Annotated in this window: 45 protein-coding genes (2 of these 45 only partly in view); 26 read left to right on the plus strand and 19 right to left on the minus strand. The window is 56.2% G+C overall.

Going from position 1 to position 57,671, the window contains the following annotated elements; all coding sequences use genetic code 11:
* The 3 genes in view from H7R58_RS07980 to poxB are tightly spaced (at most 38 nt apart) and all read right to left on the minus strand, a layout consistent with a single transcriptional unit that may run on beyond the window.
* On the minus strand, positions 1-676 hold the 5' end (the start) of the coding sequence (locus H7R58_RS07980; protein WP_182929213.1) for a DUF2867 domain-containing protein. The gene continues 767 nt to the left of window position 1, outside the view; 676 of the gene's 1,443 nt are visible here — the first part of the coding sequence; the start codon lies at positions 674-676; its stop codon lies off the left edge, out of view.
* A gap of 9 nt (positions 677-685) precedes the next feature.
* Positions 686-1,687 (minus strand): low-specificity L-threonine aldolase, encoded by a 1,002-nt coding sequence (gene ltaE, locus H7R58_RS07985; protein ID WP_106924480.1) that lies wholly within the window; start codon positions 1,685-1,687, stop codon positions 686-688.
* A 38-nt stretch (positions 1,688-1,725) separates the two neighbouring features.
* On the minus strand, positions 1,726-3,444 hold the full coding sequence (poxB, locus tag H7R58_RS07990) for a ubiquinone-dependent pyruvate dehydrogenase (RefSeq protein ID WP_182929212.1): 1,719 nt from the start codon (positions 3,442-3,444) through the stop codon (positions 1,726-1,728).
* 152 nt (positions 3,445-3,596) lie between these two features.
* Between poxB and H7R58_RS07995 the strand changes: the two genes are divergently transcribed.
* The 11 genes from H7R58_RS07995 to H7R58_RS08045 all read left to right on the plus strand — a co-directional run bounded on the left by H7R58_RS07995 (position 3,597) and on the right by H7R58_RS08045 (position 15,871).
* On the plus strand, positions 3,597-4,031 hold the full coding sequence (locus H7R58_RS07995) for a DoxX family protein (protein ID WP_182929211.1): 435 nt from the start codon (positions 3,597-3,599) through the stop codon (positions 4,029-4,031).
* A gap of 269 nt (positions 4,032-4,300) precedes the next feature.
* A complete protein-coding gene (locus tag H7R58_RS08000) occupies positions 4,301-5,302 on the plus strand; it encodes a CobW family GTP-binding protein (RefSeq protein ID WP_182929210.1) in 1,002 nt (333 codons plus the stop codon).
* A 53-nt stretch (positions 5,303-5,355) separates the two neighbouring features.
* Positions 5,356-6,096 carry a GntR family transcriptional regulator gene (locus H7R58_RS08005; protein ID WP_182929209.1) on the plus strand — a complete coding sequence of 247 codons (741 nt, stop codon included), beginning with the start codon at positions 5,356-5,358 and terminating at the stop codon, positions 6,094-6,096.
* Positions 6,097-6,236: 140 nt separating this feature from the next.
* Positions 6,237-7,301 carry a phosphotriesterase family protein gene (locus tag H7R58_RS08010; protein ID WP_182934692.1) on the plus strand — a complete coding sequence of 355 codons (1,065 nt, stop codon included), beginning with the start codon at positions 6,237-6,239 and terminating at the stop codon, positions 7,299-7,301.
* Positions 7,298-8,299 (plus strand): phosphotriesterase family protein, encoded by a 1,002-nt coding sequence (locus tag H7R58_RS08015; protein ID WP_182929207.1) that lies wholly within the window; start codon positions 7,298-7,300, stop codon positions 8,297-8,299. Before H7R58_RS08010 ends, H7R58_RS08015 begins: the two co-directional genes overlap by 4 nt.
* A gap of 5 nt (positions 8,300-8,304) precedes the next feature.
* The gene (locus H7R58_RS08020; protein ID WP_182929206.1) at positions 8,305-9,423 is read left to right on the plus strand and encodes an FAD-dependent oxidoreductase; all 1,119 of its coding nucleotides are present in this window, start codon (positions 8,305-8,307) and stop codon (positions 9,421-9,423) included.
* 1 nt (position 9,424) lies between these two features.
* Positions 9,425-10,363, plus strand: a complete 939-nt coding sequence (locus H7R58_RS08025; protein WP_106924472.1) for an alpha/beta hydrolase — start codon at positions 9,425-9,427, stop codon at positions 10,361-10,363.
* Complete coding sequence (locus tag H7R58_RS08030) at positions 10,360-11,298, plus strand: MBL fold metallo-hydrolase (RefSeq protein WP_182929205.1); 939 nt, start codon at positions 10,360-10,362, stop codon at positions 11,296-11,298. The genes H7R58_RS08025 and H7R58_RS08030 overlap by 4 nt, the downstream gene beginning before the upstream one ends.
* Positions 11,295-13,031, plus strand: a complete 1,737-nt coding sequence (locus tag H7R58_RS08035; protein WP_182929204.1) for a CocE/NonD family hydrolase — start codon at positions 11,295-11,297, stop codon at positions 13,029-13,031. The genes H7R58_RS08030 and H7R58_RS08035 overlap by 4 nt, the downstream gene beginning before the upstream one ends.
* A gap of 410 nt (positions 13,032-13,441) precedes the next feature.
* The gene (locus H7R58_RS08040; protein WP_197974840.1) at positions 13,442-14,611 is read left to right on the plus strand and encodes an MFS transporter; all 1,170 of its coding nucleotides are present in this window, start codon (positions 13,442-13,444) and stop codon (positions 14,609-14,611) included.
* A 156-nt stretch (positions 14,612-14,767) separates the two neighbouring features.
* On the plus strand, positions 14,768-15,871 hold the full coding sequence (locus H7R58_RS08045; RefSeq protein ID WP_182929203.1) for a hypothetical protein: 1,104 nt from the start codon (positions 14,768-14,770) through the stop codon (positions 15,869-15,871).
* A 65-nt stretch (positions 15,872-15,936) separates the two neighbouring features.
* Here the strand turns inward: H7R58_RS08045 and hcr are convergent, their stop codons facing one another.
* From hcr to aqpZ, 4 genes are all read right to left on the minus strand, one after another.
* A complete protein-coding gene (gene hcr / locus H7R58_RS08050; RefSeq protein ID WP_106924468.1) occupies positions 15,937-16,905 on the minus strand; it encodes an NADH oxidoreductase in 969 nt (322 codons plus the stop codon).
* 10 nt (positions 16,906-16,915) lie between these two features.
* Positions 16,916-18,568, minus strand: coding sequence for a hydroxylamine reductase (hcp, locus tag H7R58_RS08055; RefSeq protein ID WP_182929202.1), 1,653 nt, complete (start codon positions 18,566-18,568; stop codon positions 16,916-16,918).
* A 145-nt stretch (positions 18,569-18,713) separates the two neighbouring features.
* Positions 18,714-19,613: a LysO family transporter gene (locus H7R58_RS08060; protein WP_182929201.1), complete on the minus strand. Its 900-nt coding sequence runs from the start codon at positions 19,611-19,613 to the stop codon at positions 18,714-18,716.
* Positions 19,614-19,803: 190 nt separating this feature from the next.
* Complete coding sequence (gene aqpZ, locus H7R58_RS08065) at positions 19,804-20,496, minus strand: aquaporin Z (protein ID WP_182929200.1); 693 nt, start codon at positions 20,494-20,496, stop codon at positions 19,804-19,806.
* Positions 20,497-20,870: 374 nt separating this feature from the next.
* Between aqpZ and H7R58_RS08070 the strand changes: the two genes are divergently transcribed.
* Positions 20,871-22,529, plus strand: coding sequence for an ATP-dependent endonuclease (locus tag H7R58_RS08070; RefSeq protein WP_106924464.1), 1,659 nt, complete (start codon positions 20,871-20,873; stop codon positions 22,527-22,529).
* On the opposite strand, the gene H7R58_RS08075 is transcribed toward H7R58_RS08070, so the two are convergent.
* The gene (locus H7R58_RS08075) at positions 22,526-23,482 is read right to left on the minus strand and encodes a VirK/YbjX family protein (RefSeq protein ID WP_182929199.1); all 957 of its coding nucleotides are present in this window, start codon (positions 23,480-23,482) and stop codon (positions 22,526-22,528) included. The two genes, H7R58_RS08070 and H7R58_RS08075, sit on opposite strands and share 4 nt — an antisense overlap.
* Positions 23,483-23,655: 173 nt before the next feature.
* Positions 23,656-24,609 (minus strand): VirK/YbjX family protein, encoded by a 954-nt coding sequence (locus tag H7R58_RS08080; protein ID WP_106924462.1) that lies wholly within the window; start codon positions 24,607-24,609, stop codon positions 23,656-23,658.
* A gap of 162 nt (positions 24,610-24,771) precedes the next feature.
* Here H7R58_RS08080 and macA point away from each other — a divergent pair, with 162 nt between their 5' ends.
* On the plus strand, positions 24,772-25,887 hold the full coding sequence (macA, locus tag H7R58_RS08085) for a macrolide transporter subunit MacA (RefSeq protein ID WP_106924461.1): 1,116 nt from the start codon (positions 24,772-24,774) through the stop codon (positions 25,885-25,887).
* On the plus strand, positions 25,884-27,824 hold the full coding sequence (gene macB, locus H7R58_RS08090; RefSeq protein ID WP_182929197.1) for a macrolide ABC transporter ATP-binding protein/permease MacB: 1,941 nt from the start codon (positions 25,884-25,886) through the stop codon (positions 27,822-27,824). Before macA ends, macB begins: the two co-directional genes overlap by 4 nt.
* 77 nt (positions 27,825-27,901) lie before the next feature.
* Here macB and cspD read toward each other — a convergent pair whose 3' ends face one another.
* Complete coding sequence (cspD, locus tag H7R58_RS08095; RefSeq protein ID WP_064548719.1) at positions 27,902-28,123, minus strand: cold shock-like protein CspD; 222 nt, start codon at positions 28,121-28,123, stop codon at positions 27,902-27,904.
* Positions 28,124-28,517: 394 nt separating this feature from the next.
* Between cspD and clpS the strand changes: the two genes are divergently transcribed.
* From clpS to H7R58_RS08110, 3 genes are all read left to right on the plus strand, one after another.
* On the plus strand, positions 28,518-28,838 hold the full coding sequence (gene clpS, locus H7R58_RS08100) for an ATP-dependent Clp protease adapter ClpS (protein ID WP_035896358.1): 321 nt from the start codon (positions 28,518-28,520) through the stop codon (positions 28,836-28,838).
* 29 nt (positions 28,839-28,867) lie between these two features.
* Positions 28,868-31,144 carry an ATP-dependent Clp protease ATP-binding subunit ClpA gene (gene clpA / locus H7R58_RS08105; protein WP_106924459.1) on the plus strand — a complete coding sequence of 759 codons (2,277 nt, stop codon included), beginning with the start codon at positions 28,868-28,870 and terminating at the stop codon, positions 31,142-31,144.
* Positions 31,145-31,327: 183 nt separating this feature from the next.
* Positions 31,328-31,558: a DUF2554 family protein gene (locus H7R58_RS08110; protein ID WP_106924458.1), complete on the plus strand. Its 231-nt coding sequence runs from the start codon at positions 31,328-31,330 to the stop codon at positions 31,556-31,558.
* 110 nt (positions 31,559-31,668) lie between these two features.
* On the opposite strand, the gene infA is transcribed toward H7R58_RS08110, so the two are convergent.
* The 5 genes from infA to trxB form a co-directional block, all read right to left on the minus strand.
* Entirely contained in the window at positions 31,669-31,887 is a 219-nt protein-coding gene (gene infA, locus H7R58_RS08115) for a translation initiation factor IF-1 (RefSeq protein WP_001040187.1), read from the minus strand.
* 284 nt (positions 31,888-32,171) lie between these two features.
* Positions 32,172-32,876 carry a leucyl/phenylalanyl-tRNA--protein transferase gene (gene aat, locus H7R58_RS08120; protein ID WP_182929195.1) on the minus strand — a complete coding sequence of 235 codons (705 nt, stop codon included), beginning with the start codon at positions 32,874-32,876 and terminating at the stop codon, positions 32,172-32,174.
* Positions 32,877-32,917: 41 nt separating this feature from the next.
* The gene (gene cydC, locus H7R58_RS08125) at positions 32,918-34,642 is read right to left on the minus strand and encodes a heme ABC transporter ATP-binding protein/permease CydC (protein WP_182929194.1); all 1,725 of its coding nucleotides are present in this window, start codon (positions 34,640-34,642) and stop codon (positions 32,918-32,920) included.
* The gene (gene cydD, locus H7R58_RS08130; protein ID WP_106924454.1) at positions 34,643-36,409 is read right to left on the minus strand and encodes a heme ABC transporter permease/ATP-binding protein CydD; all 1,767 of its coding nucleotides are present in this window, start codon (positions 36,407-36,409) and stop codon (positions 34,643-34,645) included. It abuts the gene before it with no gap.
* 123 nt (positions 36,410-36,532) lie between these two features.
* Entirely contained in the window at positions 36,533-37,498 is a 966-nt protein-coding gene (trxB, locus tag H7R58_RS08135) for a thioredoxin-disulfide reductase (protein ID WP_106924453.1), read from the minus strand.
* A 551-nt stretch (positions 37,499-38,049) separates the two neighbouring features.
* Here trxB and lrp point away from each other — a divergent pair.
* The 9 genes from lrp to H7R58_RS08180 all read left to right on the plus strand — a co-directional run bounded on the left by lrp (position 38,050) and on the right by H7R58_RS08180 (position 51,946).
* Complete coding sequence (lrp, locus tag H7R58_RS08140) at positions 38,050-38,544, plus strand: leucine-responsive transcriptional regulator Lrp (RefSeq protein ID WP_000228469.1); 495 nt, start codon at positions 38,050-38,052, stop codon at positions 38,542-38,544.
* A 120-nt stretch (positions 38,545-38,664) separates the two neighbouring features.
* On the plus strand, positions 38,665-42,927 hold the full coding sequence (gene ftsK, locus H7R58_RS08145; protein WP_182934693.1) for a DNA translocase FtsK: 4,263 nt from the start codon (positions 38,665-38,667) through the stop codon (positions 42,925-42,927).
* A gap of 123 nt (positions 42,928-43,050) precedes the next feature.
* Positions 43,051-43,662, plus strand: a complete 612-nt coding sequence (gene lolA, locus H7R58_RS08150) for an outer membrane lipoprotein periplasmic chaperone LolA (RefSeq protein WP_106924451.1) — start codon at positions 43,051-43,053, stop codon at positions 43,660-43,662.
* A 9-nt stretch (positions 43,663-43,671) separates the two neighbouring features.
* Entirely contained in the window at positions 43,672-45,015 is a 1,344-nt protein-coding gene (gene rarA, locus H7R58_RS08155; protein ID WP_106924450.1) for a replication-associated recombination protein RarA, read from the plus strand.
* Positions 45,016-45,107: 92 nt separating this feature from the next.
* Positions 45,108-46,400, plus strand: coding sequence for a serine--tRNA ligase (serS, locus tag H7R58_RS08160; protein WP_106924449.1), 1,293 nt, complete (start codon positions 45,108-45,110; stop codon positions 46,398-46,400).
* Between the two features lie 197 nt (positions 46,401-46,597).
* A complete protein-coding gene (gene dmsA / locus H7R58_RS08165; RefSeq protein ID WP_182929192.1) occupies positions 46,598-49,042 on the plus strand; it encodes a dimethylsulfoxide reductase subunit A in 2,445 nt (814 codons plus the stop codon).
* Positions 49,043-49,052: 10 nt separating this feature from the next.
* The gene (locus H7R58_RS08170) at positions 49,053-49,670 is read left to right on the plus strand and encodes a DMSO/selenate family reductase complex B subunit (RefSeq protein ID WP_182929191.1); all 618 of its coding nucleotides are present in this window, start codon (positions 49,053-49,055) and stop codon (positions 49,668-49,670) included.
* Between the two features lies 1 nt (position 49,671).
* Complete coding sequence (locus H7R58_RS08175) at positions 49,672-50,535, plus strand: dimethyl sulfoxide reductase anchor subunit family protein (protein ID WP_182929190.1); 864 nt, start codon at positions 49,672-49,674, stop codon at positions 50,533-50,535.
* 259 nt (positions 50,536-50,794) lie between these two features.
* Entirely contained in the window at positions 50,795-51,946 is a 1,152-nt protein-coding gene (locus tag H7R58_RS08180; protein WP_106928849.1) for an MFS transporter, read from the plus strand.
* Positions 51,947-52,080: 134 nt separating this feature from the next.
* Here the strand turns inward: H7R58_RS08180 and pflA are convergent, their stop codons facing one another.
* From pflA to ycaO, 4 genes are all read right to left on the minus strand, one after another.
* Positions 52,081-52,821, minus strand: coding sequence for a pyruvate formate lyase 1-activating protein (gene pflA / locus H7R58_RS08185; protein WP_106928848.1), 741 nt, complete (start codon positions 52,819-52,821; stop codon positions 52,081-52,083).
* A 206-nt stretch (positions 52,822-53,027) separates the two neighbouring features.
* Positions 53,028-55,310, minus strand: a complete 2,283-nt coding sequence (gene pflB, locus H7R58_RS08190; RefSeq protein ID WP_106928846.1) for a formate C-acetyltransferase — start codon at positions 55,308-55,310, stop codon at positions 53,028-53,030.
* A 55-nt stretch (positions 55,311-55,365) separates the two neighbouring features.
* Complete coding sequence (gene focA, locus H7R58_RS08195; protein ID WP_106928845.1) at positions 55,366-56,223, minus strand: formate transporter FocA; 858 nt, start codon at positions 56,221-56,223, stop codon at positions 55,366-55,368.
* 406 nt (positions 56,224-56,629) lie between these two features.
* Positions 56,630-57,671: the 3' portion of a 30S ribosomal protein S12 methylthiotransferase accessory factor YcaO gene (gene ycaO, locus H7R58_RS08200; protein ID WP_106928843.1), read on the minus strand. It continues 719 nt past the right edge of the window; only the last 1,042 of its 1,761 coding nucleotides appear in the window; its start codon lies beyond the right edge, outside the window — the gene reads right to left on this strand; the stop codon is at positions 56,630-56,632.

Below are 57,671 nucleotides of genomic sequence, written 5' to 3' on the forward strand. Positions count from 1 at the left end.
TGACCGCCATAAAATGTTCAAACTGCTGCTGGTAGGTCAGCTCTTCCGGCCCGGCGGCTTCAAACACGCGATGCTCGGGAGACGGATGGTTGAGCAGTTCGACCAGATAAAACAGCAGATTTTCCAGCGCAATCGGCGTGGTGCGCGAGCGCACCCAGCGCGGCGGCGTCAGTATCGGCAGGTTGTAGACCATGTCACGCATCACTTCAAACGCCGCGGAGCCCGCGCCGACGATGATCCCGGCACGCACTTCGCTTACCGGCACACCCGCATCGCGCAGAATATCGGCGGTTAACTGACGGGCGCGCAGGTGCGGCGATTGTTCGTGCGCCGGCGCTTGTAAAGAGCTCAGGAAAATCAGCTGGTTAACCGGGCTTACCCGCAGCGCAGCGCGCACGTTTTCCGCAACCCGGCGTTCGTGCTCGAGAAAATCCTGGCTCTCGCCCATGCCGTGAACCAGGTAGTAGACGGTCTCGACGCCGCTCATCAGCGCCGAGAAGTCGGCGGTTTTTTCGAGATCAACCGAATGGCAGGTGACGCCGGGCAGATTGCGCTTTTGTAGCCGTTCAACGCGACGTGCCACCGCCCGCACGGCATAGCCGCGCTGGCTTAATTCAGACACCAAATGCTGGCCGATGTAGCCGCTGGCGCCAAAAACCAGAACAGACTGCGACACGTTGTCTCCTTAGCGGGCTAAAAAGGCTTTCCAGTGACCCACGACTTCCGTCAGCTGCTGGCGGTTGACGTCGAGATGCGTCACCAGACGTACGATCGGCGACGCGTTTATCAGCACGCCGCGCGCCTGCATAAATTCGCCCAGCGCCGCGGCGTTTTCTTCACCCACCCGGACGAACAGCATATTGGTGTCGTGGCGCATGACATCGGCACCGGCCTCGCGCAGTTCGGCGGCAAGCCAGGCGGCGTTATCGTGATCGTCCTGCAGGCGAGCGACGTTGTTTTGCAATGCGTACAGCCCTGCGGCGGCTAAAATCCCGGCCTGGCGCATGCCGCCGCCGGTCATTTTACGCCAGCGGTTGGCGCGTTTGATGTAGTCGTGATCCCCGACCAGCAGCGAGCCGACCGGCGTGCCCAATCCTTTGGACAAACAGATGGTGAACGAGTCACAGTATTGGGCGATGTCTTTCAGCTCACAGCCGTAGCTGACCAGCGCGTTGAAAATACGCGCGCCGTCGACGTGCAGCGCCAGCCCGCGCGCGCGGGTGAAGTCCCAGGCCTCTTTGAGATAGGCGCGCGGCAGTACTTTGCCGTTGTGGGTGTTTTCAATACTCAACAGCCGGGTGCGGGCGAAGTGAATATCGTCGGCTTTGATTTTGGCCGCGACTTTATCCAGCGGCAGCGTGCCATCACCGGCGGCGTCAATCGGCTGCGGCTGAATACTGCCCAGCACCGCCGCACCGCCCGCTTCGTACAGATAGTTATGCGCCCCCTGGCCGACGATGTACTCCTCGCCGCGTTCACAGTGGCTCAGCAGCGCCACCAGGTTGGCCTGGGTGCCGGTAGGCAGGAACAGCGCCGCCTCTTTGCCGGCCAGCTCGGCGGCGTACTGCTGAAGGGCATTCACGGTGGGATCATCACCATACACATCATCGCCGACCGGCGCGGCCATCATGGTATCCAGCATGGCGCGCGTCGGGCGGGTTACGGTATCACTGCGTAAATCAATCACGGCATTTCCTTTTTAAACTCGGAAGAATGCCCTCTGTTTTACCTGAGCCAGTTGGTTTTCGCCAGTTCGATCACTTCATCACCGCGTCCGCTGATGATGGCGCGCAGCATATACAGGCTAAAGCCTTTTGCTTGCTCCAGTTTGACCTGCGGCGGAATGGCCAGCTCCTCTTTCGCGACAACGACGTCGACCAGCACTGGGCCATCGATGCTGAAGGCGCGCTGCAAAGCCTCGTCGACGTCAGCGGCTTTCTCCACGCGAATGCCGGGAATACCGCAGGCTTCAGCAATGCGCGCAAAGTTCGTGTCGTGCAGCTCGGTACCGTCGGTCAGATAACCGCCAGCCTTCATCTCCATCGCCACAAAGCCCAATACGCTGTTGTTAAAGACCACGATTTTAATCGGCAGCTTCATCTGCACCACTGAAAGGAAATCGCCCATCAGCATGCTAAAGCCGCCGTCGCCGCACATCGCCACCACCTGGCGCCCCGGTTCTGTCGCCTGCGCGCCCAGCGCCTGCGGCATGGCGTTGGCCATGGAGCCATGGTTGAAGGAGCCGAGCAGGCGGCGCTTGCCGTTCATCTGCAAATAGCGGGCGGCCCACACCGTTGGCGTGCCAACGTCGCAGGTGAAAATGGCGTCTTCGGCAGCAAAATGGCTAATCTGCTGCGCCAGATACTGCGGGTGAATCACTTTGTCGCTGGGCTTCGCCAGATCGTCGAGTCCCTTGCGCGCGCTGTGATAGTGCTCCAGCGCTTTGTCGAGGAAGCGGCGATCGTTTTTCTCTTCCAGCAGCGGCAGCAGCGCGGCTAAGGTGGCTTTGACATCGCCAACCAGCGCCATATCCACTTTGCTGTGTGCGCCGATGCTGGCAGGGTTGATATCTATCTGAATGACGGTGCTTTCTGTGGGATAGAACGGGCGGTACGGGAACTGCGTGCCGAGCAGTATGAGCGTATCGGCGTTCATCATGGCATGGAAGCCGGAGGAGAAGCCGATCAGCCCGGTCATGCCGACGTCGTAAGGGTTATCGTACTCAACGTGTTCTTTACCGCGCAGCGCGTGAACAATCGGGGATTTGAGCTTTTCGGCAAACGCCGTCAGCTCGCCGTGCGCCCCGGCGCAGCCGCTGCCGCACAGCAGCGTAATATTGCGCGACGATTTCAGCTTCTCGGCCAGCTTTTCCAGCTCGCTGTGTGGCGGCGTAACAATAGGATGCGGGGCCGGGTACCACTGACTGCTGGCATTTTCCGGAGCGGCCTTCAGCGCTACGTCGCCCGGCAGAACCACCACCGATACGCCGCGATTAAGCACCGCCTTGCGCATCGCAATCGCCAGCACCTGCGGAATTTGCTCCGGCGTGGAGACCAGCTCGCAGTAGTGGCTGCATTCACGGAATAGCTCCTGCGGGTGCGTCTCCTGAAAATAGCCGCTGCCAATTTCACTCGACGGAATATGTGCGGCGATGGCGAGCACGGGAACGTGGTTACGGTGACAGTCAAACAGCCCGTTAATCAGGTGCAGGTTACCCGGCCCGCACGATCCTGCGCAGACCGCCAGTTCGCCGGTCAGCTGTGCTTCGGCCCCGGCGGCAAAGGCGGCTACCTCTTCATGGCGCGTGGGCATCCAGGCAATCGTGCCCATCCGGTTCAGGCTGTCGCTCAGGCCGTTGAGCGAATCGCCCGTTACGCCCCAGATACGTTTGACGCCTGCCTGTTCGAGCGTTTTGGCGATGTAGTTGGCTACGGTTTGTTTCATGGTTTTCCATCTCCTGAAGTGTGATAGCGGTTACAAGTTTAGATGAATCTCATCGTTTCGCCGGAAAAATACCCTTATTTTCAGCGGGTATATTTTGTAAATGAGAAGCAGTAACGTGGTGTTCTACAGGGATAAAACAGGGAAAAACGAAAATGATCACAACATTGTTAAATGCGGTAAATCGCACGCTGGCGTGCGATGATTTCGGCAAGCTGCTGCTGCGTCTGGTGGTTGGCGGGCTGATGCTGTTCCACGGGCTACACAAATTGTTTGACGGCGTGGATGGTATTAGCGCGATGCTGGTGGCAAAAGGGCTGCCGGGCTTTATTGCCTACGGCGTACTGATGGGGGAAGTGATCGCACCCGTCCTGCTGATCCTCGGCGTGCTGACGCGCCCGGCGGCGCTGGTGCTGGCGTTTACGATGGTTGTTGCCTGGCTGATGGTTGGCCTGGATAAAACGGCCGCGCTGGATAAAACCGGGGCGTGGGCAATTGAAAGCCTGGTCTATTTCTTTGTCGCCGGGCTGGCCATTGCGTTTCTGGGGGCGGGGAAATACGCGCTGGGCGCAAAGTCGTCCTGGCAGTAGCCCCCTCTGGTCACACCGTTTCAGAGCTGAAGACGCGTTTCTTCGGCTCTTTTTTTTGCGCTATATAGCGCTTGTTCAGACGGTGAGTGAATAACATTCTCAGCGTAAAAAGTGATATATTTCACATATAATTAACATTCATTTTACTTTTGAGTAAACCCCGCCGCGCGTTATGTTAGCCTGTTTCAAGCCAGCCTATGCTCGATGTGTGCGCCAGGGCAGGGGCCGGTGTTTCGCCCTATGTACTGACAATTCACAGGAGAATATGAATGACGCTGATATCCGTCACAATCCTCACCGGTTTTTTGGGTGCGGGTAAGACGACGCTGTTAAAACGCGTTCTGCATGAAGCGCATGGGCATAAATATGCGGTGATTGAAAACGAGTTTGGCGAAGAAAATATTGATAATGACATTCTGGTGTCCGACGGCGAAGAAACAATCGTCCAGATGAGCAACGGCTGTATTTGCTGCTCAATACGCGATGATTTGCGCACGACGCTCACCATGCTGGCGGCTAAAAGGCATGATGGAACGCTGGATTTTGACCGCGTATTTATTGAAACCACGGGGCTGGCCGACCCGGGACCGGTGGTGCAGACATTCTTTATGGATGAAGAGATTGTCGCCAATTACCACCTGGATGCGGTGATTACGCTGGTAGATGCGAAGCACGCGGAACAGCAGCTTGATGAACGCCCGGAAGCCCGGCGACAGGTGGGGTTTGCCGATCGGATTTTCATCAGCAAAGCGGATTTGGTCAGCGAGGCGTCGCGGCAGCGTTTGATCGCCCGGCTGCGAAAAATGAACCCGCGGGCGGGGGTTGAAACCGCGCATTTTGGTGACGTACCTCTGGGCAACGTGCTGAATGTACAAGGGTTTAACCTCAATGCGGTACTGGATATTTACCCGGAGGAAGACAACCACGGGCACTGTCATCACGAGCACGGTCACTGTGAGCATGACCACCATCATGATGATGTGAGCAGTTTTGTTTACCGCGCGGAGAAGCCCTTCGATCCCGCACGGTTAGAGCGTTTCCTCGGCGCGGTGGTGCAGGTACATGGGCCGCAAATGCTGCGCTATAAAGGGGTGCTCAATATGCAAGGCACCGATCGCAAGGTCATTTTTCAGGGCGTGCATCAGGTAATGGGCAGCGACCTGGGGCCGACGTGGGCGGTGGATGAGCGGCGTGAAAGCCGGATGGTGTTTATTGGCGTCTCTCTTCCGCGAGATATTCTGGAGGCGGCGCTAGATCAGTCACTGGCTTAAGGCTATGATCGGCGAGAATTTAATATCGTTACGGTTAGCAAAGGAAACGCTTAATGAAGTTTGCTCTCGATCGGTCCTCATCCGTCCCGTTGTACAGCCAGATCAAACAGGCCTTGATTGAGGAACTGCAGGATACCGAAAAAGTCGCGGATATCGTGCTAACGGAAGACAGTTTGATCAAACGGTTCCATGTCAGCCGGGCGCCGATACGGCAGGCATTGAAAGAGCTTGAGGATGAAGGTTATGTCGTCAGGCACAGAGCGAAGGGGACGTTTCCCGTACGGGGCGTCAATGTCAGTCTCTCTCCGGCTCTGGAGCTGGGAGGCATCAGCCGCTATTTAACCGAGCAAGGGCTGAAGCCGACGTCTCGCGTTGTGACGCTGGCGCGCGTGGCGGCACCGCAAGAGGTGAATGACATTCTGGAACTGGATGCATCGACGAAACTGCTGTTTGTTCAGCGGGTTATTTTCGTCAAGGGGACGCCTTTAGTCTGGAGCTCGACGTATCTGCATACGCCGTCCGACTATCTGCCGAATATCAACGAGCTTGAAGAAGCCGGAACGATGTTTGCGCTCGTGGATAAGCAGCTTGGGCTGACGTTCACCCGTGGGGTGCAGAATATCTGGGCGACGGCGGCCAGTCAGGAAGAAGCAAAGGCGCTGGATGTTGCACCCGGCTCGCCGGTGATGGTGGCGGTAACCACGTTGTATTCCCGCGAAGGCAAACCGGCAGGGTGGCGTCGCGCGGTGCATCGCGCCGATGATTTTAAGTACACGTTTGGGCTAAACCGATAGCTAATTTTTTTAAATGCTATTGTTATAATAATCTAACATTAGACTAATCTATTGTTAGGTTACCTGAGGAAAGGTACCGCTTATCAGTGGGCTGTCGGCAAGCGAACCCTTCCACGTTGAATGGAGGTTAAGAGGTAAAAATGTGCATTAAACACAGCAAGGGGATACCCGAGCCGACGCTACCGTTCACATCGCTATTTTTAGAACGCGCAAAGGGCAAGGGTTACAGCAATGCGACTGTCAACACGGTGCTTGGGCCGGTGGCGGCTGACCAGCTTGGCGTGACGTTAGTCAGCGAATCGCTGATGTATGTGTTACCCGGCGCACAGTACGCTTTCGATATCGACATCGACAGAGCGGTATGTTTTGAGGCGATTGCCGAGAAACTCCGGGCCTTCCGGGCAGCCGGTGGCGGTACGATTGTCGATATCACCGGGATGTTTGAAGGACGGGATCTGCGCTTGTACGAGGCGCTTTCCCGAGAGACCGGCGTGCATATCATCGCCTCAACCGGGATGGGCCCGGAAGCCATGCTGGGCGGCTACTTCCTGACGCCGCAGACCAATCCTCCCACCCCGTGGTCGGCGCAGAAGTTTGCCGAGCTGTTTGGTCAGGAAGTGAATGAAGGGATGGTCGTGCCGCGCATTGAGCGCCGCGCCGCCGCCGGCATCATTGCCACGGCGACCACGCGCGATGGCATGACCCCGACCGATGAAAGCCTGGTACGCGGCGCGGCGCGAGCAGGGGCCGCTTATGGCGTACCGGTGCGGATCCGCTGCGGGGCAGATGCACCGGCAGAACTGCAGCTCGCGCTGGGGGAATCGCTGGCGCCGCAGCGCATCGTCATGGCGGATATCGACAGGCGCGATGCGGTTGAAAACGGCTGGCCGTTTGCCATGGTGCAGGCGGGGGCGATGATTGCCATCGATCATATCGGTTCTGATGACGCCGATTACATTGATGACGCGGCGCGTGTGTCTTTGATCCGAGAGCTGATTGCCGCAGGTTATGTCGAGCGCATTTTACTTTCTTCCAGTGCGACCGGCGTCGCGTTCGGCGCGCCGGGCAACGATCGCGGCTATGTCGATGTGCTGACGCGGTTTGTCCCGATGCTGCTGGAGGCTAGTGTCTCAGCCGAGCATCTCAATCAGATTTTAATCACCAACGTCGCGGCGCTGCTCAGCGTCATGGGGGAAGATAAATGACACGCGTAAACACGGTACTGGGGACGATCTCGGCCGCAGAACTTGGATTTGTCGCCATCCATGAGCACATTGGCTATGGCATGCCGGGCTGCGAACTGGATAGCCGCTGGTGGAAAACCCCCGAAGCGCGCTATGAAGAGACGGTGCCCAAGCTGCGACTGTTCCGCGAAAACGCACGGCCTTGGGGCGCGGCGACCTTTGTGGAGGCGACGGGCATCTGTAACGGCCGTGATATCGATTATTACAAATCGCTTTCTGATAAAACGGGCGTGCACATTGTGGCCAGCACCGGTTTTGTCGGCGGTGATACCGCGTTGCCTTTTTTTGAACAGGCCAGCGTGGAATACCTGACCGATCAGTTCGTTCACGAAATCACCGTGGGTATCGGCAAGTCCGGCGCGAAGGCCGGCATTATCAAAGTTGGGGTCAGCCGCGGCTTTAAGATGAAAGCGTTGGATAAACGCATTTATCGTGCGGCTGCCCGCGCCTCTCGCATCAGCGGCGCGCCGATTTTCACCCACCTTTCGGTGGATTCTCAGCCGGCGCTGGATATTTTTGCCGAAGAAGGGCTGCCGTGCCATCGCGTGCTGTTTGGCCATGCGGATGATGGCGTCAGCCAGGGAAAAATCAACGAACAGGCGCTGCTTGCCTCCGGTGCGCGCATCGGCTTCGACACCTTTGGCTACGATCTTGAGCTGCCTGACCCACCGTTCTGGGGCCGCCATCGTCAGGAGCGTTTGCAGCATTTCTTACGCTTCCTGCGCGAAGGACGTGTGCATCAGGTACTTGCCTCGGCGGATGCCAACTGTTCGCCGTTAGGGTGGCCAGGCGTGAAGGGGCATACCGTCAATTACCTCTTCGAACAGCTGATTCCTGATCTGCAGGCCGAAGGTATCGGTGCGGAAACGATCGATAAGCTGTTTATTCGCAACACGGCTGAGTTTCTTACCCTACAGCCGTTCAGCGATGCGACACCACAGCCACACCCGGGAGTGTAAACCTCATGACGCCACAAATAATAAAAAATCTGAACGTTGCCGTGATTGGCGCAGGCTATGCGGGCGCGACGGCGGCCCACGCGTTGAAGCTGCTGGGGGCCAACGTGACGGTCTATGAACAGGCGCAAGAGTCGCGAGAAGTGGGCGCGGGTATTGGCCTGCGGCCCTCCACGATGGCGCAATTTCAAAAGCTCGGCATTGTTGAGGTGATTAAGGCCGTCACCTCCGCAAGCGACTATTTCGAAATTTTAACCAAGGACGGGCAGCGTATTGCGATGGAAGAGTGGCCGGAAAAGCACACGTACGGCGCCTCAACGCATTTCGTGCATCGCGGTGACTTTATTCAGGCGCTGTTAAGCGTACTGCCGCCGGAGATGGTGAAGTTCGATCACCGCCTGACGCGTATTGTGGATAACGGCACGGGGGCTCGCGTGGAATTCGCCAACGGCGTCGCCATCGACGCTGATCTGGTGATCGCCGCCGACGGTATTCGTTCGCAGGTCCGCCAGCAGCTGTTCAGCGATAAACCGCCGGTATTCGCCGGTGAACATGCCTATCGCGTGGTGATCCCGGCGCGCGATACCTTCGGAATGGTGGACGACGGCAACCTGCGCATGTACGTGGGAATGGGCACCAAGATTTATCTGCTGCCGCTGCTGCACCGCCATGAAGTGTCGTTTGATGTGACCTGCCTGTCAGCGGATGCGTCGCCGGTGCCGGTTCTGAATAAAGCGGAGCTGCTCAGAGTCGTACAGGGGTTCGATCCGCGGCTTATTCACATCACCGAAGGGCTGGATATGGCGCAGGTGAACCTGCGCGCGGTGTATGACATCGACCCGGTGGATACCTGGAACAGCCGCTGCGTGGTGCTGATTGGCGATGCGGCGCACGCCATGTGCCATCACCAGGGGCAGGGGGCAAACTCGGCGGTGCTGGATGCCGGAATTCTGGCCGATTGCATTGCGCAGGAACCGTCCCTCGCCCAGGCGCTGGCGAACTTTACCGCGAAACGTAAACCGATGACCGATGAATTACAGCGCTTATCCCGCCAGGGGTGGAGCGAAGATGAAATTCAGAGCGTATTTCCAAATCAGCACGAAGGCGAGATTGCCACCTGGGGATAATATGACACTGCACACGACAATTGCCGATTTTCTCAGCACCCTCCCGCCGCCACCGCCGGGGCCGTTAAACCCACAGGCGATGCGCGCGGGGGAAGAGCAGCAGGCGGCGCGGCAGGAGAACCGTCTGCCCATGGCGTCGGTTGAGGACCGCACGCTGCCAACACAGGCCGGTGAAGTTAACGTACGTCTCTATACGCCAGACCACCAGGCGACGCACGGCGCAGTGGTTTATTTTCACGGCGGTGCCTTTTTCCTCGGTAGCCTGAATACCCACGATCACGTCGCCCGTGAGCTCGCCCGCGCCACGCAGTGCGTCGTCGTGGCCGTGGACTACCGGCTGGCGCCTGAACATGCTTTCCCTGCCGGTCTGCAAGACTGCTATGCGGTCGTAAAATGGCTGGCGCAATACGGCGCGCAGGCGGGAACGGGAATGGGCTGGGACGGTCAGACACTGGCCGTGGCGGGCGACAGTTCGGGCGGCAACTACGCCGCTGCGGTCGCCGCCATGGCGCTTGATGACGGACTGCAGTGTATTACGCATCAGGTGCTTTACTACCCGTCCGTCGATCTGGATTTCGATAGCACGCGTTATGCATCACGGATAACCAACGCGGTTGGCTATGGTCTGGAAACCGCCATGCTCAAACCGTTTAATGCGTTTTACCTCGATAGCGGGGCCGATCCGCAAAACCCGCTGGTCTCGCCAATCAAACGGCAGAATCTGGCCGGGCTGCCTGCGGCCCTGATTGTTACCGCGCAGTACGATCCTTTGCGCGATGAGGGGGAACGGTATGGGCAAAAGCTGGCGCAAGCGGGTGTGGCGGTGAAGGTGCATCGCTATGAAGGGGCTGGACACGGCTTTATTCAGCACTTTTCCTGGCTGCCTGAATTTCAGGGCGTTTACGCTGAAACGGCGGCGTTCCTGCGGGGGACGCGATGAGCAAGGCTGTGGACATTCATCCGCTGTACTCCGAGTGGGGGCGCTTTGGCCTGTACAGCTTTTTTATTGATAGCAGCGAACCGGTGATTATCGATACCGGGATCGCCAGTTCGCCTTCGGTCGGGATTGCACCGGGCCTCAGCGCACTCGGGCGGCGGGTGGAAGATATTCGCTGGATCCTGCTGACGCATGGCCATATTGATCACATTGGCGGCGCCTGTGCGCTGTGGGAAATGACCGGCCGAAAAGCGAAGGTCGTGATTCATGAAGCCGATGTGCCGTTCCTGCGCTCGCGGCGGACCCACGTCGAGGAATATCTGCAGGGACGAGGGCGCTATATCAACGATCCGCAGGGTGAGGCCAGGCTCTCGGCGGCCTGTCTGGCCGCCATTTCCGGTGAAATGGAGCCCGACGTGATCGTTCGCGATGGCGACGAGCTGTCGCTGGGGGCGGATTTGCGCATCAGAGTGCACTCCGTGCCCGGCCATTCGGCGGGCTCGGTGGCTTATGAAGTCATCGGGCAGGGGGATGTTTTTGTCGGTGATGCGGTGCAGATCCACGGGGCGGCTAACGGTTTTCCGGGCTATGTGGATCCGGACGCCTATCGCGTCAGCCTGCGGCATCTGCGCGATACCGTCCAGCCGGAACGTCTGTTCCTCGGGCATCCCTATCGCAGCCAGGGGGAAGCGCCGCTTGGCGTGGTGCTCAATCGACAGCAGGCGGCGGATAAAATCCAGGAAAGTCTCGATATTGAAGCCCGGGTGCGTCATGCCGTCGTCGAAGTCGGGGCGGACGCCGGGGATATTGCCCAGGCCCTATGTTCGCCGTACTGCTGCATCGCCGAAGCGCTGTTATATGAAGGCGACCCGCGGCTTGAACCTTCTCCTTTTTTCACTACGATGCACGGCTATTTTAACCAAGGATATCGCTCATGATTGTTTTGAAAGACTTACGTGTCCCTATGCGTGATGGCGTTCACCTGGCCGCAGACGCTTATTATGCGGAAGGTGATGAACCGCGTCCGGCGTTAATCGCGCTGAGCCCGTATGGCAAAGAGCTGCAGGCCCTGGCGTTGACTATTCCTCCGCAAAAACGTCCCTCCCCGCTGTGGGACGGCTGTATTGAAGCGGGTGATATTACGCGGGTCGTGAAGGAGGGGTATGTCCATGTGATTGGTGATGTGCGCGGCTCCGGGGCGTCTGAAGGTGAACACATCGGTAATTACAACGCGGGCGGCGTACCGCTGGGTCAGGATGCCTACGATTTTATCGAATGGGTTGCCGCGCAGCCGTGGTGTAATGGTTGCGTCGGGATGATCGGTATTTCCTACTTTGGTTCCATGCAGGTGTTTGCCGCCTCTGAGCGGCCGCCAAGTCTGAAAGCCATTTTCGTCAGCGGCGGTCACTTTGATTTTTATGAAACCACCTACCATGGCGGCATTATGTGGCTGATGCCGCGCGCGGCTCGCGAAGGGCGCGGAGGCGATTCCGGCTGGGCCTTTACGCACCGTCATAAGTCGCGGATGCTGGAAACCTATACCCCGGAAGAAATCAAGTCGCGCGTTGCCGCACGGCTTGCGGACCCTGACGTCGCCGCCTGGCCCAATATGGTGCACATTCTTCATTACCCTATTCACCATGAATCCTGGTTCGATATCATCACCAATGAGGTCGACGGCGAATGGTATGAAGAACAGAATCCGATTAACCTGGCAAAAAACATAGATATTCCCGTTTATCTGCAAATCAATCAGGGGCGTGGCTGGACCGTTGACGGTACGATTGCGCTGTTTGACCAGTTACAGTGCCCCAAAAAGCTGGAGATCGGGCCCTACCCGCCGATGCAAACGCGGCCGTGGGTGGATGAGCATGACACCATGTTCCGCTGGTATGACTATTGGCTGAAAGGGATCGATAACGGCATTATGGATGAGCCCGCCGTCAAGGTGCACGTTGAGGGAACCCGCCGCTGGAGTACCGGCGAACAGTGGCCGGTGAAAGCGGTCGGCTATCAACCGCTTTATCTGCGCACGCGCGGCAAGCTGAGCCCTGAGCCAGAGGCTTACGGCGCCGATATTTCTTACCCGGAAGGTTTTTTCCAGGCGCCGCTCACCATTACCGACAAAGTCGAGAAATTGACGTGGTCCACCGATCCTTTTGACGCGGTGACGTCGGTACATGGCGTGGGGGCTGCGCATCTGTTTGTCGAGATCGACCAGCCTGATACCAACTTAATTCTGCGACTGTGGGATGAAGCGCCATCCGGCAAGCGTCAGCTGGTTTCAACCGGTTTTCTCAAGGCGTCGCACCGCGAGCTGGACGCCCGGACGACGGAAGGCAACCCGCATCATCCGCATACCCGCAGCGTGCCCGTGGAACCGGGAACCATCAACGAATATGTGGTGCGCATTTATCCTTTTGCCAATGATTTTTGTATCGGGCACAAGCTGGTGGTCGAGCTGATGTGCAATGAGCCGATGGTGGATGAGCACAATTCTCTGCTGCCGCCTGACGCCTATCATCTGCCGGTAGGGCAGCCGGTCACGCATATCATTTATCGGGATGCCGCACACCCGTCGCGTTTAGTCTTGCCGTTTGTTGCCCAGCCGAAGGCGAATCACAGACCGCACGATAGCGTCGTTAACGAATATCACTTACTGAGAAAATAATAAAAAAACGATCCGACTTTTATTAACAATAAATAGAGCCCGTCAGGCGTTAATGATTAACGTCAGGTGAATCGTTGTTTTCAAAAAAGGAGTGTGAATGAAAGCCGTCCTCTGAGAGAGATGTAAATTTCATTGTAGTCATATATAAAACGTTATAGCTCAGGGTTAATTGCCGCCAGCGAAGGCTTTTGATGTCTGAGTTATAATGGCTTTCTTTACAAGGAAAGTTAATTTCCTTGGTTTTGCTGTGCGCTGTTTTTACGCGCTGCAGGAATATTTATGACGGTGGCCTGAGATATCCATTTATTATCGTTAAATACAACGGTAATAAATGTCGGTATTCATTATGGCTGCCTGATGTATGAGAAAAGAGGTTTATTCTAACGGTCTTAAATAAAGAGGGTTATATCGTGACATCCAGAGTTCATGTCAATAAACGCGGCATTGCCGCCATTATGCTCGCGCACTGCGCCGGGATGGTCGATCTGGTCGCGCTGCCGGTTTGGGTGGGGACGCTGGTCGGGCTGTATGGTTTCGACCCGCAGGCTTCCGGTGGGCTGCCGACGTTATTTCTGCTCGGCGCGTCTTTAGCGAGCATTACGATTGCCCCGCGGCTCAATCAGTTAAACGGCCGGCGGGTGGTGGTGGCCGGTTTTGGCTGCGGTGCGCTGCTGCTGATGGCCAGCGCGCTGACGCGGGATTATAGCCTGCTGGTGGCCCTGCATTTTGTCTGTGGCCTGGCGGTAGGGGCCGCGCTGAGCGTGACGCACGGCACGGTTGGGCACTGCGCTAACCCGCACCGACTATTCGGGCTGGCAGGGCTGGCTATCGGTATTCTGGGGATCGTGTTTCTCGGCGTGGCGCCGGGGATGATTGCCCGGTTCGGCGGGCCAACTTTGTTTCTGATGTTAAGCGGCCTGATGGCGCTGGCCGCGGTGGCATCGCTGCTCTTTTTCCCTATCGCCTTCGCCGTCAGCGAGACAAAAAACGCCGCCACCACCGCGCCGCTTGGCCGGGAAGTGTGGTTCTGCATCGTCGGGATAGCGCTACTCTGTACCGCACAGGCTATGACGTTATCTTTCTACGAAAGGTTGGGCATTGCCAGAGGCTTCGGCGTTGAGCTGGTTACCCTGGCTTTGGTGGGGTACGGCATCGTTGCCATTTTCCCCTCGCCGATTGCCGCGCTGCTCGAAAAACGGCTCAGCGCCACGGTGGTTATCTGTATTGGTCCGCTATTTCAGGCATTTTTCGCGATGATGGCGACCCACAGCGATAACTATCTGCTGTATGCGCTGAGCGGAGGAGGAATGGCGTTTACGATTCTGTTTACCCATACCTTCGCGTTTGGTCTGCTCGCGCGCCTGGATTTATCCGGCCGCGCCGTGGCGGGAACGCCGGCAATGATGATGGCCGGCGCCGCAGTAGGCCCCTTCCTTGGCGGAACCTTAGTGAAACTCTTTAGCTTTGAGGCCATTGGTATTGCCGCATGTTTTATTGCCGCAGTACAGGTCATTTTATTTAATGCGACACGGCTACGCGTGCGCAGCAAAACAATAGCGCTGCCGGAACCCGTCGAATAAACGCTATTTTATTTTTCGATTTATTTTATTCAGGCGTAAACGATAAACACAGACGGTACTTTTTTCTGATATTTCAAAAACCCTACTAATAATATTAATAGATGGCGACGACGTCTTGATAAGACGACGTACGGCATCATAAACGGAAATAAACAGATGAAAACGAAAACAAACACGCTGCTGGCAGTTATTGTTCTGATGATAATAAATAGTAAAGGCGCCTATGCTGAGGGGGCGGGTATGCCGCCACTGAGTCAGGGTGAGGCGCTTATCTATAATCTGGCGCAGGCCGGGTTAATGTACGAATTTAACAGCTATGAAGATTATGGCACCGTACAGGCGCGAATTGGCCAGGCGCGGGCGGAAATAGAGGACTCGCGGGCAACGGGGCGAACCTCTGGTTATAAAGATTCCGCCAATGTCGGCGTGTTACCGGTCGATCTGTTTTATTCTCTCCCGGGAGACAGCAGCCATGGATTCCTGAAGCTGGGCGGGTTTGCCAACGTTAACTATCGCGATAAGAACCAGACTCAGGTTTATTCGCGCGCAGGCCGTATTGAGCTTGAGTATCTGAACGCGCCCTCTCAGGACACGTTGCTTGGGATTGGGGTCTTTACGGAGAAGCAGATCATCAACTTTATTCACAACGATGGTCAGACCCGCGACCTCGGGTACGGCGTACGCGGCGATATCGTGCAGAAGTTTAACGCCTGGTGGGGGCTTGCTGCCCGCGCAGAGTACTTTTGGGCCGACGGTGAGACGCATATCCCTCTGGGTGGGGGTATGAAATATGGCTACGATCAGGACTGGAACCGGGTTTACGCCCAGCTTAGCCTCGTGGGGACGTTTACCCGGCAGTCGTTAGGCTTTCTGCCACAAGGGTGGGCATTCCATCCGACGTTAAAAGTGGCCTATCAGGATAACCATTACAATGATGTTGAAGATACGTTCGGCAACACGGTGAACGGTACGGAAGGGCCAAATGACGCTTACGCCATGATAACGGCCAACGCGCGATTTGAGGATACCGACCTTCGCCCGGGAAACATTGCACCCATGCTGGAACTGGGCGTTAACCAGGAGGTTAAAAACGATCTCAATACGGTGGTAAAAGACCCGACCAGTCTGCATACGTCAATCGGGGCATCGGTTAACTTCGGCCATGGCGCCATGATGAACGTGGCCTATTCACGCAATGACGGTCTGAAGGGGGAACGGCGCGATCAGGCGTTAACCCTGCATTTCGGACTGCTGTACTGACGCCAACGGGCATAAAAAAAGCCGCCCGGTATGCGCGGGCGGCTTGTGGGGAAGGGGGCGTAGAATTACGCCAGCACCAGATCGCCCTGCGGATGACAGGAGCAGGCCAGTACATACCCTTCGGCGATTTCCGCGTCGGTCAGCGTCATGGTGCTGCTGACCGTGTAATTACCGGAAACCACTTTGGTTTTACAGCAGCCGCAAACACCCGCACGGCAGGCGGCGACAACCGGGACTTTATTGCTTTCCAGCGCGTCCAGCAGCGTGGTGCCCACCGGCGCATAGAACTGTTGCGCTGGCTGCAGTTTGGTGAACTTCAGGCCGCTGGTGGCGGCTTCGGCAACAGGTGTGAAGAACTGCTCTTTAAAGAAGCGCGTCACGCCCAGCGCTTTCACTTCTTTCTCGACCAGATCCATATACGGCGCCGGGCCGCAGGTCATCACGGTACGCGAAGTCAGATCCGGCACGCTTTGCAGCAGTGCGGTAGTGAGTCGGCCAGAAACAAAGCCGTGGGTGGCGTTGTTTTCAGCGACTAATGTCACCGGATATTCACGCCATTCGTCAGCAAAAATGACATCCTGCGGCGAACGCACGTTAAAGATCACCTGCACATCGGCCTGCGGGCGGTATTTTGCCAACCAGCGACGCATTGACATGATGGGCGTCACGCCGCAGCCGGCGGCCAGCATCAGGAACTTGTCTTCTGTTTTATCTTCACAGGTGAATTCACCCATGGCATCGGACAGCCAGATATAGTCGCCGCGCTTCACGTCGCGGGTCAGCCACTGTGAACCTGCACCTTCGTCAATCCGACGGACGGTCAGCGTAATGTATTCGCTAACGCCCGGCGTTGAAGAAATCGTGTAGGCACGCAGCGTGTCCGCTGAATTACGTACGCTGACCAGTGCATACTGCCCGGCGCGGTACGGATAATAGTCGTGGCACAGCAACGAAATTGTCCATACATCCGGCGTTTCCTGATGGATGTGGTGAACCTGCATCCGCCACGGGCACTGATGAGTTGGCATTGTCATTCTTTACTCCTTACGCGCTCAGCAGCTGCTTCATATCTTCTTCAACGGTGGTCACGGAACGCAGACCGAATTTCTCGTTGAGCACAGCCAGCAGGTCCGGCGTGAAGAAGCCAGGCGCAGTCGGGCCAGTGACGATGTTTTTCACGCCCAGCGACAGCAGGGTCAGCAGAATCACAATCGCTTTCTGTTCGAACCAGGAGAGCACCAGAGACAGCGGCAGGTCGTTCACGCCACAGCCCAGTTTTTCCGCCAGGGTGACCGCCAGGATGATGGCAGAGTAAGCATCGTTACACTGACCGGCATCCACCAGACGCGGCAGACCTTCGATATCGCCGAATTCCAGTTTGTTGAAACGGTATTTACCGCAGGCTAGGGTCAGGATCAGGCAGTCGTCCGGTACGCTGGTGGCGAAATCGGTGAAGTAGTTACGTTCACCGCGCGCGCCGTCGCAGCCGCCGACCAGGAAGATGTGACGCAGTTTTTCGCGGCTGACCAGGTCAATCAGGGTATCCGCAGCGCCCAGCAGGGTCTGGCGACCGAAACCAACGGTGATCAGATGCGGAATTTCGCTGTACGGGAAGCCCGCCATTTGCTGAGCCTGAGCGATGACCGGACCGAAGTTGTCGCCTTCAAGGTGGCTCACACCTGGCCAACCGACGATGCTACGGGTCCAGATACGGTCGTCGTAGGCACCCACGGTCGGGTCGATGATGCAGTTAGAGGTCATCACGATTGGGCCAGGGAAGCGGGCGAATTCAACCTGCTGGTTCTGCCAGCCGCTGCCGTAGTTACCGATTAGGTGTTTGAACTTACGCAGTTCCGGATAGCCGTGCGCTGGCAGCATTTCACCGTGGGTATAGACGTTCACGCCAGTCCCTTCGGTTTGCTCCAGCAGGTTGTACAGATCTTTCAGGTCGTGACCGGAGATCAGAATACATTTACCTTCGGTTGCTTTAACGTTGACCTGAGTCGGGGTCGGGTGGCCGTATTTGGTGGTTTCACCGGCGTCCAGGATGCTCATCACTTTGAAGTTCATCTGGCCGATTTCCATTGAGCACTCCAGCAGAGCGTTCATATCGGCAGGCCAGGTACCCAGCCACGCCATGATTTTGTGGTACTGCGCATAGATATCGTTGTCGTACTGACCGAGAACGTGGGCGTGCTCCATGTAAGCTGCCGCACCTTTCAGGCCGTACAGGCACAGTAGACGCAGGCCGAGGATGTTCTCGCCGATGGTCGCTTTGTCTTTATTCGGGGTAAATTCCGCAGCCTGCTTTTGCAGAGCGCCCAGGTCGTCGCTGGCGAGCTGCAGCTCTGCCATCGGGTTATCAACGGTGGCGTTAGCATCAACGGCCAGGCACTGCGCTTTCAGCGCTTCACGCATGGCGATGGCTTGACGGGCATAGCCAACAATACGCGGGGAATCGAAGTTAACGTTAGTCAGGGTAGAGAAGAACGCGCGCGGGGCGAAGTTATCGACGTCATGGCTGATAATGCCGTATTCGCGAGCTTTCACCGCCCATGCGGACAGACCTTGCAGGGAGGCAATCAGCAGATCCTGCAGATCGGATGTTTCAGCGGTCTTACCGCACATACCCTGTGCATAAGAGCAGCCGTTCCCTGCCGGAGTACGGATGGTTTGTTCACATTGCACACAAAACATGGTCACACCTTTTAAAGTTATATTTAATATACATGTTTAAGGGTAAGCCTGGTGCTAAGCCTTGAAAAGGGCTTTTTCGTGCAACTTAAAGGGAGGTTGATTTAGCGCAATTTTGGCGGCAGCCGTCGCTACCGCCAAGGAGGTATCAGGCGGTGAAGAAGGCCATCATCAGCGGCACCAGCAGGCTCAGAATAAAGCCGTGGACGATCGCTGGCGGCACCATTTCGACGCCGCCGGAGCGCTGCAGAACGGGCAGCGTAAAGTCCATCGACGTTGCACCGCACAGGCCGAGGGCGGTAGAGCGGCTGCGGCGAACCAGACCGGGAATCAGCATAATCGCCAGCAGCTCGCGTGCCAGGTCGTTAAAGAAGGTCGCACTGCCGATAACCGGCCCGTAGGCGTCGGTCAGCAGAATGCCGGACAGCGAATACCAGCCGAAGCCGGAAGCCATGGCCAGGCCGGTCTTAAGCGGTAGCCCAAGCAGAAACGCGTTTATCACCCCGGCGACCATCGAACTGGCGACGACGACCAGCGCAATCACCATACCGCGGCGGTTGAGAATAATTTGTCGGAGCGTCATGCCGCTATTTCGTAGCTGGATGCCGACAAGGAACAGCAGGAAGATAAGCGTATATTCGCTGGCGTCGGTGGCATGCTGCAAAAAGGATAATCCGCTCAGCCCAAGGACGAACCCGGCAATAACCACAAAGCACAGCTTTAATGATTCCAGCGTCATCGCGAGACGCGAGGGTAATTTTTCCTGATGGTGTGGGTGACCCCAGGGCAACACTTTTTCCAGCCACATTAGCGCCGCGATATTGCAGCATAAAATAACCACAATGCTAATAGAGGAATAGTGGAAGATGGCTAAGAGATTGGTCGCCAGATTATCCAGAAAGGCCAGGCTGATCCCCATAAAAAACAGAATCAGATAAACAATCCAGCTCAGCAGACGGTTGATTAGCTGCAGCGCGCTGCGGTGGGTGAGGGGAATAAGGTAGCCAATAATGAGTGGCACCAGAATGATTAGCAATCCCGATAACATGGCGTGCTCAGTTCCTTGCAGTGTTGAAATAGCGCACAGACACTACCGAAAACCCCATTCTGAGTAAAGCCACGAAAAAAGAAAGACCCGACAGAGTCGGGTCTTTGGAGGCCGGGTAAGGCTATGCCGTTATCCGGCAATGTGCCTGATACTGCCTGATGGCGCTATGCCTATCAGACCGGCAGGCGGCTTATTTCTTTTCCAGCAGGGTGCGATAAATCACACCACCCAGGATACCGCCGATGATTGGCATGACCCAGAACAGCCACAGCTGGTCAAGCGCCCAGCCGCCCTGGAAGATAGCTACCGCGGTGCTACGCGCCGGGTTAACGGAGGTGTTGGTGACCGGGATGCTGATCAGGTGAATCAGGGTCAGTGCCAGGCCGATGGCGATCGGCGCAAAGCCTGCCGGCGCGTTTTTATCGGTTGCGCCGTGAATAACCAGCAGGAAGCCGCAGGTCAGAACAATTTCAATCACGATAGCGGACAGCATAGAGTAGCCGCCAGGGGAGTGTTCGCCGTAGCCGTTGGAAGCAAAACCGCTGGCTGCCGCATCGAAGCCCGCTTTACCGCTGGCAATTAAGTACAGTACGGCTGCCGCAATAATCCCGCCGACAACCTGTGCGACAATATAGCCAATCACCTCTTTCGCCGGGAAACGGCCGCCGGCCCACAGGCCCAGCGTGACCGCCGGGTTAAAATGGCCGCCGGAAATATGGCCCACGGCAAACGCCATGGTCAGAACGGTTAAACCGAACGCCAGCGCAACGCCCACAAAGCCAATCCCTAATTCTGGAAACGCTGCCGCCAGAACGGCGCTACCGCAGCCACCAAATACCAGCCAGAAGGTGCCGAAGCACTCTGCAGCCAATTTTCTAAACATAACCACCTCGAATTAAAAAATATTATCGTCATAAAGGGTGACGACTGAATATATCCCTACCAAAATGGGTGGCAGGCATAGTCCTCATTATTTTAAAAACGAACGTCATCCCTTCACCAGTTAAATAAGTACCTGAACTTTGATACAAAACAATGTGGTGTTATTCCTTAAGCAATTCATTCTTTGATTTTGAGTGTAGTGCATTATTTTCAGAATAATCGGGGAAGGTGATAGGGAGCGCACTTTATTACTTTCAGTGGTTAATAAAACATCAGTCCGTCAGAAAGTGGGGGCCGCGCCGGGTGTCAAGCGCCGCGCATGCCGCTATACTGCCGATAACGAAAGGATGACCGCTATCGTGTTACGGAGGAGTTATGCTTCTTGAGCGCACCGAGATTGCAGGGTTTCGCGGCATTAACCGTTTGTCGTTAATGCTGGAGGAGAATAACGTCTTAATCGGCGAAAACGCGTGGGGTAAATCGAGTTTACTCGACGCGCTGACGCTGCTGCTTTCGCCGCACGATGCGCTGTACCACTTTGTGCATAATGATTTCTGGTTCCCGCCCGGCGACGTCCAGGGCCGTGAACACCATCTGCATATTATTCTCACCTTCCGCGAAAATGAACCTGGCCGCTACCGGGGGCGACGCTATCGCGGGTTATCCGACTGCTGGTCGCTGTGCGATGACGGCTATCGGCGCATTTTTTACCGCCTGGAAGGCGAGCTGGCCGCCGACGGCAGCGTGCTGACGCTACGCAGCTTTATTGATAGCGACGGCCAGGCGCTGGACATTGCGGATATTGACGCCCAGGCCCGCGAGCTGATCCGGCTGATGCCGGTACTGCGCCTGCGCGATGCGCGCTTTATGCGACGCATTCGCAGCGGCACCGTGCCGGATGTTCCCGACGTGGAAATCACCGCTCGTCAGCTCGATTTCCTTTCCCGTGAGCTGGTCACCAGCCCGCAGAATCTCAGCGATGGCCAAATCCGTCAGGGGCTGGCGGCCATGGGGCAACTGCTGGAACACTACTTTTCTGAGCAAGGCTCTGGCCCGGCGATTCAGCGTTTGATGCGCCGCCGCTCGCACGATGAGCAGCGCAGCTGGCGTTATCTGGATCTGATCAATCGGATGATCGACAAACCCGGCGCGCGCAACCACCGGGTGATCCTTTTGGGCATGTTTGCCACGTTGCTGCAGGCCAAGGGAGCGGTCAAGCTCGATAGAGATGCGCGTCCGCTGCTGCTGGTGGAAGACCCGGAAACGCGGCTGCATCCGATTATGCTGTCGGTGGCCTGGAGCCTGCTGAACCTGCTGCCTTTACAGCGGGTGGCGACCACCAATTCCGGCGAGCTGCTGTCGCTGACGCCGATGCAAAACGTCTGCCGGTTGGTGCGCGAGTCGTCCCGCGTGTCTGCATGGCGTCTGGGGCCCGAGGGAATGAATGCCGAAGACAGCCGGCGAATTTCGTTTCATATCCGCTTTAACCGCGCCTCATCGCTCTTTGCACGCTGCTGGCTGCTGGTCGAAGGGGAAACGGAGACCTGGGTTATCAACGAACTGGCGCGCCAGTGTGGTCATCACTTTGATGCGGAGGGGGTGAAGGTCATTGAGTTTGCCCAGTCCGGGCTGAAGCCGTTGGTGAAATTTGCTCGCCGCATGGGCATTGAATGGCACGTGCTGGTCGACGGCGATGAGGCGGGGAAAAAGTATGCTGCAACGGTGCGCGGTCTGCTGAACAACGATCGCGAGGCGGAACATCATCATCTGACTACGCTGCCCGCGCCGGATATGGAACACTTTATGTATCGGCAGGGATTCGCCACCGTCTACCATCGCGTGGCGCAGCTGCCTGACAATGTGCCGATGAATATGCGTCGGGTCATCACCAAGGCGATTCACCGTTCATCAAAGCCGGATCTCGCCATTGAGGTGGCGATGGAAGCCGGGCGGCGCGGCGTGGAGGCGGTGCCGCCGTTGCTGAAGAAAATGTTTTCCCGCGTGGTCTGGCTGGCGCGCGGGAAAGCGGATTAAGGCTGAACGGTCTGTGCAACCTGCTGCTGGAGCGCGTCCAGCAGCTCGTAGCGGCGTCGATACTCGGCGCGTTTCTTACTGGCTATCTCTTCCATGGTTTTACGCGGCAGCGCCAGCGGTAAAACGTAATCCCCTTCGCCATCGGCCGCCGCGCCCAGCGACTCCCAGAAGCTGTTGTAATCCGCATGCAGTTTACCGCGTTTCTTACGGCGGTAGCGCAGGCTGCGATAGATATGCGTTTCGTTACTGACCGCACGTACGTGCTCGACCGACAGCAGCGTGCCCAGCGTTAACATGGCATCCACCACCAGCCGTTTCGGGAACAGGCCGTGACAGGCTTTGGTCGCACTCTGGATAAGCTGATGCGGAACATCGGCCTTCGCACCCTGCAGGCCGCCGACGAAGAACGTATTCACGCCGTTGTACTGGCACAGGGTAAACGTCAGCTCCGCCAGTATGGTCTGGTTCTGGTCGTGGAAGGTCAGCGTAGCTTCGCCTTCTTTGTCGAGCATTGCGTCGGCGCACAGGCGAATGCTGTACTGCTGTTCATCTTTGCCGGTGAGCGTTGCCAGCAGCGCACCGTGCGTTGACAGATAGTCGCTGGCGACGTTTTCCGGCAGCGTATCCAGCATCTGCCGATAGTGCCAGCAAAGGGCATTGATGGTTTGCTGATGGCTCATGTGCGTGCACAGCCAGGGGCGGTGCAGACGGCACGGGAGGCCGGGCTGTACGCGAAGGATCTCCATCAGATGCGGCTGTTTTGCCAGGCTCCCCAGCAGTTTGCCGGTCATGCGCGGCGTGCTCAGCGATCGCAGCAGGAATTTACGTCGGTACGCCGGGTTTTTCCACGCGCGGCCCGGCGTTAATGCGCCGGTCGACAGCAGCCGAAAAAGCTGCCAGCTGGATTCTGGTTGCGGAAGAGTGGAGTGTGGAATTGCGGCAATGCTCGACATAAGAAAAATCTCATTTGGAGGTTTTGCCCATTTAATCAGCGGGATCTTCAATGAAATTTCAACAAATGCAAAGATTGTGAAGTTTATGCTTTGTTTATGAATTATTTAGGTTTGATCGTGTTCATTTTTGTTCATTTCCCGCGCGCCGTGTTATCAGCGCGCGGGAAGGGACATTAAGGCTGGCTAAAAAGCCCCGACATCTGGCTCTGAATGGCATCCAGAAGCTCATAGCGACGGCGGTACTCTGCGCGTTTTTTACTTGCGATTTCAGCAATATCTTTACGCGCGATGGCAACTGGAATATGGAAGTACCCTTCTTTATCGCATTCGCCGCCCACGGCCTCCCAGAAGGTGTCATAATCTGAAAGGATCTTTTTGTTCTTATCCTGGTAACGTTCGCCGCGGAAAATGTGCACCTCGTTGCTGACGGCCAGAATTTGCTCCACGTGCAGGCGCTCGGCAAAGCGGCAAACGGCTTCCATGACCAGGCGTTTCGGGAACAAGCCGTGGCAGGACTTGGTGGCATTCTGAATCGCTTCGTGCGGCAGATTGCGCTTACCGCCCTGCAGGCCGCCAATAAACAGCGTGCGCTGGTTGTGGTAATTCAGCAGGGTGAAGGTCATTTCGGCCAACACGTCGCCGTCAGCGTTGCGGATAAGAATGGTGCTATCACCCTCTTTATCCAGATTAATCTGCATAGTCAGCTCAAGGGTAAAGATGTCACCATTTTTACCTTCAATTTGCGCCAGCGGCAGGGCCTGTGTATTCAGGTAGGTGGCAAACTCTTCTGAGGACATGGCCTCGGACAGCAGGGTATAGTGATAGCGCAGCGCATCCAGCACCTGATGGCGGCTAAAGTTAACCGCCAGATACGGGCGATGCAGGCGCACCGGCAGACGCGGCTGGCGCGTAAGCAGGGTGCTCAGATGAGACCAATGGGACAGCTCATTCATCCATTCACGACTCAGGCGCGGCATCAGTAAAGAACGCAGCATAAACTTCCGCCGGAAGCTGCGCTGGTGCCAGAATTCACCTGGGCGCCATTGGCCGCTGAACAGGCTGAAAAAGAGGCCGAGGGCGGTAGGTTGGCGGGACGTCTCGAATGAATTATCGCTGAGCTGTGACATGGTTAACTATCCAGAATTACATATGAATGATGATTTTAACATCACTCAATTGAATCAATTAGCAATACGCCAGTTTTAGCCAGGACTTTTCATCAGCCGTTTAACCATTGTTGAAGTTGGTCTGCACATTTTGTCGAAATATTTCTGGAATTCAGGATTTTTATGAACATTAAGGGAAAATTCAAAAAGCGGTATGGGATAGCGATCGTCGTTGCGGCAGTGGCGCTGATTGCCGTCTGGAAAATGCTGAACGCGCCGTTGCCCAATTACCAAACGCTGATTGTGCGTAAAGGCGCGCTGGAGCAGAGCGTGCTCGCCACCGGTAAGCTTGATGCGCTGCGCAAAGTTGACGTTGGCGCGCAGGTGAGCGGGCAGTTAAAAACGCTGTCAGTCAATATCGGCGATAAAGTGGTGAAAGATCAGCTTCTGGGGGTTATCGATCCTGAACAGGCGGAAAACCAGATTCGAGAAGTCGACGCTACGCTGATGGAACTGCGCGCGCAGCGCAGGCAGGCGGAAGCCGAGTGGAAGCTGGCGAGCGTGACCTACGCTCGCCAGCAGCAACTGGCAAAAACGCAGGCCGTTTCGCGCCAGGATCTGGATACAGCCGCAACCAATATGGCCGTTAAACAGGCGCAAATTGGCACCATTGATGCCCAGATTAAACGTAACCAGGCCTCGCTTGATACGGCGAAAACTAACCTCGACTACACCCGCATCGTGGCACCGATGCGCGGTGAAGTGACGCAAATTACCACCTTACAGGGGCAAACGGTGATTGCCGCGCAGCAGGCACCGAACATTCTGACGCTGGCGGATCTCAGCACCATGCTGGTGAAAGCGCAGGTTTCCGAGGCTGATGTGATCCACCTTAAGCCGGGGCAGAAGGCCTGGTTTACGGTGCTTGGCGATCCGCTGACGCGCTATGAAGGGACGTTGAAAGACATCCTGCCAACGCCGGAAAAAGTGAACGATGCCATCTTCTACTATGCGCGTTTTGAAGTGCCGAACCCGAACGGCGTACTGCGCCTGGAAATGACCGCGCAGGTGCATATTCAACTGGGCGGCGTGAACGACGTGCTGACCATTCCGCTGTCGGCGCTGGGCGATAACGTGGGCGACAATCGCTACAACGTCCGCCTGCTGCGCAACGGTGAAGTCAAAACCCGTGAAGTGGTGATCGGCGCGCGTAATGATACCGATGTGGAGATTGCCAAAGGGTTGGAAGCGGGCGATGAAGTGATTATCGGTGAGGGTAAAGCCGGGGCGGCAAAATGATCGCACTGCTTGAACTGACCGATATTCGGCGCAGCTATCCCTCCGGTGACGGCAGCGTGGAAGTGCTGAAAGGCATTTCGCTACAGATTAACGCCGGGGAAATGGTGGCGATCGTCGGGGCCTCCGGCTCGGGCAAATCAACGCTGATGAACATTCTGGGCTGCCTGGATAAACCCACCGGCGGCACCTACCGCGTGGCGGGGACCGACGTGGCGACGCTTGACGGCGACGCGCTGGCGGCGCTGCGGCGTGAGCACTTTGGTTTTATCTTCCAGCGCTACCATCTGCTGTCGCACCTGACGGCGGCGCAGAACGTGGAGGTTCCGGCAGTGTATGCCGGGCAGGATCGTAAGGCGCGGCTTGAGCGGGCAAAGCAGTTGTTGCAGCGTCTGGGGCTGGCGGATCGCGTGGACTACGCGCCGTCGCAGCTTTCCGGCGGCCAGCAGCAGCGGGTGAGTATTGCCCGTGCGTTGATGAACGGCGGTCAGGTGATCCTGGCCGATGAACCCACCGGCGCGCTGGACAGCCGTTCGGGTGAAGAGGTCATGGCGATTCTGCATCAGCTTAAAGAGCAGGGGCACACCATTATTATCGTGACCCACGATCCGCAGGTCGCCGCGCAGGCGGAACGGGTGATTGAGATTCGCGACGGTGAAATAATTCACAATCCACCGGCGCGGCCGACGTCGGTTACGGCACCTGCGCCACCGCGGCAGGATGCTTCCGGCTGGCGGCAGTTCAACAACAGCTTTCGCGAAGCGCTGTCGATGGCCTGGCTGGCGATGGTCGCCAACAAAATGCGGACGCTGCTGACCATGCTGGGGATCATTATCGGCATTGCATCGGTGGTCTCGATTGTGGTGGTGGGCGACGCGGCGAAACAGATGGTGCTGGCAGATATTCGCTCCATCGGGACCAATACGATTGACGTCTATCCAGGCAAAGATTTCGGCGATGATGACCCGCAGTATCAGCAGTCGCTCAAATATGACGACCTGCTGGCGATTGAAAAGCAGTCCTGGGTCAGTTCGGTAACGCCGTCGGTATCAAAAAACCTGCGCATTCGCGCGGGCAATATCGACGTAGCCGCCAGCGTGCAGGGCATCGGGCAGCACTACTTTAACGTTTACGGCATGACCTTCAGCGAAGGGAATACCTTTAATGATGTGCAGGCGGCCGAGCGCTCGCAGGTGGTGGTGCTGGACAGCAATACGCGCCGCCAGCTGTTCCCTGACAAAGCCCGCGTGGTCGGAGAAGTGATTCTGGTGGGTAACACGCCCGCGACGGTGATTGGCGTGGCGGATGAGAAGCAGTCGATGTTTGGCAGCAGCAAAATTTTGCGCGTCTGGATGCCCTATTCAACGATGGCCGGGCGGGTGATGGGCCAGGCGTGGCTCAATTCGATTACCGTCAGAGTCAAAGAGGGCTACGACAGCGGAATAGCTGAAGAGCAGCTGACCCGACTCCTGACGCTGCGCCACGGAAAAAAAGATTTCTTCGTCTGGAACATGGACAGCGTCTTGAAAACGGCGGAACGCACCACACATACATTACAGCTGTTCTTAACGCTGGTCGCGGTGATCTCGTTGGTGGTCGGCGGTATCGGCGTGATGAATATTATGCTGGTGTCGGTGACGGAACGGACGCGTGAAATTGGTATTCGGATGGCGGTAGGTGCGCGGGCGAGTAACGTGCTGCAGCAGTTTTTAATCGAAGCCGTTCTGGTTTGTCTGGTCGGCGGTGCGCTGGGGGTGACCCTCTCACTGATGATTGCGCTGCTGCTTCAGCTGGTGCTGCCGGGCTGGGAGATAGGCTTCTCGCCGCTGGCGCTGCTGACGGCATTTATCTGCTCTACCTTAACCGGCGTACTCTTTGGCTGGCTGCCGGCACGTAACGCCGCGCGGCTCGATCCGGTGGATGCGCTGGCGCGGGAATAAGGGCGAAAATAAATGAAAAAATGCCAGTCAGAAGGACTGGCATTTTGACAGCGGGATGTACACAATGGGGCAGTAAACTAGGCGGCTGTTTCTGCTTCCACGGGGATAATCACGCTGGCATGATTACCTTTCGGCCCCTCGTGGACATCAAACTGGACGGCTTGCCCGGCTTTTAACGTTCTGTACCCATCCATCTGGATGGTGGAGTAATGGGCGAAGATGTCCTCGCCACCGCCTTCCGGGCAAATGAAACCGAACCCTTTGGCATTGTTGAACCACTTAACAGTACCCATTTCCATACTTCGACATCCTTCGTAACACTATTATACGTTTATAAGTAGATGGAATGAACCGGTGGTGGAGTCAGGAGTTGTTCAAAACCTCACCAACTCTCGCCAGTACAATTTAGATATTTCGTACAGTGCGTCAAGCGTTTGAGGAGGAGTGAAGGGGGAAAATGCGCCAAAATTTGAAGCAGTTAACGCTATTGACGGGAATGTGACAGAGTTCGCGAATGACAGCTATAGGTGATAGTTATCTATGATCTACAGTAAATTGAGAAGCTGTATACACATGAACGATGGGTAACGTGATAAACGAGGGATGTGTCATTAATTCCGGTGATAAAACGGGCCCTGAAGTGTACGCAGCCTCGTCAGCAGCAAGTGATGATACCGACGATGATGACTGACAATGAGTAAGACCAGAGACTGGCTGGACTTCGACCAGCTTTCGGCAGACAAACTTCAGGATGGGCTTAAACCCCCGTCAATGTATAAAGTGATATTGGTCAATGATGATTACACTCCGATGGAGTTTGTTATTGACGTGTTACAAAAATTCTTTTCTTATGATGTTGAACGCGCAACACAGCTGATGCTAACGGTTCACTATCAGGGTAAAGCCATTTGTGGTGTTTTCACGGCAGAAGTCGCCGAAACCAAAGTGGCCATGGTGAACCAGTACGCGAGGGAGAACGAGCATCCGCTGCTGTGTACGCTGGAACAAGCCTGATACAGGCATGAAAATTGGGGGAGGTGCCTATGCTCAATCAAGAACTGGAACTCAGTTTAAATATGGCTTTCGCCAGAGCGCGCGAGCACCGTCACGAGTTTATGACCGTCGAGCATCTGTTGCTGGCTCTGCTGAGCAACCCATCGGCCCGCGAAGCGCTGGAAGCGTGTTCGGTCGACCTGGTGGCGCTGCGTCAAGAACTCGAAGCCTTCATTGAACAAACCACGCCGGTGCTGCCGGTCAGTGAGGAAGAGCGCGAAACGCAACCTACGCTCAGCTTCCAGCGTGTTCTGCAGCGCGCGGTTTTCCACGTCCAGTCTTCCGGGCGCAGCGAAGTGACCGGCGCCAACGTACTTGTGGCGATTTTCAGCGAGCAGGAATCGCAGGCCGCCTATCTGCTGCGTAAGCATGAAGTCAGCCGCCTCGACGTGGTGAACTTCATTTCTCACGGTACGCGCAAAGACGAGCCGAGCCAGTCTTCCGACGCCGGAAATCAGCAGCCTAACGAAGAGCAAGCAGGCGGGGAGGAACGTATGGAAAACTTCACCACCAACCTTAATCAGCTTGCTCGCGTCGGGGGGATTGACCCGCTGATTGGTCGCGACAAAGAGCTGGAGCGCACCATTCAGGTACTGTGCCGCCGTCGTAAAAACAACCCGCTGCTGGTGGGGGAATCTGGCGTCGGTAAAACGGCCATTGCTGAAGGGCTGGCCTGGCGTATCGTGCGCGGTGACGTGCCGGAAATTATGGCCGACTGCACAATTTATGCGCTGGATATTGGCTCGCTGCTGGCGGGGACTAAGTATCGCGGTGATTTCGAAAAACGCTTTAAAGCGCTGCTCAAGCAGCTCGAGCAGGATACCAACAGTATTCTGTTCATTGACGAGATCCACACCATTATCGGTGCGGGTGCGGCGTCCGGCGGCCAGGTCGATGCCGCCAACTTGATCAAACCGCTGCTGTCGAGCGGTAAGATTCGCGTGATGGGCTCAACCACCTATCAGGAATTCAGCAATATCTTTGAGAAGGACAGGGCGCTGGCGCGTCGTTTCCAGAAAATTGATATTACCGAGCCGTCGGTGGAAGAGACCGTGCAGATCCTCAACGGTCTGAAGCCGAAGTACGAAGCGCACCACGACGTTCGCTACACCGCGAAAGCGGTACGGGCAGCGGTGGAGCTGGCGGTAAAATACATCAACGATCGCCATCTGCCGGATAAGGCCATTGACGTCATTGATGAGGCTGGCGCGCGCGCCCGTCTGATGCCGGTGAGCAAGCGTAAGAAAACGATCAACGTGGCGGATATCGAATCCGTGGTGGCACGCATTGCGCGTATCCCGGAGAAAAGCGTCTCCCAGAGCGATCGCGATACGCTGAAAACGCTTGGCAACCGTCTGAAAATGCTGGTATTCGGCCAGGATAAAGCCATCGACGCGCTGACCGAAGCTATTAAGATGAGCCGCGCGGGTCTTGGCCACGAGCATCGCCCGGTGGGCTCCTTCCTGTTTGCGGGCCCGACCGGGGTGGGTAAAACGGAAGTGACTGTCCAACTGGCGAAAGCGATGGGCATTGAGCTGCTGCGTTTCGATATGTCCGAATATATGGAACGCCATACGGTGAGTCGCCTGATTGGCGCGCCTCCGGGATACGTAGGCTTCGATCAGGGCGGTCTGCTGACCGATGCGGTCATCAAGCATCCGCACGCGGTGCTGCTGCTGGACGAAATCGAGAAAGCGCATCCGGACGTCTTTAACCTGCTGCTGCAGGTGATGGACAACGGCACGCTGACCGATAACAACGGGCGTAAGGCTGATTTCCGCAACGTCGTGCTGGTGATGACCACCAACGCCGGCGTGCGTGAAACCGAGCGTAAATCGATCGGACTTATCCAACAGGACAACAGCACCGACGCGATGGAAGAGATCAAAAAGATCTTTACGCCGGAGTTCCGTAACCGTCTGGACAACATTATCTGGTTCGATCACTTGTCTACCGATGTGATCCATCAGGTGGTGGATAAGTTCATCGTCGAGCTGCAGGTACAGCTGGATCAGAAAGGCGTGTCGCTGGAAGTGAGCCAGGAGGCCCGCAACTGGCTGGCCGATAAAGGCTACGACCGCGCGATGGGTGCGCGCCCGATGGCGCGTGTGATTCAGGATAACCTGAAGAAACCGCTGGCTAACGAGCTGCTGTTCGGTTCGCTGGTGGACGGCGGGCAGGTCACCGTGGCGCTCGATAAAGAGAAAAACGAGCTGACCTACGGTTTCCACAGCGCGCAGAAACATAAGCCGGAAGCGGCGCACTGACGATCTAATTAGTCATGAAATAAAAACCGAGCGCTTAGCCGCTCGGTTTTTTTATGCGGTTTCTCTCGGCATTATCTCTGTATTTATCACTGACAATCCGTTTGCGCTAATTTTAACTGCCGAATAATAACCCGACGTAGCGACTGGCATGATGGCGGAAGAATATAACCAAACGGTGACATGATGTTGACGAAAGCGTTGTCGGTGATTTTACTCACCTGTGCGTTATTTTCAGGACAACTGATGGCGGGTCATAAAGGTCATCAGTATCTGTGGGTAAAAAATGCCGATCACCAGCTACGCCATGAAGCTGATAGCGATGAACTACGTGCAGTGGCGGAAGAGTCGGCGGAAGGCTTGCGTGAACACCATCACTGGCAAAAATCGCGCAAACCCGAAGCGGCGTTACGCTAGTCACGCTATACCGTTTTAATACATAAAAAAATGCCCCGCATAAGCAGGGCATCAGTTTTCGGCAAATAGCGCTCGGCGAATAGGGCGCCAACGCTCATTATCTGCGGCGATTAGCGACTACGGAAGACAATGCGGCCTTTGCTCAGGTCGTACGGGGTCAGCTCGACAGTCACTTTGTCGCCCGTCAGGATGCGGATATAGTTTTTGCGCATTTTACCGGAGATATGTGCAGTAACCACGTGCCCGTTTTCCAGTTCTACGCGGAACATGGTATTAGGTAACGTTTCAAGAACGGTACCCTGCATTTCAATATTGTCTTCTTTGGCCATCTAATCCTCTGGGGTATCACTACCGTAATTTGAACCGGCAAGATAATGCCGAAGTTCATCATGTAAGTAAAGAATTGTGCGTATTAATCGGCGAAAGTCGTTTTTGCGCATTACCCTTTCACCACACCAAAACAGCATGTGATGGGCGCGAACCAGGCCGGAAACAGCAGGATAAACGTGGGCGTTATCTGACTCGAATGATTCCCAAACGGCGGCGGGGCAAAAGGCAGAAGCGACTCTCGTCGGCAATTATATCATCCTGATGGAAATTGTGCTGAAAACATTTACGTCTGGGGCGAAAAGAGACGCCTTGGTACCCAGAATTTATCATCCAGCCGCTGCGTGCGCAGAACATTCAGCTGTTCAAGGTAGTCGCGGCGAGGTATCTCAATTGCGCCCAGAGAAGCCGTATGGCCGTTTAACACCTGGCAGTCAATGAGTTTGCCGCCTGCACGGCTGAACGCCTCACAGAAGACGTACAGGGCCGTTTTAGAGGCATTTTCCGCACGGCTGAACATTGACTCGCCACAGAACAGCTCGCCCATCGCCACGCCGTACATACCGCCGACCAGCGTTTCGCCCTGCCAGACTTCAATGGAATGCGCATGGCCAAGCTCATGCAGGCGCTGATAGGCCAGGCTGATACCGGTGGTGATCCAGGTGCCTTCATGGCGATCCTGGGCACAGCCTTCGATCACATCACTGAATGCGTAGTTGAGGGTAACATGATAGGGCGACTGGCGATGAAAACGCTTCATACTGCGGCTGAGGTGAAACTGCTCGGGCCACAAAACGGCACGGGGATCCGGCGACCACCAGAGGATCGGGTCGCCGGGTGAAAACCACGGGAAGATCCCGCGTTGATAGGCCATCAACAGGCGCGCCGGGCCGAGATCGCCGCCTAACGCCAGCAGTCCGTTTGGTTCACGTAATGCGCCCTCAGGTGAGGGAAAAGCAATCGAATGACGAGAAAGCTGCACAAGGCGCATATCGCGATAACCCCACGAGACAAAGTTTACTCAATCATAGTCTACAGACGCTGTTTAAACTGGTAGTAACGACCTTGTTTTGCCAGCAGTTCTGTATGATTACCTTGCTCAATAATTTGCCCGTTGTCCATGACAATTATCTGATTAAATCGCGCCAGACCACGCAGGCGATGGGTGACCATCAGTAGCGTTTTGTTCTGCATCACGTCCGCCAACAGTTCGAGAATCTGATTCTCCGTCGTGGCGTCCAGCCCTTCAGTGGGTTCATCCAGCAGCATCAGCGGCGCATCGTGCAGCAGCGCGCGGGCAATGCCCAGGCGGCGCAGCTCGCCGCCGGAAAGCTGACGGCCACCTTCGCCCAGCCAGCTGTTGAGCCCGGCGTCTTCCAGCAGCTTTTCCAGACCGGTGCGGCGCAGCACGTTTGCCAGCTTTTCATCGCTGGCATCGGGTCTGGCCAACAGCAGGTTGTCGCGCAGCGTTGCGCTGAACAGATGTACGCGCTGCGGCACCAGGCTAATGGTCTGGCGCAGCGTGTGTTCGTCCAACTGGTTGAGAGGCGTATCGTTCAGCTGAATACGGCCGCGCTGCGGATCCCAGGCTCGGGTCAGTAGCTGCAGCAGGGTCGATTTACCGCAGCCGGTCCGGCCAAGGATAGCAATATGTTCACCGGCCGCGACGTGCAGCGTCAGATTATCCAGCGCCGGCTGCGACTGCTCCGGATAGGTAAAGGTAATCTGTTCAAGGGTGAGCGCCACCTGTTGATGAGGCGCGGCGGCGGCCTGCTGTGGGAAGGTGACTTCCGGCTGCTGTTCGATAATCTGGCTGACGCGCAGCGCCGAGGCGATAACCTGCCCCAGATGCTGGAAGGCGCCGGTCACCGGGGCGAGCGCTTCGAAGGCCGCCAGCGCACAGAAGACGAAGAGCGCGATCAGCGCGCCCGGCTGGGCATTATCGCCAACGCCGCCTGCTGCCAGCCACAGCATCGAGACGACCGCCACGGCACCGATCAGCAGCATCAACGCCTGAGAAAGCGCGGTCAGTTCTGACTGGCGACGCTGGGCATCGTGCCAGTTCAGCTCGGTTTGTTCCATTTGCTTACGGTAGCGGTCGCTGGCGTTGAAAATGGTCAGCTCGGCCTGGCCCTGGAGCCAGCCGGTTAACTGCTGACGGTACTGACCGCGCAGCGCCGTGAGCTGCTCGCCGGTTGGTTTACCTGCGCGATAAAACAGCGGCGGCAGAATCAGCAGCGTGGCAAGCATAATCCCGCCGAGCGTTAGCGCCAGGCTGACGTCCAGCAGGCTCAGACCGGCGGTGACCACCAGAATGACCACCAGCGCGCCCACCAGCGGCGAAATGACCCGCAGGTACAAATGGTCCAGAGTATCGACGTCTGCCACCATACGGTTGAGCAGCTCGCCCTGACGAAAGCGCGCCAGCCCCGCAGGAGAAAGCGGAAGCAGCTTGCTAAAGGTGAATACCCGCAGATGCGCTAACACCCGGAAGGTTGCATCGTGGCTGACCAGACGCTCAAAATAGCGCCCGGCGGTACGGATGATAGCCGCGCCGCGCACACCGGCAGCAGGCAGCATGTAGTTAAAACTGTAGGCGCCGGCAAAGCCGACCACCGCCGAGGCAGAAAGGAACCAGCCTGACAGCGTCAGCAGGCCAATGCTCGCGAGTAAGGTAACGATCGCCAGAACCACGCCGAGGCTTAAGAGCCATTTATGGCGTTTATAGAGCGCCAGATAAGGCAACAGTGCGCGCATTTAGATCTCCTCCTGACGATGGGCCAGCAGGCTGGCAAACACGCCCTGCATGTCCAGCAGCTGCTGATACGTCCCTTGTTCGATAATCTGGCCGTTTTCCATGACCCAGATGGCATCCCATTCAGCAAGGCCTTCCAACTGGTGAGTGACCATCAGCGTGGTTTGCTGAGTAGAGGCGTCGGTCAGCGCCTGCATCACGCGCCTTTCGCTGTGCGCGTCCAGGCTGGCGGCCGGTTCATCCAACAGCAGCAGGCGGCAAGGCGCGAGTAACGCACGGGCGACGGCAACGCGCTGCGCCTGGCCGACAGACAGACGCGCCGCCTGTTCGCCAACGGCGGTGTCGATACCCTCGGGCAACTGCGGCAGAAACTCGTTAACCCACGCTTTTTCCAGCGCCTGATGCAGCTGCTGTTCGCTCGCGTCGGGGTTGCCCAGCAGCACGTTCTCGCGCAGCGTGGCGGCCGGAAGCTGCGGGTTTTGGCCCACCCAGCTCATCAGCTGACGCCAGCCTTCCGGCTGAAGATGGCGCAGTTCGACGCCGTTAACCTTGAGCGAGCCGCGGTAGGGCAGGAATCCGGCCAGGACGTTAAGCAACGAGCTTTTCCCTGAACCACTTTGCCCGACCAGCACCGCACGTTGCCCGGCATGGAGCGTGAAATTGAGCGGGCCGACGAGCATTTTGCCTTCCGGCGAGGTGATAAACAGATCCTGCGCGCTTAACGAAACCGGCTCGCTGGTATCCAGTATCTGGTCTCCCTGCTCCGGGTGCGCCAGCGGTGCTTCAAGGAAGGTCTTCAGGCTATCGGCGGCACCCACCGCCTGCGCTTTAGCATGGTAAAATGTGCCTAAATCGCGCAGCGGTTGAAAGAATTCTGGTGCCAGAATCAGCGCCAGGAAGCCGGAGGAAAGCGTTACCGCGGCGCCGTAGCTGCCGAAATTCAGCTCGCCCAGGTAGGAGAAACCGAAGTACACCGCCACCAGCGCAATCGATAGCGACGTAAAGAACTCCAGCACGCCAGAGGAGAGAAACGCCAGGCGCAGGACTTCCATGGTGCGCTGGCGGAAATCCTGCGAGGCTTCGCGAATGCTGTCGGTCTCGGCTTCGCCGCGGCCGAAAATACGTAAGGTGTCCATCCCCCGCAGGCGGTCCAGGAAGTGGCCACTCAGGCGCGCCAGGGCAAGGAAGTTGCGGCGGTTAGCATCGGCGGCGCCCATCCCTACCAGCGCCATAAACAGCGGGATTAACGGGGCCGTGACCAGCAGAATGAGTGCGGCAGCCCAGTTCGAAGGGAAAATCGCCACGACGATCAGCAGCGGCACGCAGACGGCCAGCGCCATTTGCGGCAGATAGCGGGCGTAGTAGTCATGCATGTCGTCAATCTGCTCAAGGATAAGCGTTGCCCAGCTGCCGGCAGGTTTGCCCTGAATCCATGCCGGGCCAGCCTGCTGCAATCGGTCCAGCACCTGACGACGGATCTCAAAGCGAATTTGCTGCCCGGCATGGAAGCCCACACGCTCGCGCAGCCACACGACCCAGGCTCGCAGCACAAACACCAGCACAAGCTGAATAAACGGCATCAGCAGCGCCTCGCGCGGAATACTCTCCATGATCATGTGATGGAGTATGCGGGCCAGCAGCCAGGCCTGCGCAATAATCAGTACCCCACTGGCGAAACCGAGCAGGCGGGAGAGCATCAACCAGCGGCGCGACAGGACGCTTTGCTGTTTGAGCCAGCGGGTGAGTTCGTGTTGGCGACTTTTATTCATTGGGCGCTTAGCAGGTGGCTTATGGATAATGGTTTCTGTTATAGGCGCGGCAATGTTACATCGCAGAAAAAATAAAGGCGACTTATCGTCGCCTTTTTTACTTTTGTTACTGACTTGTAAAGATTATTTGCAGGCGTCAGCCAGACCGTCGAGGTAGCGTTCTGCGTCCAGCGCTGCCATACAGCCAGTGCCCGCAGAGGTAATTGCCTGACGGTAAATGTGGTCCATGACGTCGCCCGCGGCGAACACGCCAGGTACGCTGGTCTGGGTGGCGTTGCCGTGGATCCCGGACTGCACTTTGATGTAGCCGTTCTCCAGTTCTAACTGACCTTCGAAAATCGCGGTATTCGGGCTATGGCCGATAGCGACAAACAGGCCCGCGACGTCCAGCGACTCAATGTCATCGCTTTCCGTGTGACGCAAACGCAGGCCGCTCACGCCCATCTGATCGCCGGTGACTTCTTCCAGCGTGCGGTGGGTGTGCAGCACGATATTGCCGCTTTCCACTTTATCCATCAGACGCTTGATCAGGATTTTTTCCGCACGGAAAGCATCACGACGGTGAATCAGGTGTACTTCCGACGCAATGTTGGACAGATACAGCGCTTCTTCAACGGCGGTATTGCCGCCGCCGATGACCGCCACTTTCTGGTTGCGGTAGAAGAAACCATCGCAGGTGGCACAGGCGGAAACGCCGCGCCCTTTGAACGCTTCTTCTGACGGCAGGCCCAGATAGCGGGCAGACGCGCCGGTCGCGACGATCAGCGCGTCGCAGGTGTACTCGCCGCTGTCGCCGGTCAGGCGGAACGGACGGTTTTGCAGATCGACGCTGTGGATATGATCGAAAATAATTTCGGTGTCAAATTTGGTCGCATGCTCATGCATACGTTCCATCAGCAGCGGACCCGTCAGATCGTTTGGATCGCCGGGCCAGTTTTCCACTTCTGTGGTGGTGGTCAGCTGACCGCCTTTTTCCAGCCCGGTAATCAGAACCGGTTGCAGGTTTGCGCGTGCAGCATAGACCGCAGCGGTGTATCCCGCAGGTCCAGAACCAAGGATAAGCAGTTTACTGTGTTTGGCCGTGCCCATGAGATCCCCATAATTGTTTGGCAGACATGGTTTGGGATTGTAGGGAATTTGTAGACGTAAAAAAAGAGCACAGCGGTTTTGTTAACGATATGTGCAATAGAGTGAACCGATTGATTGCTTATTTTAACATCAAAAAATATAACTCTTTCTACTGTCCGCTGCCTAATTATAAGACGATTACATGTGAATCAGGCCCCGGTGATAATGAATATCTGGCATGTTGTACTAAAAAAAGATGTTTTGCTTTGACAATCCCCTGTGCTTTTGCGACAACATTCAAGGAAGAAGAAAAGCAGTGTTTCGCGTGCGGTGAATTTTCATGCACGCAAATGCCATTTTTACCCGGATCACTGAAATCTACGTATGGTGTGGACAGACACCATACGTGATGTCGGAGAGTTGCCGCGAGGCGCCGGGGCTTCTCATACGCAAACCCTGGGATATACGTCGTTGCAGCAACAATGGCGTATTGAAATCGGGAGAAGGCTCTGAACAGTGAAGTGCACAGAGTCAAGACAGGAGTAGGGAAGGAATACAGAGAGACAATAATAATGGTAGATAGTAAAAAACGCCCTGGCAAAGATCTCGACCGCATCGACCGCAACATTCTCAATGAGCTGCAAAAAGATGGGCGTATTTCGAACGTCGAGCTTTCCAAAAGAGTAGGACTTTCTCCGACCCCGTGCCTTGAGCGCGTACGTCGTCTGGAACGACAAGGGTTTATTCAGGGCTATACCGCGCTGTTGAACCCGCATTATCTGGATGCATCGCTGCTGGTTTTTGTTGAGATTACTCTGAATCGCGGTGCGCCGGACGTGTTTGAACAATTTAACGCCGCCGTGCAAAAACTTGAAGAAATTCAAGAGTGTCACCTGGTATCCGGTGATTTCGACTACCTGTTGAAAACCCGCGTACCGGATATGTCGGCTTACCGTAAGCTTCTTGGCGAGACCCTGCTGCGCCTGCCGGGCGTCAACGACACCCGTACCTACGTCGTGATGGAAGAGGTCAAGCAGAGTAATCGTCTGGTAATTAAGACCCGCTAAAACGGAACAGGTGCAAAATCAGCGTAGTTTGATTACACTCCTGTTAATCCATACAGCAACAGTGTCGGCGCAATCTGACACTGTTGTCCGTTTTAGCATTTGGCACCTGGAGAGCCTTTCTTGAGCCAGGAATATACAGAAGACAAAGAAGTCAAACTCACTAAACTCAGCAGCGGACGCCGGCTCCTTGAGGCGTTACTTCTCCTATGCGCCATTTTTGCCGTTTGGTTAATGGCAGCACTACTGAGCTTCAATCCTTCCGATCCCAGCTGGTCGCAAACGGCCTGGCACGAACCTATCCATAATCTGTGCGGCGCATCCGGCGCATGGCTTGCCGATACGCTGTTCTTTATCTTCGGCGTGATGGCCTACACCATCCCGGTGATTATCGTGGGCGGCTGTTGGTTTGCCTGGCGACACCGTGCCAGCGAAGATTACATCGACTATTTCGCCGTCTCCCTGCGCCTGATTGGCGTGCTGGCGATTATTCTGACCTCCTGCGGCCTGGCCGCTATCAACGCCGATGATATCTGGTACTTTGCTTCCGGAGGCGTGATTGGCAGCCTGCTCAGCACGGCGCTACAGCCGATGCTGCACAGCAGCGGCGGCACCATTGCGCTGTTGTGTATCTGGGCTGCGGGTCTGACGCTGTTTACCGGCTGGTCATGGGGGAGCATTGCCGAGAAAATGGGCAGCTGGATACTGAATATCCTCACCTTTGCCAGTAACCGTACGCGTCGCGATGATACCTGGGTTGATGAAGACGAATACGACGACGAAGACGAGTACGAGGATGAAGGTGAGCCTGCGCGCAAAGCCGTGCATGAATCCCGCCGCGCTCGTATCCTGCGCGGTGCGCTGGCCCGCCGTAAACGCATAGCCGAAAAATTCTCTAATCCGATGGGGCGCAAGACCGACGAAGCGCTCTTTTCCGGCCGCAGAATGGATGAGCCGGAAGCGGCGTCGCACTATGTCGCCGCAGCGGATCCTGATGACGTTCTTTTCTCCGGCGCCAGCGCAGCACGCGCGACGGAGTACGATGAATACGACCCGCTGCTGAACGGACATTCAGTGGCCGATCCGCTGTCTGCCGCAGCCGCTGCGGCATCGACACCAGCATGGGCCGCTGACCCGATGCAGACTGCAGCGCCTGCTGCCGAGCAACCTGGCGTTGAGTGGCAGTCTGTTCCCCATCCCGTTGCCGCGGAGCCGGTGATTGCGCCCGCGCCAGAGGGTTGGCCGCCAGCGCAGCAGCCTGTTTATGCCGACCCGCTGTTGGCACAACCGCAGCAGCCTGTTTATGCCGACCCGCAGTACGCGCAGCCGCAGCAGCCTGTTTATGCAGAATCGCAGTACGCGCAGCCGCAGCAGCATGATTATGTGGACCCGCTTTTCGCGCAGCCGCAGCAGCCCGCTTATGCAGAACCGCAGTACGCGCAGCCGCAGCAGCCTGCTTATGCAGAACCGCAGTACGCGCAGCCGCAGCAGCCTGCTTATGCAGAACCGCAGTACGCGCAGCCGCAGCAGCCTGCTTATGCAGAACCGCAGTACGCGCAGCCGCAGCAGCCTGCTTATGCAGAACCGCAGTATGCGCAGCCGCAGCAGTCTGCTTATGCCGATCCGCAGTACGCGCAGCCGCAGCAGCCTGCTTATGCAGAACCGCAGTACGCGCAGCCGCAGCAGCCTGTTTATGCAGAGCCACAGTACGCGCAGCCGCCTCAGCCCGCTTATGTCGAGCCACAGTACGCGCAGCCGCCGCAGCCCGCTTATGTCGAGCCGCAGTACGCACAGCCGCAGCAGCCGGTTTACGAGGAGCCGCAGTATATCGCTCAGCCTGAGCCGACACCTGTCGCTGAGCCAGAGCCGGTTGTGGAAGAAGAGGTTAAACCCGCACATCGCCCACCGCTTTACTACTTCGAAGAAGTGGAAGAAAAACGTGCGCGCGAGCGTGAGCAACTGGCGGCATGGTATCAGCCTATCCCTGAGCCTTTAGCGCCGGTAGAAGCGCGCGCGGCGTCAATGCCTGCTGCCTCAACGCCAGTGTCGATCCCTGAGCCAACAGCGCCGGTTGCCCCGGTGGCGGCGAGCGTTCGCCATGCGGCCGTTGCTGCGGGTGCCGCTGCGACAGCCGCGGCCTCAGCGCCGCTGTTTAGCCCGGCAGAAGGCCCGCGCCCGCAGGTGAAAGAGGGCATTGGCCCGAAACTGCCGCGTCCGAATCGCGTTCGCGTGCCGACTCGCCGTGAACTGGCATCCTACGGAATTAAGCTGCCTTCGCAGCGGATGGCCGAAGAGCGCGCCGCGCGTGAAGCCGAGCGCTATCAGCATGACGATCATACCCCGCTCAGCGATGAAGAAGCCGATGCGCTCGAGCAGGATGCGCTGGCACGCCAGTTTGCTGCCTCCCAGCAACAACGCTACGGCGAAGCGCACGTCGAAGAGGATGTCGTCGCGGAAGAGGATGCTGACGCGGTCGCTGAAGCCGAGCTGGCGCGCCAGTTTGCGGCTTCGCAACAGACTCGCTATGCCAGCGAACAGCCGGAAGGCGCTCATCCGTTCTCCCTCGATGATTTCGAATTTTCGCCAATGAAAACGCTGGTGGACGATACGCCAAAAGCGCCGCTCTTTACCCCTGGCGTGATGCCGGAGCCTGCGACACCGCAGCCTCAGCAATACGCGCAGCCGCAGGCGACGCAGCATGCGCAGAGCGTCCATCAGCCTCAGTATGGGCAGCCGCAGACGCCGCAGTATGCTCAGCCGCAGCAGGCACCTCAATATGCAGCGCAGCAGCCGCAGGTTCAGCAGCCGCAGTACGTGCCGCCGCAGCCGGCAACACCGCCGCAGGAAAGCCTGATTCACCCGCTGCTGATGCGTAACGGCGACGACCGTCCTCTGCAAAAGCCGACGACACCGCTGCCGTCGCTGGATCTCTTGACCCCACCGCCGACGGAAGTCGAACCGGTAGACACCTTTGCGCTGGAGCAGATGGCGCGCCTGGTCGAAACTCGCCTGGCGGATTACCGTATTAAGGCCGATGTGGTGAACTACTCGCCGGGCCCGGTTATCACCCGCTTCGAGCTGAACCTGGCGCCTGGCGTGAAGGCGGCACGAATTTCTAACCTGTCTCGTGACCTGGCGCGATCGCTGTCGACCGTGGCGGTGCGCGTGGTGGAAGTGATCCCTGGCAAGCCTTATGTTGGCCTGGAACTGCCGAACAAAAAGCGTCAGACCGTGTACCTGCGTGAAGTGCTGGACTGCGATAAATTCCGCGATAACCCGTCGCCGCTGACCGTGGTGCTGGGTAAAGACATCGCCGGGGAGCCGGTGGTGGCCGATCTGGCGAAAATGCCGCACCTGCTGGTGGCCGGTACTACCGGTTCCGGTAAGTCGGTCGGCGTCAACGCCATGATCCTCAGTATGCTCTACAAAGCGCAGCCGGAAGACGTGCGTTTCATCATGATCGACCCGAAAATGCTGGAACTGTCGGTCTATGAGGGGATTCCGCACCTGCTGACGGAAGTGGTCACGGATATGAAAGACGCCGCAAACGCCCTGCGCTGGAGCGTCAACGAAATGGAACGTCGCTACAAGCTGATGTCGGCGCTGGGTGTGCGAAACCTTGCTGGTTATAACGAAAAAATTGCCGAAGCCGCTCGTATGGGGCGTCCGATTCCGGATCCTTACTGGAAGCCGGGTGACAGTATGGACGCCACCCATCCGGTGCTGGAAAAACTGCCGTACATCGTGGTGCTGGTTGATGAATTTGCCGACCTGATGATGACCGTCGGTAAAAAAGTGGAAGAGCTGATTGCACGTCTGGCACAGAAAGCACGTGCGGCGGGTATCCATCTCGTTCTGGCGACCCAGCGTCCGTCGGTGGATGTGATCACCGGCCTCATCAAAGCTAACATTCCGACGCGTATTGCGTTTACCGTGTCCAGTAAAATCGACTCCCGTACCATCCTCGATCAGGGCGGTGCGGAATCCCTGTTGGGGATGGGCGATATGCTATACGCCGCGCCTAACTCAAATACGCCGATTCGCGTTCACGGCGCGTTTGTTCGCGACCAGGAAGTGCATGCGGTGGTTCAGGACTGGAAAGCACGCGGTCGTCCGCAGTATATCGACGGCATCACCTCCGACAGCGAAAGCGAAGGTGGCGGCGGTGGTTTTGACGGCGGCGAGGAGTTAGATCCGCTGTTCGATCAGGCGGTCAACTTTGTTACCCAGAAACGTAAAGCGTCTATCTCTGGCGTTCAGCGCCAGTTCCGTATTGGCTACAACCGTGCGGCGCGCATTATCGAACAGATGGAAGCACAGGGGATCGTCAGCGAACAGGGGCACAACGGCAACCGTGAGGTGCTTGCGCCGCCGCCGTTCGATTGATTGCAAAGATGGGTAAATAAGTCAAAATTCAGTATTTTCTTCTGTCGCCGCTCATAATGACGTTTTAGAGTGAGTGACAGAAGCTCTCCTGGCGGGAGCATGAGGCTATTTAAGGAAATAACAATGAAAAAGATCGCGATCACGTGTGCATTACTTTCCAGCTTTGTTGTCAGCAGCGTATGGGCTGATGCCGCCGGTGACCTGAAAAGCCGTCTGGATAAAGTCAGCAGCTTCCACGCCAGCTTCACGCAAAAAGTCACCGATGGCAGCGGTAATGCGGTGCAGGATGGTCAGGGCGATCTGTGGGTGAAACGCCCGAATCTGTTCAACTGGCATATGACGCAGCCGGATGAAAGCATTCTGGTTTCTGACGGTAAAACCCTGTGGTTCTACAACCCGTTCGTCGAGCAGGCGACCGCGACCTGGCTGAAAGACGCTACCGGCAATACGCCGTTTATGCTGATTGCCCGTAACCAGGCCAGCGACTGGCAGCAATATAACATTCAGCAAAATGGCGATGATTTTGTGTTAACGCCGCGCGGCAACAACGGTAACCTGAAGAAATTCACCATCAACGTTGGCCGCGATGGCACCATCCATCAGTTCAGCGCCATCGAGCAGGACGATCAGCGTAGCAGTTATCAGCTGAAATCGCAGCAGAACGGCTCGGTGGATGCCTCCAAATTCACCTTTACGCCGCCGCAGGGCGTGACGGTGGACGATCAGCGTAAGTAAGAGGTCGGCGTGAGCAACCTGTCGCTCGATTTTTCAGAGAATACGTTTCAACCTCTGGCCGCGCGTATGCGGCCAGAGAACTTAGCGCAGTACATCGGCCAGCAGCACCTGCTGGCTGCCGGTAAGCCGCTGCCGCGAGCCATTGAGGCGGGGCATCTGCACTCGATGATCCTCTGGGGGCCGCCTGGCACCGGCAAAACCACGCTGGCGGAAGTGATTGCTCGCTACGCGAATGCCGACGTCGAGCGAATTTCTGCCGTTACCTCCGGGGTGAAAGAGATCCGTGAAGCGATTGAACGCGCGCGGCAGAACCGCAATGCCGGGCGTCGCACTATTCTGTTCGTTGACGAAGTTCACCGCTTCAATAAAAGCCAGCAGGATGCGTTTCTGCCGCATATTGAGGACGGCACCATCACCTTCATTGGTGCAACCACGGAAAACCCCTCGTTTGAACTGAACTCGGCGCTGCTTTCCCGGGCGCGCGTTTATCTGCTGAAATCGCTCACCACCGAGGATATTGAGCAAGTGCTCACTCAGGCGATGGACGACAAGGCGCGCGGCTACGGCGGGCAGGATATTGTCCTGCCGGACGAAACCCGGCGGGCGATTGCGGAGCTGGTTAACGGTGATGCGCGTAGAGCGCTGAATACGCTGGAAATGATGGCCGATATGGCCGAGCTTGACGAGGCGGGTAAGCGCGTACTCCAGCCGCAGCTACTGACCGAAATTGCCGGCGAACGCAGCGCCCGTTTTGATAACAAAGGCGACCGTTTCTACGATCTGATTTCCGCGCTGCACAAGTCGGTGCGCGGCAGCGCGCCGGATGCGGCGCTGTATTGGTATGCGCGCATTATCAGCGCCGGAGGCGATCCGCTGTACGTTGCGCGCCGCTGCCTGGCGATTGCTTCCGAAGATGTCGGCAATGCCGATCCGCGCGCGATGCAGGTTGCGATTTCAGCCTGGGACTGCTTCACCCGCGTTGGCCCGGCCGAAGGCGAAAGAGCCATTGCGCAGGCCATTGTTTACCTTGCCTGTGCGCCGAAAAGCAACGCCGTGTACACCGCGTTTAAAGCGGCGATGGCCGATGCGCGTGAACGACCGGATTACGACGTACCGGTGCATCTGCGCAATGCGCCGACCAAACTGATGAAAGAGATGGGCTACGGGCAAGAGTATCGCTACGCCCACGATGAACCGAACGCTTACGCCGCCGGTGAAGAGTATTTCCCCAGCGAAATGGCGCAAACTCGCTACTATCACCCGACCAATCGGGGTCTTGAAGGCAAGATTGGCGAAAAGCTCGCCTGGCTCGCTGAACAGGATCAAAATAGCCGCACAAAACGCTACCGCTAGCGCAGGCGTTGCGGTAATGTTGTCAACGTACCTCTGCGACCGCGGGCTGTGGTCGCATACTCCACTTTCAATTCGATAAGCATAGGATAAGCATGCTCGATCCCAATCTGCTGCGTACAGAGCCAGACGCAGTCGCAGAAAAACTGGCACGCCGGGGCTTTAAGCTGGATGTAGATAAACTTCGCGCTCTCGAAGAGCGTCGTAAAGTGCTGCAGGTAGAAACTGAAAATCTGCAGGCAGAGCGTAACTCGCGATCGAAATCCATCGGCCAGGCGAAAGCACGCGGGGAAGATATTGAGCCTTTACGCCTGGAAGTGAACAAGCTCGGCGAACAGCTGGATGCCGCGAAATCCGAACTGGACGTTCTGCTGGCAGAGATTCGCGATATCGCGCTGACCATCCCGAACATCCCGCACGACGACGCACCGATCGGTCGAGACGAAAACGACAACGTTGAAGTCTCCCGCTGGGGTACGCCGCGTGAATTCGATTTCGAGATCCGCGATCATGTGACGCTGGGTGAAATGCACAGCGGCCTCGACTTTGCTGCCGCCGTTAAGCTGACCGGTTCACGTTTCGTCGTGATGAAAGGCCAGATCGCCCGTATGCACCGCGCGCTGTCGCAGTTCATGCTGGATCTGCACACCGAACAGCATGGCTATAGCGAAAACTATGTGCCTTATCTGGTCAACCAGGACACCCTGTACGGTACCGGGCAGCTGCCGAAATTTGCCGGTGACCTGTTCCATACACGTCCGCTGGAAGAAGAAGCTGACAGCAGCAACTATGCGCTGATCCCAACGGCGGAAGTGCCGCTGACTAACCTCGTTCGCGATGAAATCATCGACGAAGACGATCTGCCGATCAAAATGACCGCACACACGCCGTGCTTCCGCTCTGAAGCGGGTTCCTACGGTCGTGACACGCGTGGTCTGATCCGTATGCACCAGTTCGACAAAGTTGAAATGGTACAGATCGTTCGTCCGGAAGATTCTATGGCGGCGCTGGAAGAAATGACCGGTCACGCAGAAAAAGTCCTGCAGCTGCTGGGTCTGCCATACCGTAAAATCATCCTGTGTACCGGTGACATGGGCTTCGGTGCCTGCAAAACCTATGACCTCGAAGTCTGGGTTCCGGCGCAGAATACCTACCGCGAGATCTCCTCTTGCTCTAACGTCTGGGATTTCCAGGCGCGCCGCATGCAGGCTCGCTGCCGCAGCAAGTCCGATAAGAAAACCCGTCTGGTCCATACCCTCAACGGTTCCGGGCTGGCGGTAGGGCGTACGCTGGTTGCCGTGCTGGAAAACTACCAGCAGGCTGATGGCCGCATTGAAGTACCAGAGGTGCTGCGTCCATATATGAACGGTCTGGAATTTATCGGTTAATCCTCGACTGTTTCACAAAAAAAGCGCCGCAAGGCGCTTTTTTTATATCCCTATTGATACCGAACAATACCTCTCCTGGTAGAACGTTTAATACTCCCTTCGAACTAGCAATAGCATAAAACACTATAATAATAGCAATTCGTTATATAAGAATCTATATAGCGAAACTTTCAATGTCAGCAACGAAGTGAGTATCCATGAAAACTGAAACCCCCGATGCTTTACTGGCAGCCGAGGTCAGCCGTCGTGGTTTAATGAAAACCACGGCCATTAGCGGCCTGGCGATGGCCAGCGGTGCTTTTACGCTCCCGTTTAGCCGTATCGTTAATGCTGCCGAAGCGCTGGACCCGGCAACGGCAGCGGAACGCGTCACCTGGAGTGCGTGCACGGTAAACTGTGGAAGCCGCTGCCCGCTGCGCATGCATGTTGTCGATGGCGAGATTAAGTACGTAGAAACCGATAATACCGGCGATGATAACTACGACGGGCTGCACCAGGTTCGTGCCTGCCTGCGCGGGCGTTCAATGCGTCGCCGCGTCTACAACCCGGATCGCTTGAAATACCCAATGAAGCGGGTAGGCAAACGTGGTGAAGGTAAATTCGAGCGTATTAGCTGGGAAGAAGCCTTTGATACTATTGCCGATAATATGAAACGCCTGATCAAAGATTACGGCAATGAATCGATTTATCTCAACTATGGCACCGGTACCCTGGGAGGAACGTTAACCCGCTCCTGGCCGCCGGGCAAAACGCTGATTGCGCGCCTGATGAACTGCTGCGGCGGATATCTGAACCATTACGGCGACTACTCCTCTGCGCAGATTGCTGCGGGCCTGAACTATACCTACGGCGGCTGGGCTGACGGCAACAGCCCGTCCGATATCGAAAACAGCCAACTGGTGGTGCTGTTTGGTAACAACCCTGGCGAAACGCGCATGAGCGGCGGCGGGGTGACTTACTATCTGGAGCAGGCGCGGCAGAAATCGAATGCGCGCATGATCATTGTCGATCCGCGCTATACCGATACCGGGGCAGGCCGCGAAGATGAATGGATCCCGATTCGTCCGGGTACCGATGCGGCGCTGGTTTCCGCGCTGGCGTGGGTGATGATCACCGAAAATCTGGTCGATCAGCCGTTCCTCGATAAATACTGCGTGGGTTACGACGAAAAAACGCTACCGGAAGGCGCGCCGGCCAATGGCCACTACAAGGCTTATATTCTGGGTCAGGGTAGTGATGGCACGGCAAAAACGCCGGAATGGGCATCGACGATTACCGGTATTCCGGCCGAGCGCATTGTCAAACTAGCGCGTGAAATCGCCACCGCAAAGCCCGCTTATATCTCTCAGGGATGGGGGCCGCAGCGTCACGCGAACGGCGAAATCGTGACCCGTGCCATTTCTATGCTGTCCATTCTGACCGGCAACGTGGGCATTCACGGCGGTAACAGCGGGGCGCGTGAAGGCTCCTATGAAGTGCCGTTTGAGCGTATGCCAACGCTGGAAAACCCCGTTCAAACCAGCATCTCTATGTTCATGTGGACTGATGCGATCGTTCGCGGCCCGGAAATGACGGCCCTGCGTGACGGCGTGCGTGGCAAAGATAAGCTGGACGTACCGATCAAAATGATCTGGAACTATGCCGGTAACTGCCTGATTAACCAGCACTCTGAGATAAACCGCACCCATGAAATCCTGCAGGATGACAAGAAGTGCGAAATGATAGTGGTCATCGACTGCCACATGACCTCGTCGGCGAAGTATGCCGATATCCTGCTGCCGGACTGCACGGCATCCGAACAGATGGACTTCGCGCTGGATGCATCCTGCGGCAACATGTCTTACGTCATCTTCACCGATCAGGTGATTAAGCCGCGCTTCGAGTGTAAGACGATTTACGACATGACGACCGAGCTGGCTAAACGCATGGGCGTTGAGCAGCAGTTTACCGAAGGGCGCACGCAGGAAGGATGGATGCGTCATCTGCACGAACTTTCCCGCCAGGCAGTGCCTGAGCTGCCGGACTTCGATACGTTCCGCAAGCAGGGCATCTTCAAGCAGCGCGATCCGGAAGGGCATCACGTGGCGTATAAAGCGTTCCGTGAAGACCCACAGGCCAATCCGCTAACTACGCCGTCGGGCAAAATTGAGATCTACTCGCAGGAGCTGGCGAAAATCGCTGCCACCTGGGAACTGGCGGAAGGTGATGTTATCGATCCGTTACCGATCTACACACCGGGCTTTGAAAACTACAACGATCCGCTAGCTGAGAAGTATCCGCTGCAGATGACCGGCTTCCACTATAAAGCACGCGTTCACTCCACCTATGGCAACGTTGACGTGCTGAAGGCGGCCTGCCGTCAGGAAATGTGGATTAATCCGCTGGATGCGAAAAAACGCGGCATCGCCAACGGCGATCGCGTGCGCATCTTTAACGATCGTGGGGAAGTGCATATTGAAGCTAAGGTCACACCGCGCATGATGCCGGGTATCGTGGCGCTGGGCGAGGGGGCATGGTATGACCCGGATGCCAAGCGTATTGACCAGGCGGGCAGCATTAACGTGTTGACCACGCAGCGCCCGTCGCCGCTGGCGAAAGGCAATCCATCGCACACGAACCTTGTTCAGGTCGAGAAGGTGTAAGGAGTAACCGATGACCACCCAATATGGCTTTTTTATTGATTCGGCACGCTGCACCGGCTGTAAAACCTGTGAACTGGCGTGTAAAGATTACAAAGACTTAACCCCGGACGTCAGCTTCCGCCGTATTTATGAATACGCCGGCGGCGACTGGCAGGAAGATAACGGCGTCTGGCATCAGAACGTCTTTGCCTATTACCTGTCCATCGCCTGCAACCACTGTGAAGATCCGGCCTGTACTAAAGTGTGTCCGAGCGGCGCGATGCATAAACGAGAAGACGGCTTTGTGGTCGTTGACGAAGACGTCTGCATCGGCTGTCGCTACTGCCATATGGCCTGCCCGTACGGTGCCCCACAGTACAATGCGGCAAAAGGCCACATGACCAAGTGCGACGGCTGCCACGAACGCGTGGCGGAAGGCAAAAAACCGATCTGCGTCGAGTCTTGCCCGCTGCGCGCGCTGGACTTCGGGCCGATTGAAGAGCTTCGCCAGAAGCACGGGCAGCTGGCGGCCGTTGCGCCGCTGCCGTCGGCTCACTTTACCAAGCCGAGCATTGTGATTAAACCTAACGCCAATGCACGTCCGTGCGGCGATACCACTGGCTACCTGGCGAACCCGAAGGAGGTGTGAGATGGGAAGTGGATGGCATGAATGGCCGCTGATGATCTTCACGGTCTTTGGGCAGTGCGTTGCCGGCGGATTTATCGTCCTGGCGCTGGCGCTGATGAAAGGGCAGCTGGCGCGCGAGCAGCAGCAGCGCGTGGTGCTGAGTATGTTCGCTTTGTGGGTGCTGATGGGCATTGGTTTTATTGCCTCGACGCTGCACCTCGGCTCGCCGATGCGCGCATTTAACTCGCTTAACCGCGTGGGGGCCTCGTCGTTGAGCAACGAGATTGCCAGCGGCGCGATTTTCTTCGCCGTGGGGGGCATTGGCTGGCTGCTGGCCGTCACCAATAAGCTCTCCTGCGCGCTGCGTAGCGTCTGGCTGGTGGTGACGATGGTGCTGAGTGTGGTCTTCGTGTGGATGATGGTGCGTGTGTATAACACCATCGATACCGTACCGACCTGGTATAGCATCTGGACGCCGCTGAGCTTCTTCCTGACGCTGTTTATCGGCGGTCCGCTGCTCGGCTATCTGCTGCTGCGCTGGGCGGGTGTCGAAGGCTGGGCGCTGCGTCTGCTGCCGGTGGTGAGCCTGGCTGCGCTGGGCGTTAGCGCGGTTGTTTCGCTGATGCAGGGCGTTGAGCTGGCTTCAATCCATAGCTCAATCCAGCAGGCTTCCGCACTGGTCCCGAACTACGGCTCCCTGATGGCGTGGCGCGTTGCGGCCATTGCGCTGGCGCTGGTGTGCTGGGTGGTGCCGCAGCTTAAGGGCTACCAGCCGGCGCTGCCGCTGTTGAGTCTGGCATTTGTGCTGGTGCTGGTCGGTGAACTGATCGGCCGTGGCGTCTTCTACGGTCTGCATATGACCGTCGGGATGGCGGTCGCCAGCTAAATAAAACGTGCCGGGGCGGCCTCGCCCTGGCACTTTTTGTTCATGAATTTTTTCAACTGAACCCTTTCCATTTATTCCTTTCATTTTCAGTAAAAACAATCAGATAGATTTGATGAATGTCGTTATGCCGCTGCGCTGAATAAGAAACATCAATCGTGGTGCCAGAAAGCCGCTTCCGACACAAATCAGGTGGATTGACAATGTTTTTAGCAGTGGCATGATGCGCTCGAAATCTGTCTATCCTCACGGTTTTTAGCCCATGTCCACCTATACCCGCCCAGTGCTGTTATTGCTCTGTGGCCTTTTGTTATTGACGCTGGCGATCGCGGTACTCAACACGCTCGTCCCGCTCTGGCTCGCCCATGAAAATCTGCCAACCTGGCAGGTTGGGATGGTTGGTTCATCCTATTTCACCGGTAACCTGGTGGGTACGATGCTGACCGGGCGTCTGATTAAGCGTCTTGGCTTTAACTTCAGCTACTATATTGCGTCGCTTATCTTCGCCGCGGGCTGCGTGGGGCTGGGCTTTATGGTGGGCTTCTGGAGCTGGATGTTCTGGCGTTTTATCGCCGGCGTCGGCTGCGCCATGATTTGGGTGGTGGTGGAAAGCGCGCTGATGTGCAGTGGTACTTCGCGCAATCGCGGGCGTCTGCTGGCGGCCTACATGATGATGTATTACATCGGTACCGTGCTCGGCCAGCTTATCGTGAGTAAACTACCGACCGATTTGGCGACCATTCTGCCGCTGATGACCGGCGTTATCCTGGCCGGTATTCTGCCGCTGCTGTTTACCCGTATCCTGAACCAGAAAGATGAACAGCAGGACGCCAACGCGCGCGTCTGGCCAATGTTCAAGCTGCGTCAGGCGCGACTTGGGGTGAATGGCTGTATTATTTCCGGCATCGTGCTGGGCTCGCTGTACGGGCTGATGCCGCTGTATTTAAACCATCGTGGCGTCAGCGATTCCGGTATCGGTTTTTGGATGGCGGTGATGGTCAGCGCCGGTATTTTGGGTCAATGGCCAATAGGCCGTCTGGCGGATCGCTTTGGTCGTTTGCTGGTACTGCGCGTGCAGGTATTTGTGGTGATTGTCGGCTGTCTGGGGATGCTAAGCCAGGCAATGATGGCACCGGCGCTGTTTATCCTTGGTGCCGCCGGTTTTACGCTCTATCCGGTGGCGATGGCCTGGGCCTGTGAGAAGGTCGAGCACCACCAGTTGGTGTCAATGAATCAGGCGCTGCTGCTAAGCTACACCATCGGCAGCCTGGTAGGGCCTACGCTGACCGCCATGCTGATGCAAAGCTACTCAGATAACCTGCTGTTTATCATGATTGCCGGGGTGTCGTTCGTCTACCTGATGATGCTGCTGCGCAAAGCCGGGCATCATCCAACCCCGGTTGCCCACGCCTGATGCGCTGGCGCGAGCGCGCCTCTTGATTTTTTCGTCGCCTGTCGTGCCGAGACAGACAACAAAAAACCCGACTTAGCGTCGGGTTTTTCGTCATCAGCATTGTCAGGCCAGGTATAGCTACTGGCCAGAAGGGATCAGTACATAACCTTGTGACCGTACTGCTCGAGAATGCCTTTTACGCGTTCCATGGTCTCTTTCTTCGGCGGCTTCACCCCGTCGAGCTTGTACTCTTCGCCCATGGCTACCCATTTGTGTTTGCCCAGCTCGTGGTATGGCAGCAGTTCGATTTTCTCGACGTTGCCCATATCGCGGGTGAACTCGCCCAGGCGGTGCGCGGAGTCATCGTCATCTGACCAGCCCGGGACCACCACATAGCGGATCCAGACCTTCACGTCTTTCTTCGACAGGTACTGCGCAAACTCGAGCGTGCGGTGGTTAGATACGCCAACCAGATTCTGATGGATATCGTCGTTCATCTGCTTGAGGTCGAGCATCACCAGGTCGGTGACTTCCAGCAGCTCATCAATGACCGGGTCGTAACGACGCACAAAGCCGTTGGTGTCCAGACAGGTATGAATACCTTCTTTCTTGCACGCTCGGAACCAGTCGCGCACGAACTCAGCCTGTAAAATGGCTTCGCCGCCGGATGCGGTGACGCCGCCGCCGGACGCGTTCATAAAGTGGCGATAGGTCACCACTTCTTTCATTAGTTCTTCAACGGTGACTTCTTTGCCACCGTGGGTATCCCATGTATCGCGGTTATGGCAGTACAGGCAGCGCATCAGGCAGCCCTGGAAGAAGGTAATAAAACGGATGCCTGGGCCATCGACGGTGCCACAGGATTCAAAGGAGTGAATGCGACCAGTTACAGACATTGCAGTATTATCTCCAGTTCTTCCCCGCGTCCGGCAGGGTGACGATCATTATTTCAGGCCGTCTTGAGTTTATTTTGCTTGTTAACCTGATTATAGAAGTTAGCAGGCAAAATAGGCTCGGAGAGAGTAGGGCAGTTATAAGAAAGGCCCCACTGACGTGGAGCCTTTATTGTACGCTTTTTAAATCGCGATTTCAGTCAAATCCATTACATGGACTGAGTGAAGGTACGGGTAATAACGTCCTGCTGCTGTTCTTTAGTCAGGGAGTTAAAACGTACTGCGTAGCCAGATACGCGGATGGTCAGCTGCGGATATTTTTCCGGGTTTTCCATCGCGTCGAGCAGCATTTCGCGGTTCATTACGTTAACGTTCAGGTGTTGACCGCCTTCGATAGACGCTTCGTGGTGGAAGTAACCGTCCATCAGACCAGCCAGGTTGGTTTTACGAACGTCGTCGTCTTTACCCAGTGCGTTCGGAACGATAGAGAAGGTGTAAGAGATACCATCTTTAGCGTAAGCAAACGGCAGTTTAGCAACGGAAGTCAGAGAGGCAACAGCACCTTTCTGGTCACGACCGTGCATTGGGTTAGCACCTGGGCCGAATGGCGCGCCAGCGCGACGACCGTCTGGGGTGTTACCGGTTTTCTTACCATAAACCACGTTAGAGGTGATGGTCAGAACAGACTGAGTCGGGATAGCGTTACGGTAAGTCGTCAGTTTCTGAATTTTCTTCATGAAACGTTCAACCAGGTCAACCGCCATGTCATCGACGCGAGCGTCGTTGTTACCAAACTGCGGGTATTCGCCTTCGATTTCGAAGTCAACAGCCAGACCGTTTTCATCACGAATCGGTTTAACTTTCGCATATTTGATTGCAGACAGGGAGTCAGCAGCAACGGACAGACCAGCGATACCGCAAGCCATAGTACGGATAACGTCGCGGTCATGCAGCGCCATCAGAGAAGCTTCGTAGCTGTATTTGTCGTGCATGTAGTGGATGACGTTCAGCGCGGTGACGTACTGTTTAGCCAGCCAATCCATAAAGTGGTCCATACGATCCATAACTTCGTCGTAGTTCAGAACGTCGCCTTTCATTGGCTCAGTTTTAGGACCAACCTGCATTTTCAGTTTTTCATCAACGCCGCCGTTGATTGCGTACAGCATGGTTTTCGCCAGGTTTGCACGCGCACCGAAGAACTGCATTTGTTTACCAACGATCATCGGGCTTACGCAGCAAGCGATAGCGTAGTCATCGTTGTTGAAGTCCGGACGCATCAGGTCATCGTTCTCATACTGCAGAGAAGAGGTATCGATGGACACTTTTGCGGCGAATTTTTTGAACGCCAGCGGCAGTTTTTCAGACCACAGGATAGTGATGTTCGGTTCCGGAGACGGGCCCATGGTGTACAGGGTGTTCAGGAAACGGAAGCTGTTTTTGGTGACCAGAGTACGGCCATCAACGCCCATACCACCGACGGATTCAGTTGCCCAAATCGGGTCACCGGAGAACAGTTCATCATACTCAGGGGTACGCAGGAAGCGAACCATACGCAGTTTCATGACCAGGTGGTCAATCATTTCCTGAGCTTCTTGTTCAGTGATTTTGCCTGCTTTCAGGTCACGTTCGATGTAGATATCCAGGAAGCTGGAGGTACGACCGAAGGACATTGCAGCGCCGTTCTGGGATTTAACAGCGGCCAGGTAGCCGAAGTAAGTCCACTGAATAGCTTCCTGAGCGTTGGTAGCCGGACCAGAGATGTCGTAGCCGTATTTAGCAGCCATCTCTTTGATCTGACCCAGCGCACGGTGCTGTTCGGAGATTTCTTCACGCAGACGGATAGTCGCTTCCAGGTTTACACCGTTTTCCAGGTCAGACTGGAGAGAGGTGAACTGAGCGAATTTGTCTTTCATCAGGTAGTCGATACCGTATACGGCGATACGACGGTAGTCACCGATGATACGACCACGGCCGTAGGCGTCTGGCAGACCGGTCAGAACACCGGATTTACGGCAGCGCAGGATGTCCGGAGTATAAACGTCGAACACGCCCTGGTTGTGCGTTTTACGGTATTCGGTGAAGATTTTTTTGATCATCGGGTCCAGTTCGCGGTTATACGCTTTGCAGGAACCTTCGATCATTTTGATGCCACCGAACGGGATAAGAGCACGTTTCAGCGGAGCTTCAGTTTGCAGACCAACAATTTTTTCCAGCGCTTTGTTGATGTAACCAGCGTCGTGGGAAGTAATGGTGGAAGCAACGGCGGTGTCAAAGTCAACTGGCGCGTGAGTGCGGTTTTCCAGTTTAACGCCTTCCATAACGTTGTCCCACAGAGCTGTGGTCGCGTCAGTAGCACCAGCCAGGAAGGACTCGTCACCCTCATACGGAGTGTAGTTTTTCTGGATGAAGTCACGTACGTTTACTTCATTCTGCCAGTCACCTTTCGCAAAACCTTCCCAGGCTGTGGCTAACTTTTCATTAAGTTCGGACATGTAACACCTACCTTCTTAAGTGGACTTTTTATTTACTGCCTGGAGCAACCATCAGTTAATGACGGTCACCGCCACGCAGGTAAATGACCCAGTATGTCAACCCAACCAATAAACCGCCGCCGATGATGTTCCCGATGGTTACCGGAATCAGGTTATCGGTGATGAAATTCATCACGGTCAGGTGAGAAAAACTTTCCGGAGTTGAACCGATTGCGGTCCAGAATTCCGGGCTAGCAAAGTGACGTATTACGATACCCATCGGAATCATAAACATGTTTGCAATGCTGTGCTCAAAGCCGCTGGCGACGAACATGGCAACCGGTAAAACCATAATCATGGCTTTGTCCATCAGGCTGCGGCCAGAGTAGCTCATCCAGACTGCCAGGCAGACCATCAGGTTCGCCAGGATGCCGAGAGCGACGGCTTCAATGAATGTGTGGTGCATTTTGTGGTCAGCAGTTTGCAGGACGTTTAGCCCCCATCCGCCGTTGGCCGTCATGTATTCGCCGGACAGCCACATCAACAGCACGAAGAGCAGCGCGCCGATCAGGTTACCAACATAGACGTTGAGCCAGTTTTTTGCCAGTTGACCCCAGGTAATTCGCCCGCTGGCTTTCGCTACAACGATAAGCACGGTCGAAGTAAAGAGGTCAGCGCCACAAATAACGCAAAGGATTAAGCCTAGTGAGAAGCAGATACCGCCAATCAGCTTCGCGATGCCAAATGGCATACCCGCGGTGCCCGTCGTTGCGGTAATGTAAAAAACAAAAGCAATCGAGATAAAGACGCCCGCAGTAATCGCCAGATAAAAGGTTTTCAGCGGATGCTTGGTTGCTTTATAGACGCCTGCTTCTTCGGCAACTTTGGCCATCGCAGCAGGAAGGAGTAGATCAAAAGGGTTGTCAGCTTTCACACTAACTCTCTCTTTTTATTTAATCGGCGACGAGATACTAACAAAGCATTATAGATGAGAATTTGATATAGATCATATCTCACCTGGCTTATAGGCCTGAATAACGAATGGTTTTTCAACAATCCTTTGCTAACAATATGAATATTAAGATAAAAATAAATTTTAAGATTTACAAAATCAGTTGAATTTTTTCTTTATCCTTCATTTTATTGGTTAATTAAAATGGAGTAATGATCGGTAAAATTAACAATAAAAGTAAGCTACTAATTATAGTGTTTACTTATATTTAACTTTATTTTCACATGCCCGTGAAGCGAAGCGTTGAAATATAAAAAAGGGGCCAACAAGTGGCCCCGTAATATAGCGTAGGTCTGGCATTAAGCCTACTTTTTCTATGGTGAAGAAATTACTTCGCCCAGAAAGCCGCTTTCGCGCGCTGCAGTTTTTCGTAGGCCTCTAACAGCGACTGATGCGCCGGGAAGGCTTCCAGCGTGCCGTCCGCTGGCTGCAGGCCGTAGAAGGCCTCTTCGCCGCTCAGCGCCGCGCTGGCCGCTTCGACGGCGTCTGCGCCGTACATGCGGACAAACGCGTTCAGATACTGCAGCGGTTCACGCTCTTCTTCCTGAGAAAGCAGCAGCAGCGTTTGCAGACAGCGGTAGTAGTTGGCGCGCTCGGCGCTGAACACGGACGCGTTAAACTCCATGGTCCATTCGGTCCAGATTAACGCCTGCTCAAGGTCGCCGCCGGCTAATGCCAGCATTGCTTTCAGTTCGCCAACGCGCAGGGTGTACCAGCCGTTGTTCGGGCCGGTCGCCAGACCCAGCAGCTCGCGCACGCGAGTAAAGTCGTCGAGGCCTTCGTCGTCAATCTGCTCGATCAGATTCAGGTACTCTTCTTTTTCCCACTCGCTGCCCGGCAGGGAAAGAATGGTTTCGCGCAGGTGGCTGCCCATATTGTTATTCGCCAGCCACAGATCTTCCGCTGGATAGATATCAGACATGCCGGGCACGATGATACGACAGGCGTAAACGCCCAGATGTTCGTAATCGGCGATGTACACTTCTTTATCTTCTTCTTTGAAGATAGCCATCAGCGTTGCGAACTCTTCTTCGGTGGTGCCGGAGAAGTTCCAGTCTGCAAACGGATAGTCTGCATCCTGTTTGAACATATCCCAGGAGATAAGACCGCTGGAATCGATAAAGTGGGTTTCGAGGTTGGTGTGCTCGGCCACTTCTTCATCGTCAAAGGTCGGCGGCGTGAACACATCAAGATCTTTAAGACCGCGACCCTGCAGCAGTTCGGTTACCGTACGCTCCAGCGCAACGCCGAAGTCCGGATGTGCACCGAAGGAAGCAAAGCAGGTGCCGTTCGCCGGGTTGAACAGCACCACGCAGATAACCGGGTATTTGCCGCCCAGTGAACCGTCGTAGGCAAAGATAGGGAAACCT

Source organism: Klebsiella sp. WP4-W18-ESBL-05 (assembly GCF_014169075.1).
In the GTDB taxonomy this organism is placed as follows: Bacteria; Pseudomonadota; Gammaproteobacteria; order Enterobacterales; family Enterobacteriaceae; genus Kluyvera; species Kluyvera ascorbata_B.

Excerpts from the sequence above, each read along its gene's own strand:
- H7R58_RS07995 (WP_182929211.1), top strand. The coding sequence starts at position 3,597 with ATGATCACAACATTGTTAAATGCGGTAAATCGCACGCTGGCGTGCGAT.
- H7R58_RS08035 (WP_182929204.1), top strand. The coding sequence starts at position 11,295 with ATGATTGTTTTGAAAGACTTACGTGTCCCTATGCGTGATGGCGTTCAC.
- hcr (WP_106924468.1), bottom strand. The coding sequence starts at position 16,905 with ATGACAATGCCAACTCATCAGTGCCCGTGGCGGATGCAGGTTCACCAC.
- H7R58_RS08180 (WP_106928849.1), top strand. The coding sequence starts at position 50,795 with ATGTCCACCTATACCCGCCCAGTGCTGTTATTGCTCTGTGGCCTTTTG.
- pflB (WP_106928846.1), bottom strand. The coding sequence starts at position 55,310 with ATGTCCGAACTTAATGAAAAGTTAGCCACAGCCTGGGAAGGTTTTGCG.
- H7R58_RS08030 (WP_182929205.1), top strand. The coding sequence starts at position 10,360 with ATGAGCAAGGCTGTGGACATTCATCCGCTGTACTCCGAGTGGGGGCGC.
- lolA (WP_106924451.1), top strand. The coding sequence starts at position 43,051 with ATGAAAAAGATCGCGATCACGTGTGCATTACTTTCCAGCTTTGTTGTC.
- H7R58_RS08045 (WP_182929203.1), top strand. The coding sequence starts at position 14,768 with ATGAAAACGAAAACAAACACGCTGCTGGCAGTTATTGTTCTGATGATA.
- H7R58_RS08170 (WP_182929191.1), top strand. The coding sequence starts at position 49,053 with ATGACCACCCAATATGGCTTTTTTATTGATTCGGCACGCTGCACCGGC.
- H7R58_RS08070 (WP_106924464.1), top strand. The coding sequence starts at position 20,871 with ATGCTTCTTGAGCGCACCGAGATTGCAGGGTTTCGCGGCATTAACCGT.
- H7R58_RS08080 (WP_106924462.1), bottom strand. The coding sequence starts at position 24,609 with ATGTCACAGCTCAGCGATAATTCATTCGAGACGTCCCGCCAACCTACC.
- H7R58_RS08060 (WP_182929201.1), bottom strand. The coding sequence starts at position 19,613 with ATGTTATCGGGATTGCTAATCATTCTGGTGCCACTCATTATTGGCTAC.
- aat (WP_182929195.1), bottom strand. The coding sequence starts at position 32,876 with ATGCGCCTTGTGCAGCTTTCTCGTCATTCGATTGCTTTTCCCTCACCT.
- H7R58_RS08025 (WP_106924472.1), top strand. The coding sequence starts at position 9,425 with ATGACACTGCACACGACAATTGCCGATTTTCTCAGCACCCTCCCGCCG.
- cydD (WP_106924454.1), bottom strand. The coding sequence starts at position 36,409 with ATGAATAAAAGTCGCCAACACGAACTCACCCGCTGGCTCAAACAGCAA.
- H7R58_RS08005 (WP_182929209.1), top strand. The coding sequence starts at position 5,356 with ATGAAGTTTGCTCTCGATCGGTCCTCATCCGTCCCGTTGTACAGCCAG.
- dmsA (WP_182929192.1), top strand. The coding sequence starts at position 46,598 with ATGAAAACTGAAACCCCCGATGCTTTACTGGCAGCCGAGGTCAGCCGT.
- cspD (WP_064548719.1), bottom strand. The coding sequence starts at position 28,123 with ATGGAAATGGGTACTGTTAAGTGGTTCAACAATGCCAAAGGGTTCGGT.
- H7R58_RS08075 (WP_182929199.1), bottom strand. The coding sequence starts at position 23,482 with ATGTCGAGCATTGCCGCAATTCCACACTCCACTCTTCCGCAACCAGAA.
- lrp (WP_000228469.1), top strand. The coding sequence starts at position 38,050 with ATGGTAGATAGTAAAAAACGCCCTGGCAAAGATCTCGACCGCATCGAC.
- clpS (WP_035896358.1), top strand. The coding sequence starts at position 28,518 with ATGAGTAAGACCAGAGACTGGCTGGACTTCGACCAGCTTTCGGCAGAC.
- pflA (WP_106928848.1), bottom strand. The coding sequence starts at position 52,821 with ATGTCTGTAACTGGTCGCATTCACTCCTTTGAATCCTGTGGCACCGTC.
- H7R58_RS08010 (WP_182934692.1), top strand. The coding sequence starts at position 6,237 with ATGTGCATTAAACACAGCAAGGGGATACCCGAGCCGACGCTACCGTTC.
- H7R58_RS08110 (WP_106924458.1), top strand. The coding sequence starts at position 31,328 with ATGTTGACGAAAGCGTTGTCGGTGATTTTACTCACCTGTGCGTTATTT.
- cydC (WP_182929194.1), bottom strand. The coding sequence starts at position 34,642 with ATGCGCGCACTGTTGCCTTATCTGGCGCTCTATAAACGCCATAAATGG.
- H7R58_RS08000 (WP_182929210.1), top strand. The coding sequence starts at position 4,301 with ATGACGCTGATATCCGTCACAATCCTCACCGGTTTTTTGGGTGCGGGT.
- infA (WP_001040187.1), bottom strand. The coding sequence starts at position 31,887 with ATGGCCAAAGAAGACAATATTGAAATGCAGGGTACCGTTCTTGAAACG.
- H7R58_RS08020 (WP_182929206.1), top strand. The coding sequence starts at position 8,305 with ATGACGCCACAAATAATAAAAAATCTGAACGTTGCCGTGATTGGCGCA.
- H7R58_RS08015 (WP_182929207.1), top strand. The coding sequence starts at position 7,298 with ATGACACGCGTAAACACGGTACTGGGGACGATCTCGGCCGCAGAACTT.
- trxB (WP_106924453.1), bottom strand. The coding sequence starts at position 37,498 with ATGGGCACGGCCAAACACAGTAAACTGCTTATCCTTGGTTCTGGACCT.
- clpA (WP_106924459.1), top strand. The coding sequence starts at position 28,868 with ATGCTCAATCAAGAACTGGAACTCAGTTTAAATATGGCTTTCGCCAGA.
- macB (WP_182929197.1), top strand. The coding sequence starts at position 25,884 with ATGATCGCACTGCTTGAACTGACCGATATTCGGCGCAGCTATCCCTCC.
- aqpZ (WP_182929200.1), bottom strand. The coding sequence starts at position 20,496 with ATGTTTAGAAAATTGGCTGCAGAGTGCTTCGGCACCTTCTGGCTGGTA.
- hcp (WP_182929202.1), bottom strand. The coding sequence starts at position 18,568 with ATGTTTTGTGTGCAATGTGAACAAACCATCCGTACTCCGGCAGGGAAC.
- serS (WP_106924449.1), top strand. The coding sequence starts at position 45,108 with ATGCTCGATCCCAATCTGCTGCGTACAGAGCCAGACGCAGTCGCAGAA.
- H7R58_RS08175 (WP_182929190.1), top strand. The coding sequence starts at position 49,672 with ATGGGAAGTGGATGGCATGAATGGCCGCTGATGATCTTCACGGTCTTT.
- poxB (WP_182929212.1), bottom strand. The coding sequence starts at position 3,444 with ATGAAACAAACCGTAGCCAACTACATCGCCAAAACGCTCGAACAGGCA.
- macA (WP_106924461.1), top strand. The coding sequence starts at position 24,772 with ATGAACATTAAGGGAAAATTCAAAAAGCGGTATGGGATAGCGATCGTC.